At 39.5% G+C, this 57671-nt stretch carries 47 protein-coding genes, 2 pseudogenes and 1 riboswitch; of the genes and pseudogenes, 39 read left to right on the top strand and 10 right to left on the bottom strand.

The genetic code is table 11. The features are described 5' to 3' along the window. Positions 1-67: 67 nt before the first annotated feature. Positions 68-2011, bottom strand: coding sequence for an ABC-F family ATP-binding cassette domain-containing protein (locus CSV80_RS15295; protein WP_099671690.1), 1944 nt, complete (start codon positions 2009-2011; stop codon positions 68-70). Positions 2012-2164: 153 nt separating this feature from the next. Between CSV80_RS15295 and CSV80_RS15290 the strand changes: the two genes are divergently transcribed. The 4 genes from CSV80_RS15290 (at position 2165) to dacB (ending at position 5513) form a co-directional block, all read left to right on the top strand. Continuing rightward, positions 2165-2812 (top strand): redox-sensing transcriptional repressor Rex, encoded by a 648-nt coding sequence (locus CSV80_RS15290; protein WP_099671689.1) that lies wholly within the window; start codon positions 2165-2167, stop codon positions 2810-2812. Positions 2813-2875: 63 nt separating this feature from the next. Then, complete coding sequence (locus tag CSV80_RS15285) at positions 2876-3067, top strand: twin-arginine translocase TatA/TatE family subunit (RefSeq protein ID WP_029055052.1); 192 nt, start codon at positions 2876-2878, stop codon at positions 3065-3067. A gap of 17 nt (positions 3068-3084) precedes the next feature. Continuing rightward, positions 3085-3888, top strand: coding sequence for a twin-arginine translocase subunit TatC (gene tatC / locus CSV80_RS15280; protein WP_099635414.1), 804 nt, complete (start codon positions 3085-3087; stop codon positions 3886-3888). Between the two features lie 134 nt (positions 3889-4022). Next, positions 4023-5513, top strand: coding sequence for a D-alanyl-D-alanine carboxypeptidase/D-alanyl-D-alanine endopeptidase (dacB, locus tag CSV80_RS15275; RefSeq protein WP_099671688.1), 1491 nt, complete (start codon positions 4023-4025; stop codon positions 5511-5513). Positions 5514-6063: 550 nt separating this feature from the next. On the opposite strand, the gene CSV80_RS15265 is transcribed toward dacB, so the two are convergent. After that, on the bottom strand, positions 6064-6795 hold the full coding sequence (locus CSV80_RS15265; protein WP_233201621.1) for a CPBP family intramembrane glutamic endopeptidase: 732 nt from the start codon (positions 6793-6795) through the stop codon (positions 6064-6066). 186 nt (positions 6796-6981) lie between these two features. Between CSV80_RS15265 and groES the strand changes: the two genes are divergently transcribed. Then, the gene (gene groES / locus CSV80_RS15260; protein WP_029055048.1) at positions 6982-7266 is read left to right on the top strand and encodes a co-chaperone GroES; all 285 of its coding nucleotides are present in this window, start codon (positions 6982-6984) and stop codon (positions 7264-7266) included. 57 nt (positions 7267-7323) lie between these two features. Next, a complete protein-coding gene (gene groL, locus CSV80_RS15255; protein WP_099671686.1) occupies positions 7324-8961 on the top strand; it encodes a chaperonin GroEL in 1638 nt (545 codons plus the stop codon). Positions 8962-9157: 196 nt separating this feature from the next. Here the strand turns inward: groL and CSV80_RS15250 are convergent, their stop codons facing one another. Together CSV80_RS15250 and CSV80_RS15245 are read right to left on the bottom strand one after the other, a co-directional pair. Continuing rightward, positions 9158-9793, bottom strand: a complete 636-nt coding sequence (locus tag CSV80_RS15250; protein WP_099671685.1) for a 2OG-Fe(II) oxygenase — start codon at positions 9791-9793, stop codon at positions 9158-9160. Positions 9794-10477: 684 nt separating this feature from the next. Then, positions 10478-12514 (bottom strand): molybdopterin oxidoreductase family protein, encoded by a 2037-nt coding sequence (locus CSV80_RS15245; RefSeq protein WP_099671684.1) that lies wholly within the window; start codon positions 12512-12514, stop codon positions 10478-10480. A gap of 339 nt (positions 12515-12853) precedes the next feature. Beyond that, a riboswitch (SAM riboswitch) is annotated at positions 12854-12944 on the top strand. A gap of 122 nt (positions 12945-13066) precedes the next feature. Between CSV80_RS15245 and CSV80_RS15240 the strand changes: the two genes are divergently transcribed. Then, positions 13067-14317 carry an MFS transporter gene (locus tag CSV80_RS15240; protein ID WP_099671683.1) on the top strand — a complete coding sequence of 417 codons (1251 nt, stop codon included), beginning with the start codon at positions 13067-13069 and terminating at the stop codon, positions 14315-14317. Positions 14318-14632: 315 nt separating this feature from the next. Continuing rightward, a complete protein-coding gene (gene msrA / locus CSV80_RS15235; protein WP_369802844.1) occupies positions 14633-15163 on the top strand; it encodes a peptide-methionine (S)-S-oxide reductase MsrA in 531 nt (176 codons plus the stop codon). A gap of 341 nt (positions 15164-15504) precedes the next feature. Here the strand turns inward: msrA and CSV80_RS15230 are convergent, their stop codons facing one another. Beyond that, the gene (locus tag CSV80_RS15230; protein WP_099671681.1) at positions 15505-16014 is read right to left on the bottom strand and encodes a DUF421 domain-containing protein; all 510 of its coding nucleotides are present in this window, start codon (positions 16012-16014) and stop codon (positions 15505-15507) included. Between the two features lie 365 nt (positions 16015-16379). On the opposite strand from CSV80_RS15230, the gene CSV80_RS15225 reads away from it, so the two are divergent. Together CSV80_RS15225 and CSV80_RS15220 are read left to right on the top strand one after the other, a co-directional pair. Continuing rightward, entirely contained in the window at positions 16380-19139 is a 2760-nt protein-coding gene (locus tag CSV80_RS15225; RefSeq protein WP_099671680.1) for a bifunctional diguanylate cyclase/phosphodiesterase, read from the top strand. Next, positions 19136-20773 (top strand): thiamine pyrophosphate-binding protein, encoded by a 1638-nt coding sequence (locus CSV80_RS15220; RefSeq protein WP_099671679.1) that lies wholly within the window; start codon positions 19136-19138, stop codon positions 20771-20773. Before CSV80_RS15225 ends, CSV80_RS15220 begins: the two co-directional genes overlap by 4 nt. 51 nt (positions 20774-20824) lie before the next feature. On the opposite strand, the gene CSV80_RS15215 is transcribed toward CSV80_RS15220, so the two are convergent. Further along, positions 20825-21562, bottom strand: a complete 738-nt coding sequence (locus CSV80_RS15215) for a hypothetical protein (protein WP_099671678.1) — start codon at positions 21560-21562, stop codon at positions 20825-20827. A 124-nt stretch (positions 21563-21686) separates the two neighbouring features. Next, positions 21687-23006, bottom strand: a complete 1320-nt coding sequence (locus tag CSV80_RS15210; protein WP_199084004.1) for an LLM class flavin-dependent oxidoreductase — start codon at positions 23004-23006, stop codon at positions 21687-21689. Between the two features lie 530 nt (positions 23007-23536). On the opposite strand from CSV80_RS15210, the gene CSV80_RS15205 reads away from it, so the two are divergent. From CSV80_RS15205 to CSV80_RS15190, 4 genes are all read left to right on the top strand, one after another. After that, entirely contained in the window at positions 23537-24295 is a 759-nt protein-coding gene (locus CSV80_RS15205) for a DeoR/GlpR family DNA-binding transcription regulator (RefSeq protein ID WP_099671676.1), read from the top strand. Between the two features lie 8 nt (positions 24296-24303). Beyond that, complete coding sequence (locus tag CSV80_RS15200) at positions 24304-25605, top strand: four-carbon acid sugar kinase family protein (RefSeq protein ID WP_099671675.1); 1302 nt, start codon at positions 24304-24306, stop codon at positions 25603-25605. Between the two features lies 1 nt (position 25606). Next, positions 25607-26620 carry a 4-hydroxythreonine-4-phosphate dehydrogenase PdxA gene (gene pdxA / locus CSV80_RS15195; RefSeq protein WP_029055035.1) on the top strand — a complete coding sequence of 338 codons (1014 nt, stop codon included), beginning with the start codon at positions 25607-25609 and terminating at the stop codon, positions 26618-26620. Positions 26621-26688: 68 nt separating this feature from the next. Continuing rightward, positions 26689-28062 carry a GntP family permease gene (locus tag CSV80_RS15190; RefSeq protein ID WP_099671674.1) on the top strand — a complete coding sequence of 458 codons (1374 nt, stop codon included), beginning with the start codon at positions 26689-26691 and terminating at the stop codon, positions 28060-28062. Positions 28063-28312: 250 nt separating this feature from the next. Here the strand turns inward: CSV80_RS15190 and CSV80_RS15185 are convergent. Next, a pseudogene (locus CSV80_RS15185) lies at positions 28313-28905 on the bottom strand (IS4 family transposase); the annotation flags it as partial. Here CSV80_RS15185 and CSV80_RS17920 point away from each other — a divergent pair. The 18 genes and pseudogenes from CSV80_RS17920 to CSV80_RS15090 form a co-directional block, all read left to right on the top strand. Then, positions 28900-29660 (top strand): annotated as a pseudogene (locus tag CSV80_RS17920) (transposase); the annotation flags it as partial. The pseudogenes CSV80_RS15185 and CSV80_RS17920 sit on opposite strands and share 6 nt — an antisense overlap. 436 nt (positions 29661-30096) lie before the next feature. Continuing rightward, positions 30097-30882, top strand: coding sequence for a dioxygenase family protein (locus CSV80_RS15170; protein ID WP_029055032.1), 786 nt, complete (start codon positions 30097-30099; stop codon positions 30880-30882). A gap of 379 nt (positions 30883-31261) precedes the next feature. Continuing rightward, positions 31262-31606 carry a hypothetical protein gene (locus tag CSV80_RS15165; RefSeq protein WP_051210629.1) on the top strand — a complete coding sequence of 115 codons (345 nt, stop codon included), beginning with the start codon at positions 31262-31264 and terminating at the stop codon, positions 31604-31606. Continuing rightward, positions 31596-33482, top strand: a complete 1887-nt coding sequence (locus tag CSV80_RS15160; RefSeq protein WP_029055031.1) for a XylR N-terminal domain-containing protein — start codon at positions 31596-31598, stop codon at positions 33480-33482. The genes CSV80_RS15165 and CSV80_RS15160 overlap by 11 nt, the downstream gene beginning before the upstream one ends. Positions 33483-33500: 18 nt before the next feature. Next, the gene (locus tag CSV80_RS15155) at positions 33501-33986 is read left to right on the top strand and encodes a flavin reductase family protein (RefSeq protein ID WP_051210628.1); all 486 of its coding nucleotides are present in this window, start codon (positions 33501-33503) and stop codon (positions 33984-33986) included. Between the two features lie 42 nt (positions 33987-34028). Then, complete coding sequence (locus CSV80_RS15150; RefSeq protein ID WP_099671861.1) at positions 34029-35312, top strand: Rieske 2Fe-2S domain-containing protein; 1284 nt, start codon at positions 34029-34031, stop codon at positions 35310-35312. After that, complete coding sequence (locus tag CSV80_RS15145; protein WP_099671795.1) at positions 35309-36508, top strand: dipeptidase; 1200 nt, start codon at positions 35309-35311, stop codon at positions 36506-36508. Before CSV80_RS15150 ends, CSV80_RS15145 begins: the two co-directional genes overlap by 4 nt. 82 nt (positions 36509-36590) lie before the next feature. Further along, entirely contained in the window at positions 36591-37352 is a 762-nt protein-coding gene (locus tag CSV80_RS15140) for an SDR family NAD(P)-dependent oxidoreductase (protein ID WP_099671794.1), read from the top strand. A gap of 30 nt (positions 37353-37382) precedes the next feature. Beyond that, positions 37383-37745: a hypothetical protein gene (locus CSV80_RS15135; protein WP_029055222.1), complete on the top strand. Its 363-nt coding sequence runs from the start codon at positions 37383-37385 to the stop codon at positions 37743-37745. A gap of 79 nt (positions 37746-37824) precedes the next feature. Beyond that, positions 37825-38844: a TRAP transporter substrate-binding protein gene (locus CSV80_RS15130; protein WP_233208493.1), complete on the top strand. Its 1020-nt coding sequence runs from the start codon at positions 37825-37827 to the stop codon at positions 38842-38844. Between the two features lie 29 nt (positions 38845-38873). Further along, positions 38874-39437 carry a TRAP transporter small permease gene (locus tag CSV80_RS15125; protein WP_099671792.1) on the top strand — a complete coding sequence of 188 codons (564 nt, stop codon included), beginning with the start codon at positions 38874-38876 and terminating at the stop codon, positions 39435-39437. A gap of 1 nt (position 39438) precedes the next feature. After that, positions 39439-40728 (top strand): TRAP transporter large permease, encoded by a 1290-nt coding sequence (locus tag CSV80_RS15120; RefSeq protein ID WP_099671791.1) that lies wholly within the window; start codon positions 39439-39441, stop codon positions 40726-40728. Positions 40729-40966: 238 nt separating this feature from the next. Continuing rightward, the gene (locus tag CSV80_RS15115) at positions 40967-42388 is read left to right on the top strand and encodes an amidase (RefSeq protein ID WP_099671790.1); all 1422 of its coding nucleotides are present in this window, start codon (positions 40967-40969) and stop codon (positions 42386-42388) included. A gap of 54 nt (positions 42389-42442) precedes the next feature. Beyond that, positions 42443-42661 (top strand): hypothetical protein, encoded by a 219-nt coding sequence (locus tag CSV80_RS15110; protein ID WP_099671789.1) that lies wholly within the window; start codon positions 42443-42445, stop codon positions 42659-42661. Positions 42662-42839: 178 nt separating this feature from the next. Next, entirely contained in the window at positions 42840-43355 is a 516-nt protein-coding gene (locus tag CSV80_RS15105) for a TRAP transporter small permease (RefSeq protein ID WP_158231939.1), read from the top strand. A gap of 11 nt (positions 43356-43366) precedes the next feature. Then, positions 43367-44683: a TRAP transporter large permease gene (locus CSV80_RS15100; protein WP_099671787.1), complete on the top strand. Its 1317-nt coding sequence runs from the start codon at positions 43367-43369 to the stop codon at positions 44681-44683. Positions 44684-44725: 42 nt separating this feature from the next. Beyond that, entirely contained in the window at positions 44726-45733 is a 1008-nt protein-coding gene (gene dctP / locus CSV80_RS15095; RefSeq protein ID WP_099671786.1) for a TRAP transporter substrate-binding protein DctP, read from the top strand. Between the two features lie 158 nt (positions 45734-45891). Further along, a complete protein-coding gene (locus CSV80_RS15090) occupies positions 45892-47052 on the top strand; it encodes an MFS transporter (RefSeq protein ID WP_099671785.1) in 1161 nt (386 codons plus the stop codon). A 383-nt stretch (positions 47053-47435) separates the two neighbouring features. Here the strand turns inward: CSV80_RS15090 and CSV80_RS15085 are convergent, their stop codons facing one another. Together CSV80_RS15085 and CSV80_RS15080 are read right to left on the bottom strand one after the other, a co-directional pair. Next, a complete protein-coding gene (locus CSV80_RS15085; protein WP_099671784.1) occupies positions 47436-48548 on the bottom strand; it encodes a muconate cycloisomerase family protein in 1113 nt (370 codons plus the stop codon). Between the two features lie 27 nt (positions 48549-48575). Then, entirely contained in the window at positions 48576-50207 is a 1632-nt protein-coding gene (locus tag CSV80_RS15080) for an SLC13 family permease (RefSeq protein WP_199084009.1), read from the bottom strand. Between the two features lie 459 nt (positions 50208-50666). Here CSV80_RS15080 and CSV80_RS15075 point away from each other — a divergent pair, with 459 nt between their 5' ends. The 7 genes from CSV80_RS15075 to CSV80_RS15045 all read left to right on the top strand — a co-directional run bounded on the left by CSV80_RS15075 (position 50667) and on the right by CSV80_RS15045 (position 57130). Further along, a complete protein-coding gene (locus tag CSV80_RS15075) occupies positions 50667-50978 on the top strand; it encodes a DUF3870 domain-containing protein (RefSeq protein WP_233201630.1) in 312 nt (103 codons plus the stop codon). Between the two features lie 146 nt (positions 50979-51124). Beyond that, on the top strand, positions 51125-51598 hold the full coding sequence (locus CSV80_RS15070; protein ID WP_099671783.1) for a DUF3237 domain-containing protein: 474 nt from the start codon (positions 51125-51127) through the stop codon (positions 51596-51598). Between the two features lie 16 nt (positions 51599-51614). Next, complete coding sequence (locus tag CSV80_RS15065; RefSeq protein WP_099671782.1) at positions 51615-52466, top strand: alpha/beta hydrolase; 852 nt, start codon at positions 51615-51617, stop codon at positions 52464-52466. Continuing rightward, positions 52456-53148, top strand: coding sequence for a CoA transferase subunit A (locus CSV80_RS15060; RefSeq protein WP_099671781.1), 693 nt, complete (start codon positions 52456-52458; stop codon positions 53146-53148). The genes CSV80_RS15065 and CSV80_RS15060 overlap by 11 nt, the downstream gene beginning before the upstream one ends. Next, positions 53138-53788 carry a 3-oxoacid CoA-transferase subunit B gene (locus tag CSV80_RS15055; protein WP_099671780.1) on the top strand — a complete coding sequence of 217 codons (651 nt, stop codon included), beginning with the start codon at positions 53138-53140 and terminating at the stop codon, positions 53786-53788. Before CSV80_RS15060 ends, CSV80_RS15055 begins: the two co-directional genes overlap by 11 nt. After that, a complete protein-coding gene (locus CSV80_RS15050; RefSeq protein ID WP_099671779.1) occupies positions 53785-54984 on the top strand; it encodes an acetyl-CoA C-acyltransferase in 1200 nt (399 codons plus the stop codon). Before CSV80_RS15055 ends, CSV80_RS15050 begins: the two co-directional genes overlap by 4 nt. 355 nt (positions 54985-55339) lie before the next feature. Continuing rightward, complete coding sequence (locus CSV80_RS15045; RefSeq protein WP_099671778.1) at positions 55340-57130, top strand: XylR N-terminal domain-containing protein; 1791 nt, start codon at positions 55340-55342, stop codon at positions 57128-57130. The last annotated feature ends 541 nt before the right edge of the window (positions 57131-57671 follow it).

Genomic DNA, 57671 nt, shown 5'->3' with positions numbered 1-57671 from the left:
ATGCAATATAAACAAAAAAGCATCAAGAACCAATCAGTTCTCAATGCTCATTTTGTATTACATTAATTCATAGATCCAGACGTCTTTCTAAGTTTTCTAACTCATCTTGAAGTAACAGCCACTCTTCTGATTGTTCGTCATGGACGGCTTGGATTTCATCGATTTGGCGTTGGATATTCATTAGCTCAATGTGGTCGTTCGCCAGTTCGGGTTCTAGTAGTTTTGCTTGCAAAGTTTCAATTTCTTCGTCGAAAGCTTCGAGTTTTTTCTCTAAGTCAGCAATGGATCTCGTTAGCCGGCGTTCGTGACGTTGGTTTTCTTTATTCGCTACTTCTTTCTTGACGATGGGCTTTTTTAATTGTTGTTCAAGTCGTGTGGCAGCTAGTATTTCCTCCATCTCAGTTTTTTTCTCGATGAAGTAATCGTAGTCGCCCAGATACTCAACTGCGCCATCGTCACTCATTTCAATAACTTTGGTTGCGATTCGGTTGATAAAGTATCGGTCATGTGACACGAACAGAATCGTTCCAGGGAAATCGTCAAGTGCATTTTCTAATATCTCTTTGCTGTCGAGATCTAAATGATTCGTTGGCTCGTCCAAGATCAGTGTATTGGATTTCTCGAGCATTAATTGTGCTAATGAAAGACGGGCTTTTTCTCCGCCTGACAAGGAAGAGACGAGTTTTTCTATGTCGTCGCCCGTGAACAAGAAGCGTCCAAGTAGTGAGCGGACATCTTTTTCATTCATTTGTGGCCAGTCATCCCATATTTCCTGCAAAACGTTACCAGAACCGATGAGTGTTGCCTGGTTTTGGTCGTAGTAACCAAATTGAACATTTGTCCCATAACGGATTTCGCCGCCCATTAGTTCATTGCGTTTAACAATGGTTTTAAGTAACGTTGATTTGCCGACACCGTTCGGACCGATAAATGCTACGCGATCACCTTTATAAATACGCAGATGAATATTCTTCGATACAGGCTCTTCGCCATAGCCAATTTTGACATCGTCTAGCGACAGTACATCGTTACCGCTCGGTCGATCAATCGAAAAGGAGAAGTTCGCGGATTTCTCGTCGCCATCAGGGGAGTCCATCCAGTCTCTACGCTCTAGTTGTTTACGTCGGCTTTTCGCCATTTTGGAAGTCGATGCACGCGCAATATTCTTCTGAATAAACTCTTCCAGTTTAGCACGTTCATCCTTTTCCTGACTGAACAACTTCTGATCACGTTCGTAGTTTTTCGCTTTCTCGTCTAAGTACGAACTGTAATTACCACTGTACCTTGAGACTTTCCGTCGAGACACTTCATAAACAGTTGTAACTACCTTATCGAGGAAGTACCGGTCATGCGAAACGATTAGAATTGCACCTTCGTAACCCGATAAGTATCGTTCAAGCCAGTTCAGTGTTTCGATATCCAAGTGATTTGTCGGTTCATCAAGTATCAATAAGTCTGGCTTGCTCAGAAGCATCCTTGCAAGCGCTAGACGAGTTTTTTGACCGCCAGATAGTAAATGCACAGGCTTCTCGAAGTCATCTGGGTAAAACCGCATGCCATGCAGCACAGAACGGGCATCGGCTTCAAACTGATAGCCACCCGCTTCCTTAAATTCAATTTGCAGTTCATCGTATTCCGTCATGACGCGAGCATAGCGATCTGCATCTTCATATACCGCAGGATTCGACATTTCATGCTCTAGCGTGCGCAGGCGACTTTCCTTTTCACGAAGGGGTGCGAATACCGTCATCACTTCATCCCAAATCGTCAATTCCGAATCCAGTCCGCTGTGCTGCTCGAGATAGCCCATGCGTACATCTTTCGGAATGATAATATCTCCTTCGTCAGCGGATAGTTCACCTGCAATTATTTTCAATAATGTCGATTTTCCAGCACCGTTCCGTCCAACTAGTGCGACGCGATCTCGATGCTGTACTTCGAGACGGACGTTCTCTAGTAGATCCGTGCCTGAAAAAGACTTGGTCAGTCCATTCACTTGTAAAATAATCAAGCCCCACACCTCTATTCTTTATCAGTTTAATGGAATGAGGCGTCCCATGCAATAATCGGCTTTACAATGAACTCGTTGTGCTGTACGATAAAAGCGGCTATACCCTTGTTTAGGGGTTGGTCATTGAAGTGACAATGGAGGTAGGGCACAGCTGTGAGTAAACCTAGAATTCCACAGGCAACATCAAAACGGTTGCCATTATATTATAGATTTTTACGAAATTATGCAGATAAAGGCGTACAACGTATTTCATCAGGCGAATTAAGTGAAGCGATGAAAATTGATGCGGCGACCATCCGAAGAGATTTCTCACATTTCGGAGCGCTTGGACGTAAAGGGTACGGCTATGACGTCGATTCCTTGTTGCAATTCTTCCGCGAAACACTCGATCAAGATGAAGAAACCAATGTGGCATTGATTGGCGTAGGTAGTCTCGGAAACGCCTTTTTGAAATACAATTTCCAAAAGATTCATAACACGAAAATTGTCGTGGCATTCGATCCAAAAGCACCGTATGAAGGTGAATTGAAGAACGATATTCTTATCTATCCACCTGATCGTATTGAAGAGAAAATTAATGAATTAGGCATTGAAATGGTCATTTTGACCGTTCCATCACGTGTGGCACAGGAATTGACCGATCGTCTCGCTACAACGTCTGTGAAAGGGATTTTGAACTTTACTCCTGAACGCTTGGCTGTACCAGATACAATCCGCATTCAGACAATCGACTTGTCTGTTGAGCTGCAAACATTGATTTATCTCATTAAAACGGACGTAAAAGATTCACAAATTACGTGACACTGTAATAGTAAAATCATAGGTTTTCATGTAGAATAGACATATTATGAGGAGGTGGCCAACATGGCTCCAGGTATCGGAAGTTTACTGATTATCGCTGTGATTGCATTGCTTATATTTGGTCCTAAGAAATTACCTGAAATCGGTAAAGCGTTCGGTTCTTCATTGCGCGAGTTCAAAAACGCAACTAAAGGCCTTACAGATGACGAAGATGACGTGAAAAAGGTTGAAGACAAGAAAGAAGAAGTGCGCTGAGTTAGGGTGTTATTCTGATGGCAGATAAAGACTTAACAATCATTGAACATATAGATGAAGTTCGAAAACGGCTGATGGTAATCGTCGTTTTCTTTATTGTTGGGGCAATCGGTAGTTTCTTTTTGGCGAAGCCGCTGATTAATTTTATACAGTTCGATACACCGGCTGAACAAGTCACATTGAATGCATTTAACGTCGTAGATCCAGTCGTGATCTATTTGAAGGTCATTGTATTTCTTGCGATTGTTATTATTTCACCGGTCATCATGTATCAATTTTGGGCCTTTATTTCACCGGGACTTCGTGACTTAGAACGGCGTGTCACGCTGTCATATATCCCGTTCGCTTTTCTCCTGTTTTTAGCAGGAATCAGTTTCTCTTATTTTATATTGCTCCCGTATGTCATGAAATTCATGATTAATCTGTCGGGTCAATTAAACATTGAGCAGACAATCGGTATTAACGAATATTTCTCTTTTTTATTCTCGCTACTATTGCCGTTCGGTTTCGTCTTTCAGTTACCGATTGTCATTTTATTTTTATCACGTCTTGGTGTGTTGCAACCTAAAGTACTCGTCAAAATACGAAAAGTTGCGTATTTCGTTTTATTCGTACTGGCTGCGTTCATTACACCACCAGACATCGTATCGCATTTATTCACCACGGTTCCGCTATTCATCTTGTATGAGGTCAGTATCGTGATCTCGCGTCTAGGTTATCGGAAGTTCGAGAAAGCGGAACGTCTACGCCAGATGGAAGAAGTGAAAGCAGAGCAACAGCGTCAGATTGATGAAGTGATGAATAAAACGGACGATAAGTAAACCCATTCAGATCCTCTTGCTAACGCAGGAGGATTTTTTGCGTTTATGGTACCGTGGTCGAATATGGGTTCATTTACCAATACTCCTATGGTAAACTATCTAAGAATAGAATGAGTAGGGGGAATTGAATACAAGTGAATAGTAAAAAGACTCCAACTAGTTGGAGCAAGTGGTTACTAGGTGCGATGTTGCTTATGGCGAGTGTTATGACTCCAGTTATAGAAGGTCAGGCAGCTGTGGCTCAGCCGTCCTATAAAGGCTTAGAAACAGGGATTAATCAAGTGATTTCAAGCCAGCGTATGCGTGGTACACGAAGCAGTGTTATCGTACGTGAAGCGGATACTCATCGCATTGTCTATCAATACCGTAGAAATCAAGGTATCACGCCCGCTTCGAACGTAAAAGTATTGACAAGTACAGCAGCTCTTGAAATATTAGGGAAAGATTATACATTCGATACAGATGTCTTAACGAACGGTACAGTGAAAAACGGTATCCTAGACGGTCATCTATATTTGCGCGGGACAGGCGATCCAACATTACTTGAAGCTGACTTATTGCGCATGGCTCGCCAAATGCGTGAATCAGGTATTAAAGCCGTAACAGGACATATCGTGGCGGATGATACATGGTTTGATACACAACGTCTATCACCCGGTATTTATAAATCAGATGAAACTTATTACTACGCAGCGCAAGTTTCGGCACTGACAATCTCGCCGAATAAAGATTACGACGCAGGTACGACAATTGTCCAAGCGAAGCCGACACGAAATGGTAGGGCGGGAGCAGTCACATTGACACCGCACACAGACATCGTAAAAGTCGTCAATCGCACACGCACTGTACCGAAAAACCAACGCAATACCGTCACAATGAAACGTCAGCACGGAACGAACACGATTATCGTTTCGGGCAATATTCCTCTTAACTCAAATGGCAATCGCCAATGGGTGACGGTATCCAATCCGACAGCTTATACAGCAGACGTCTTCAAACGTGCACTAGCTAAAGAAGGGATTAAGCTTCAACCGACTGCTCGTGTAACACGCGGGAAAACTCCCGAGAATACAAAGTTACTCGCAAAGAAAGAATCGATGTCATTGTATTATTTGATGATGCCATTCATGAAGTACAGCAACAACTCTCATGCTGAGATTTTGGCAAAGTCGATGGGACGTGCAGTATACAATGAAGGAAGCTGGAATGCTGGCTTGCGTGTCGTCAGAGAAACGTTAGAAAAAGACGGCATTAGCACGAAAGGTATGTATGTAGAGGATGGTTCAGGTATGTCGCATAAAAACAAAATCCCTTCTGAGAAGATTGCAGAAGTGTTGTATGTCGCTCAATCTAAGGAATGGTATCCAGCGTTTGAGCGTTCGTTGCCAATCGCAGGCGTAAATGACCGCATGTTAGGCGGGACGTTGCGCAACCGTTTGACGAGTCCTGTTGTCAGGGGCAAGGTGCAGGCAAAGACCGGTTCGCTCAACGGCACGGATTCGTTGTCGGGCTATGTGACGACAAAGAGTGGGCAAGAGCTGATCTTTAGTATTTTGACAGAGAACGTGAGAGGAACAGCGAAGCCTGATATTGATAAGATGGTGCAGGTTATGGCAGCTCAGTAAAGGTTTTGAGAGTGGGGAAGGCGCCGTTGATCGACGTTCCAGGCGGACGCTTTCCCATGGGCGTGGCCTTGAGCCGCTTCCCTCACTTCGTTCAGTCCAGGGTCTCAAGGCGCACGCTTATCCATCGGGAGTCGCCGCCTTCCACTTACGATCAACTACTGTTGTGTTCTGAAGTTTGATAGATAAAGAAAAAGTAAGAACATAGACAGTGCTTAAATATGCTTTCTAATCGCATATTGATAAATAGGTTTATACTCTTGTACTTGAACTTAGATAAGTTGAAAGGCAACAATAGTTCAGGCAATACCACCAGTGAGTGATCTATATCGATACACTTTAAAAGTAGGGATTGGAGTGGAAGCAGGGGCGACTCCTGGAGGATCAGCGCGAGTTCGAGACCCCACAGGAGCGCACTTTGCGACGAGGAGGCTCGGGCCGTGCCCTCGGGAAAGCGTCCCCTGTTGGAATTCCAATCCCCGAACCACAGGCCTGATTCATCTTTCTGCATATTCATATTTAAAAAATCTCCCCTTGAATGGGGAGATTTTTTCTATTGTAGTAATGTTATGATACTCTGTTGCATATCTTGTAATTGTTGCAGTTTATCCGCATTCCATTGCACGACAGTGACGAAACTGTTCATGAGGAAATGGGCAATCATCGGGGTCAGTAGGCGCTTGGTCTTGTAATAGACGAAGGCGAACGCTAGACCTGGCATCAAGTACATGAGCAAGTGTTGTAACTCATTATGCACTGCTGCGAAGACGATGGCGCTGACAATCGCAGCAACCCAGAAGTTCGTCTTTGTGTACAAGCCACCGAAGATAATCCGGCGGAACACGACTTCTTCGAGGAACGGTGCAAACAACACCATGGCAAAAATGATAATAGGTGCGGTTTTCGAGATGTTTGACAATAACTCCGTATTCTCGGAGCCAGTGGCCACACCGAACACTGACTCAATCGCAGCGCCTACAATTTGTCCAGCCATGGCGAGGAAGAAACCAAGTACTCCCCATAGAAGAACGCTTCCGAATCCCGATGGCTTTCCTTTAAATACAGGTAAGAACTTTTTATTACGTAACAGGATCACAGCGATTATGAGTGCAGCGATACCTTGCGTGATGAATAATGTCCAAGCGAACCCTTGAGAAACGGCCTCTATCTTGGACAAGTCTTTGCCGGTGAAGTAAACAATTAATTCAGGGGCAAGAAAAATGCTGGTAATCTGGAGCAACACATACGACATGAAGATCATCAGAGCAACAACCCAGTTTTTCACGGTGCACAACCTTTCCTCCATACATGTTGATTAGTTTAACGCGAAAAAAGGCGTTTGGCAAAAGAAGAAAATGTCGAACACTTTTACTTGCAATAATGTATGGAATTCTTTATTATTAGAATTATATTAGCACTCGATATAAGTGAGTGCTAAAAATTACACATTATCTCGAGGAGGTTGTTTCATTTGTTGAAACCACTAGGTGACCGTATCATTATCGAATTAATCGAAGCAGAAGAAAAAACATCAAGCGGTATTGTTCTACCGGACTCTGCGAAAGAGAAGCCACAAGAAGGTAAAGTGATCGCTGCTGGTACAGGCCGTGTTCTTGAGAACGGACAGCGCGTTGAACTAGAAGTATCTGAAGGCGACCGCATCATCTTCTCTAAATACGCAGGCACTGAAGTGAAGTATGAAGGTACAGAATACTTAATCCTTCGTGAAAGTGATATTCTTGCAATTATTGGATAATTAATTAAAACGTAAATATAGTAGACAAATAGAAAACTCTGGAGGGAATCATTTACAATGGCTAAAGAACTTAAATTTAACGAAGAAGCACGTTCCGCAATGCTCCGCGGTGTAGATACACTAGCAGATGCTGTAAAAGTAACACTTGGGCCAAAAGGTCGTAACGTCGTACTTGAGCGAAAATTCGGTTCACCACTCATCACGAATGATGGTGTAACCATTGCAAAAGAAATCGAGCTTGAGAATGCATTCGAAAACATGGGCGCAAAGCTTGTAGCAGAAGTTGCATCGAAGACAAATGACATCGCAGGTGACGGAACAACAACAGCAACTGTCCTTGCTCAAGCTATGATCCGTGAAGGCTTGAAGAACGTAACAGCTGGCGCAAACCCAGTCGGTATCCGTAAAGGAATCGAAAAAGCAGTAGTCGCAGCCGTGGAAGGTCTTCAAAGCGTTTCAGATGAAATCGAAAGCAGACAAGAAATTGCACAAGTTGCGGCAATCTCTTCTGGAGACGAAGAAGTCGGAGAGTTAATTTCACAAGCAATGGAGCGCGTAGGCAACGACGGTGTTATCACAATTGAAGAATCTAAAGGCTTTATAACAGAGCTCGATGTAGTAGAAGGTATGCAATTCGACCGTGGTTACGCATCTGCTTATATGGCAACAGATACAGACAAAATGGAAGCAGTGCTTGAAAATCCATATGTCTTAATTACAGATAAGAAAATCAACAATATCCAAGAAATTCTACCAGTGCTTGAACAAGTTGTTCAGCAAGGTAAACCATTGTTGATCATTGCAGAAGATGTTGAAGGTGAAGCTCTAGCTACACTAGTGGTCAACAAACTACGCGGTACATTCAACGCAGTGGCTGTTAAAGCACCAGGCTTCGGTGATCGCCGTAAAGCTATGCTTGAAGACATCGCAATCCTAACTGGTGGACAGGTAATCACAGAAGATCTAGGACTTGATCTGAAATCTGCTGACCTGACATCACTAGGACGCGCTGCGAAAATCGTCGTTACAAAAGACAACACAACAATCGTTGAAGGTAGCGGTGACGCAGGTTCTATCGAGTCACGTGTAGGCCAAATTCGTTCACAGTTGGAAGAAACAACTTCTGAATTCGACAAAGAGAAATTGCAAGAACGTCTAGCTAAACTAGCTGGCGGTGTAGCAGTCATCAAAGTCGGAGCTGCAACTGAAACAGAGTTGAAAGAGCGTAAACTTCGTATCGAAGACGCATTAAACTCAACACGTGCGGCAGTAGAAGAAGGAATCGTATCGGGTGGCGGTACTGCACTCGTGAACGTCTATAAGCAAGTAGAAACATTACTTGAAGACACGGAAGGCGACGTAGCAACAGGTATTAAGATTGTACTTCGTGCACTCGAAGAACCAGTACGTCAAATCGCAACAAACGCGGGCCTTGAAGGTTCTATCGTAGTAGACCGCTTGAAGCGCGAAGAAGTCGGCGTCGGCTTTAACGCAGCAGAAGGCACATGGGTTAACATGGTGGAAGCTGGAATCGTGGATCCAACAAAAGTAACTCGTTATGCACTTCAAAACGCAGCATCTGTAGCGGCTATGTTCTTAACTACTGAAGCTGTTGTTGCAGACCTACCAGAACCAGCAGGTGCAGCAGGAATGCCTGATATGGGCGGTATGGGTGGAATGGGCGGCATGATGTAAGTCAAGCTGCTCTAATTTAAAAGCGTCAACTCCTAATTATTTAGGAGTTGACGCTTTTTATAGTTTATTTACGTAAGAAATAATGACCATCTCGATTAACGAGAATACTTAAATTTTTGGATCCGTTTTATATAATAGCTATCTTGAACTAAACACTCATCTACGGATACTGACTGATCAGGTTTAGCCAAGCTCTTCACCGCACTCTTTGCTTCCTCATCCACTGCGTCGCTACAAATTTCTCTCCGATTTCCAACGGTGCACCACCATGCAACGTCAAGTCGTTCAACAGTGGATCGTTATAGAAATACTCGAAATAGACGGCCATTCCTTTTTGGGGAGTGACAGACAGTTTCAGGTGGGGGAAGAACGTTTCGCCGCCTTGTTCGACATCGTTCAAGTACATGACGAGCGTACTGATTCGGTTATTGGTAACGTTGCTCGCTGCTGAGAAGAAGTCATGATGTGCTTTATATTCCTGGCCTGGCAGATAGCGCAATACTTGAAGTCTTTCACCGTGTTCGATTGGGATATTCATAACCGCTTCAATCCGTTTTTCAATTCTCGTGACAATCAAGTTATCAGGTTCTTCAATGAACATACCGCTGCTAGTTCTAATCTCGTTTTCTGCATGAACTGTTCCGATTTTGGATCGTTTCATCTTGTCAGTTGACAGCCGGATCAGTTCGTCACATTCTTCATCGCTTAGCATATTGCCTAAGACAACAACTAATGGTTCATCGACTTTCGCAATAATTTCGATGTCACGGTCAGCTACGATTTTCTTTCCTCTATGATTAAATATGGTTTGTTCTCTATTTTCCGCTATCAACTTTGAGCACCTCTTTACTAGTTTGATTTCTATAAATCAAATACAGTGTTACGTAGTGAGTGTACAGCGAATATAGGACTTCTCTTGAGTTTCACACTTCCTCTAGTAAAATGAATTCAATATATTTTAGCATGCTAGATTGCTTGACGTAAATTCAGAATGTAGTCAAAAAGGTAGTGATATATAACTGTTTTTTACAATCCATTATCTATTGCTGAAATACCTGTACAGGTAAAGGGTTTTTGATAGTTGGAAAAAGCGTTCTAGCTATAGTAGTCTAAACGTATCAAAGAACTGACCTTGTTGTTATTATACGCAACATCTTGGAAAGATGAGGATTTCCCGAATGATGCGAAGGGTTAATTAAGTCCTAGTGTGAAAAGCAGTCATAAGTGTTTTTATACACTTGTAAAAAACAAACTTGAATGTTTAAACATTCATGAAATTTTGTGCACAGCGTTTAATATTTGAAAGACTTTGGAGATCATTTTGTTGTGAATTCCGGGCGGCGGTTAACGCCAATGACAAATGAATCGAAATAATAGCAAAAATGTCAGAGACTTTGAAGCGTGCCATCGACCAATGGGGTATTGTTGAGACAGTATAAGAACGAAATGAGCCTCTTGGGATAGTTCATAAGAGGCTCATTTTTATACAGTAGGAATTCTGATCCGTTTCTTCAAGTTATAAACTTTCCACTTCAACACGTCCTGAGAAAAACGTTGCGCCACCGCCCATGTCAGCAATTCGGTCTGGTGTTAAAGCGTTCACAAGGTGTTTTTGACCTGAACTATCTCCCAAAATACCTTGGCTGACAACAACTCCGGGAAGGACTTGCTCGCCTACAGAGACAGTGAATATACATTCCCCGCGCTCGTTCCATATTCGGACAGTCGATTTGTCTTCGATTCCTCGCCTTTCCGCATCGTGCCGATTGATGAACAATTTAGGGGCTTTTTCAAGTTGGATATGTTTTTCATTGTTCGAAAAAATCGTGTTCATAAAATTATGGTTAATTGCAGGTACATACAGTAAAGGATAATCGGAATCTTGAACAATCGGGATATATGTGGGAAGGGCCGGTAATCCTGCCGATTTCATTTGTTCTGAATACAACTCGATTTTTCCGCTCGGCGTCTTTAAATGGTTCAATAAATCGCCTGTCCCACTCGCCTTCATATAGCGTTGCTCCTTTAATGCAGCATACGATACTTCAGATAAATGAGGATTGGACAAATCGCTTAATGCTTGATCGATCATTTCAGCGTCATTATCTAGGAAGGGTTGCTCGTCAAAGCCCATTGCTTGCGCCAACAATCTGAAAACGTCCGGGTTAGATTTACTGTCCCCGTATGTTTCGATGACAGGTTCCTGCAAATGGATGTAGTGATGCCAGAAAGATGTATAAAAGTCCGTATTTTCAAAAGCGGATGTCGCAGGCAGAACAATGTCCGCATACAAGGCAGTATCCGTCAAAAACAAATCATGGACCACTGTAAACAAATCCTCGCGTGCTAAGCCATCCTGGACCTTATTGGCATCCGGTGCGACAACGGCGGGGTTGCTATTATAGACATACAAAGAGCGAATCCTTTGTTGTTTCTTCAGTAATGCTTGTCCCAATAAATTCATATTGAATTTCCGCGTTGGTTTTTTCTGAAGTTCAGGCCGTTCTAGTGCGGCAATATTATGCGTCAAATAGTCGGAATTTGATTTGACTGCTCCTCCGCCCTTTAATTCCCATTGCCCAGTCAAAGCAGGCAAGCAAGTAATGGTCCGGACGATCATGCCGCCATTATCATGATGCTGCAACCCATTGCCGATGCGTATCATGGAAGGAGAGATGTTACCGTACATTCGAGCCAATTCATAAATATCTTCTTCCGGCACGCCCGTAATGGTGGAAACTTTTTGCGGATTGTAGTACTTAACATGTTCGCCCAGCGCTTCATGGCCGATTGTGTACTGTTCCAAAAAAGCTTGATGGACTAGCTTTTCTTTATAAAGAATATGCATAATTCCGAGTGCAAGCGCTCCGTCAGTTCCAGGTAGAATGGGGATGAACCAATCAGCCATGCGTCCGGTCTGGTTTTTATGGACGTCAATGACAATAGTTTTCGCGCCGTTTTTTTTCGCCTTTTGGGCAATCATAATTTGGTGCATATTGGTACTGACCGCATTGATCCCCCAAAAAATAAATAATTTCGTTTCCGTCATCTCTTCTGGATCCGTTCCATAACGCCCGCCCATTGTGTAATTGTAGCCCGCCTCGCCGGCGACTGAACAAATCGTCCGATCCAGTTGACTCGAACCAAGGCGATTAAAGAAACGGCGGTCCATTCCTTTAGAACTGAGTTTTCCCATATTTGCATAGAAGCTGTAAGGAAGAATCGATTCTGGACCTTCTTCAGAAATTATTTTATTCCACTGATTTGTAATAGTTGTAATGGCCTCTTCCCAACTGATTGGAACGAATTGACCATCGCCTTTTTCCCCAATGCGTTTTAAAGGGGTTGTAATTCGATTTTGATCATAAATCCTTTCAGCCATATGCCGAACTTTGTTGCAAATGCTTCCTTTTGTGACTGGATGTTCAGGATCACCTTCAATTTTAACAATTTTCCCGGCTTCTTTATGAATAAGCAATCCGCATTGGTCTGGACAATCAAGAGAACAAACCGAGGGAACGATACCATTTTCTACATCAATATACGATTGCATTACACAAGTCCTTTCTAACGAATTAATTTTGCAATTGCAAATTTACTATGAAATCCTAATATTACTGAAGCTTAATAATCGATTAATTGTTAAAAATAGAGAATTTCCATTGAGTATAAAGGAAAGCGCATGTTGAAGTGTAAATCAACTTTTTTCTGATATTGATGAAAAATACTCTATTAGTAAATCGACTCAAACAAATAGTTTATGTTAGTTAGTATACCATATTGGAGATAGTATATTTAGAAAGTTCCGATAATCGATTGACTTTGAATTGATTATTATGTACAGTAGCTTCATTAGTTCAATTTTAATAACTTTCTACCAATTTCATATTATTTTCTATCGAGAGAAGTTGAGGGACTGGCCCAATGAAACTTCGGCAACATAATTGTGCCAAATCCAGCAAGCGTAGCTTGAGAGATAGAAAGAGGATAGCATATTTATATTGTGCTAGCGATAATTGCCAACTACTCTTTCCGTCTTTACGGGAAGGTTTTTTATTTTCTAAAGACAATGCAAAATACATAAGCAGGAATGGAGAGTATTGATATGTTGGAGAAAATAGGGATTACAAAAAACTTAGGATGGGGCTTTTTCGGTGTTATGTTGTTCATGATGGGAGATGGAATTGAAGCGGGTTGGTTAAGTCCTTTCTTAATTGAAAGTGGATTAACCATTCAACAATCAGCAGCTATATTCACAGTATACGGAGTCTCGATTGCTCTGTCTTCCTGGTTTTCAGGCGTCTGCGTAGATGTTTTTGGGCCGAAACGTACAATGGCAATCGGGTTAGCCGTCTATATTATCGGTACAGCAGGGTTTATTACATATGGTTTTTCAACGATGAATTATCCGGTTATGCTTCTGACTTATTTTATTAAAGGTTTTGGTTATCCGTTATTTGCTTATTCCTTCTTAACATGGGTCATTTATAAAACACCACAAAGTAAATTGAGTTCTGCTGTTGGTTGGTTCTGGTTTGTTTTTTGTGCGGGAATGATGGTGCTTGGCGCCTGGTATTCAAGTGTTGCAATCCAACATTTCGGTTACATCAATACTATGTGGACATCTATATTCTGGGTATGTCTTGGTGCAGTTTTAGCTATAGTAGTCAATAAAGACAAGTTTGAAAGGAAAAAACTCGCAAACAAAAAAGAAGCAGTCAAAGAATTATTGAAAGGTATCACCATTTTGAAATCGAATCCGAGAGTTGCTGCAGGTGGGATTGTCCGCGTTATTAATAGCTTAAGCGTTTATGGATTCCCAGTATTCTTACCAATGCATATGGCACAGCACGGTATTGAAACAACTGCTTGGCTACAATTATGGGGTACATTTTTCTTAGGAAACATTATCTTTAATTTAGTGTTCGGCTTCATTGGAGATAAATTCGGCTGGAAAAACACAATCATTTGGTTTGGTGGTATCGGTTGTGCGATATTCACGCCACTATTATTTTATATACCAGTAATTACAAATGGCAGCATTGTTATGACGAGCATTGTCGGATTCATTTGGGGCGGTTTAGTAGCAGGCTATGTTCCGATTGGTGCACTAGTACCATCCGTGGCGGGTGAAGATAAAGGCGCGGCAATGTCCGTGTTGAATTTTTCTGCAGGTCTATCGACATTCGTAGCTCCTGCGATTGCCTTGACATTTATCGGGCTTGTTGGAGCGGAAGGGGTCGTGTGGATTTTCAGTGCTCTCTACTTAGTGAGTGCGATTATCGTTAAATTCATTCGTATACCGGAAGAAGAAGGTGGAAAGATAAAGGAGAAAACGTTGCTAGTTACCTCGTAAAATCACCTTGGGCTAGCCGGTGATTGACAAAGGCGTCGATAGATGAAATACTCACGTTCAATTTAAAAAATAACATGCTATTGATCTAGATTGTAGGATTTGTGGATAATTCTTTCTATCTTTTTGTTATAGATTAGAGGGACTTTTATTGATAGATGGAAAGAGATAAAAGATGATAGTATGGCGTAACGGGTGCCCAATCAAAAAGAGGTTAAAAACTATTTGGATTGTTTTCAACTTCCTTTAAAAAAGCAGATGTGTCGTTGGTTTTAGGGAAGTTGGGCACGCGCATTCATAATAAAGGAGATGTTAGCAATGGTTGAAAAGAATTTTGAAAAAGCAGCATTTGCAGGCGGATGCTTCTGGTGCATGGTGAAACCGTTTAAAGAATGGCCAGGCGTCCAGGATATCGTGTCAGGGTATATGGGCGGACATCTCGATAATCCAACGTATGAAGATGTAAAAAAAGGCACATCCGGTCATGTAGAAGTTGTTGAAATTACGTTTGATCCTGCCTTATTCCCATATGAGAAATTGCTCGAAGTATTCTGGCAACAAATCGATCCGACAGACGCAGAAGGTCAATTTCACGATCGCGGCTCATCCTATACAACCGCCATTTTCCATTACACAGATGCACAACGGGAAATTGCCGAGAGATCGAAAGCCAACCTAGCTGCAAGCGGCATTTTTACTAAGCCTATCGTCACGACAATCCGCCCCGCAGAAACTTTCTACCGAGCAGAAGAATACCATCAAGACTATTACATAAAAGAAAAGGAACATTACACAGATAACCGTGCACGTTCAGGGCGCAATGAATTCATAGCCAAGCACTGGGGATAATAGTAGGAATGATAAAGTGGGCGAGCGTTTTCATAAAACGCTGCCTTTTTTGTTTGAAATGGGGAATTAATAAAAAGTACCCGTACAACATTGAACTCTGAATTCAAAAAACAAGAATATTTAAACGCTCATGAAAGCATTGCCCACAGTATCTTTTACTAAGCACTTGCACTGCTTTTTACTCCTTGATGAAGAAGTCTTCCCTTTTTTAAGTTCCTTTCTTATACTATCTAATCAAATAATGTATACAGCATGGAAGAGTATTAGCAACTCATTTTTGTAGTAAGTACCTATGGAAACACTTATGAATGTTTCAAGCAGATACTTTTAAATAATTATCTCTAATCTTTTTTAAGATTGGACAGAGTAGAAAAAGAGGTTTGGCTTTCAGATTGAATGACAGAAATACTGCCATCAGTTTCTAGTATGACGGCCGTTACATCATCAAGAGAGCCTAAGCCACTGGAACGTGCGGCTTGGAATATTTCCTCTTCCAAAATTCGTTCTGATTTCATTGTCTCCTTCAAAAAACTATCTTCATAAAACAATAGTTTTGGCTCTGATTTAATCAGTTTGCTAATAATTCGAAATCGAACAGATGACCAGGCAACTATATATTGCATACCTATCAGAACAATGAAAGCGGTCAAACCTTCCGAAAGAGCTACGTCTTTACTTAATAAAATGGTGGCTAAGATTGACCCGAGTGCGACTGTCACAACCAAGTCGAATGCATTCATCTTGGAAAGCGTACGTTTACCTGATATACGCAAAATGAAAATTAATCCTATATAGCTTAAAACACCAACTACAACAGTTCGTAGAAGAGTTTCCCATCCATTAAAGAACATAATACACCTCGAATATTTGACTTAGTTAATCTATCATTCCCCTACAACATTGTGATGAAACTTTCTGTCACGGGTACTTTGCACCCATTTTGGAGTAGGAGGAGTAATATTCTTGCTTAGAAACTAAAAGTCTAAACATATATCCTCTTGGTAACCACTTTACTGCTGAGGGAGTATTTTATGAATGCTACTTTATGCTTATTAAATATATTCCTGTTCGTTATATATTTAATATAGCTGGTTCACATCTATTGAAAGGCTATTTGAATATCTTTTAGAATAATAGAATAGGATGTTATTTCTCGATTCAGATGAGGGTATCTACTACACTATAAATAAAGAATACTTGAGCAGAGGAGGTACGAATAGTGAAGGATCAAACAAGATATCTTCGTCTAGCGAATATAACAAAGTTAATCAATTCAAAGTTAGAGTTAAGAGAAGTACTGAATCACGTGGTTACTGCTATATCAGAAGAGATTGTCCGATGTGACTCGGTTGGAATTTATTTGCCACAACTAGACGGATCATTTAGGGGGTTCGTAGGAAAGCCCGAAGTGATCAACGGCATGACACTCGATATGCATATAATTGATACCGACTTCGATTTATTGGCGAAAGAAGTAATTGAAACGAAAAGAACGATATATATACCGGATACATCCAAAGATCATCGACCCGATCCAAGAGCAGTCGAAGGATTTAAGATAAAATCTCTATTAGTTTTACCCATTACTGTAGAGACGGAATTATTTGGACTAGTGTTCTTGTTCGACTATGGAATACCAATGAATTTAACGGAGCTTGAGATTCAAACAGTTCAGTCCTATGTCAATATGGCTGCTGTTGCTATTCAAAATGCCAAACTGCTAACGAATAAAGAAGAACTTATTCAGGAAAAGCAATTATTGTTAGATATAACTCGGGATTTATCACTGTGCTCTACCATGCAGGAAGCACTGGATATATGTTTTCTATATATAGAAAGAGTGCTTGGAAACAATAATATAGGTGTACATTTGATTGATCCATCGGTGCATATGAAGATTAAGCCTGCAACCCTTAATCGTAATAGTGATTGGTCTGCAGAAACCTGGGTGAAATCCCATGACGAGATAAAATTTGACGATGAAAATGATAAGGTGTTCCAGGAAGTCATTGCATCTAGAAAAGCAGAACACATTCCAGATGTCTATGCAGATAATCGAGTGAACCATAAAGTATGTCAATACTTCGGTATTCAATCGATGTTTATTCTGCCTATCGTTTCCATGGGGAAAGTATTAGGTTTAATAGTCATTGCAGACCTTCAACAAAAGAGTCCAAATTACTCCCAGGCCAGTCAGCAACTGACGCAATCTATTGTAGATACAACGGCTTCCACTTTATTGAACTTATTGAATATGGAAAAGCAAGAGTTGATCATAGAACAGCGGACCGCAGAGATAACGGAAAAGAATAACGAACTTGAAACGGCCATGAAAGAATTACAGCGGATTAGCCGAGAAAAAGAACTGATTCTTCATTCGGCAGGTGAAGGGATATTCGGGCTGGATCTACATGGCGTTATTACTTTTTGTAATCCAGCCGCAGCCATGATGCTAGGGTATAAGATTAAGAACGAGCTAATAGGTAAACCTGTCAATATTATTTACAATGAAAACAATACGAACAAAGATGAAGTTATATTTTTTAGGCAAGATCAATCCAGCTTCCCTGTAGAATATGTTAGATCATCCATCAAAGAAGGAGATAGGATCGTTGGGGATGTCGTTACATTTAAAGATATCTCTGAAAGAAAGAAGATGGAGAAAGAAATTAGATACCATGCGTATTATGATAGCTTGACCAATTTACCCAACCGGGTGCTTTTAAAAGATCGCATGGCACAGGGTTTGAGTTTTGCTCATACTCTTAAAGAAAAAGCAGCTGTACTGTTCATGGACTTGGATCGTTTCAAATCAGTCAATGATTTATTAGGACATAGCTATGGTGATATTTTATTGACACATGTAGCAAGACGTATATGTGTATGCCTACCCGAGGGCGCTACAGCTTCTCGTCAAGGCGGGGACGAATTTATTATTTACTTGCCTTGTATTGAATCCGAAGCAGAAGTGATAGAGGTGGCAGAAAAGATTGTTGATCAATTCAACAAGCCTTTCAACCTAAAAGGACATGAAATGCATATCCATAGCAGTATAGGGATCAGTTTATATCCGCAAGATGGGCAGACGGCGGAATTATTAATAAAAAATGCCGATATCGCGATGTATCAGTCTAAAACCGTATCTGGCAGCAGTTATCAATTTTATCATTTGGCGATGGATATCAGGACATTTGAAAATGTAAAGTTTGAAAATGCTTTATATAAAGCGCTTGACCATGGGGAGTTGGAACTTTATTTTCAACCTCAAATTGATTATAGTACACGTTCTATCATTGGAACAGAAGCGTTATTGAGGTGGAATCATTCAACAGAAGGATTGATCTCACCGGATAGGTTTATTGCGCTGGCGGAGGAGACGGGACTAATCGTTCCTATCGGAGAGTGGGTGATCAGAAGTGCGTGTAACCAAATCAAGAAGTGGCAAGAAAAAGGATATCCACCAATTGTAGTATCCGTAAATTTATCGGCCCGTCAGTTTGAACAAAATAATTTATTCCAAACAGTTAAAGGCATATTAGATGAAGTAGGGGTATCACCGGAACTTTTATGTCTTGAAATTACGGAGAACCAAATCATTAAAAATACAGAACTGACTATCCAATCAATGAAAGAATTACAGGCAATAGGCATCAAAATGTCCATTGACGACTTTGGTACAGGCTATTCTTCTTTAGGTTATTTAAAAAACTTGCCAATCAATGCATTGAAAATAGATAAATCCTTTATTCAAGAATTGAAAAGTAATGACGACAATTCAGCCATCGCGAATACAATTATTACATTGGCAAAAAACCTGGGCCTGGATTTAGTTGCTGAAGGTGTCGAAACGCTAGAACAAGCCGAATTTTTGGCTTCGAGAGAATGTTACATCATGCAAGGCTATTACTTTAATGTGCCGCTAAAGGTGAATGAATTCGAAAGCACATATCTGGCTACTAAAGGAGAGTTTTTATGAAAGCTATTCGAGCAGTATTGGATTATTTAAGAGCTAGTGGGGTAAAACACGTTTTTGGCATCCCGGCAGGTTCGGTTAATGCATTTTTTGATGAGTTGTATGAAATACCAGAACTAACGCCAATTGTGACGAAGCATGAAGGCGCGGCTTCCTATATGGCAGTTGCATATGCCAAATATACGGCTACTATGAGCGTTTGTATAGGATGCAGTGGACCTGGTGGTACTAATCTGCTAACGGGCGCCGCAAATGCCATGCGTGAACATCTCCCTGTTTTGTTTTTGACAGGCGCGGTTCCAGTTAATACTGTCGGTTTAAATGCCTCTCAAGAATTGGATGCTGAACCGCTTTTTAAATCAGTGACGAAATATAGTGTAACTGTGACGGATTCGAAGGATTTACTTGGAGAAGTGGCAAAGGCATGTGAAATAGCGATTTCTGGTGTACCAGGTCCTGTCCATATCGCCATGCCGATAGATATCCAAATCAATCAAATTGAACCTCCCGAAATACCGGCTCCGCCAAAAAGAGCGCCGATTGTTCCAGATCAAAATACCATACAGTCTGTTGCAAGAGAGCTTGCCAATAAAAAGGATGGATATATCTTTGTAGGACAAGGTATTAGGCACTCCGTGGCTCAGTTACTTGATTTAGCGGAGGTGCTTGGTTGGCCGATCATTACAACACCGCAGGCAAAAGGTTATATTACAGATGATCATCCACTCCTCGCCGGCGTATTCGGTTTTGCCGGTCATGACGCGGCTTCTTCATTGATTAATGGGAAAGATGGTGAAGCTTTGCTGGTGGTAGGCTCCAGTTTAGGCGAGACGGCTACGAATAATTGGAACGTCAATCTCACTAAAAATCGGTACACTATTCAATTGGACTACGATTCATCCGTTTTTAATCGTAAATATGAAGTGAATGCTGCTGTTTTGGGAGACATAGATTTAAGCTTGACTGCGTTACTAAATGAATTACAAAGTTTGAACTTGCCGACCCAAGATCAAGCGTTTAGTAAACAGGAAATAGGAATGGGAGATAATGAAGAGTACAACACGAAAAATATATTGATGCGTCTACAAGAATACGCTCCCCGCTATACTAGATATACCGTTGATATAGGTGAGTTCATGGCGTATATCATTCATGATATGAACGTAGTGGAGACCGGTTCATTTGATATTAATGTGCATTTTGGGGCGATGGGGAGCGGTATAGGTTCTGCAATTGGCTCGAAGCTTGCTGAACCTGAACGTCCAGTAGTTTGCGTTACCGGTGATGGATGTTTCTTCATGCACGGTATGGAAATTCTGACCGCCAAAGAACATAAGTTGCCTATATTATTTGTTGTGATGAATAATGCGCGCTTAGGAATGGTCTATCATGGACATTCGTTGCAATATAAACGCTCCCACCCAGCATTCGAACAAGAACCGATGAATATTGCAGCTATGGCTACTGCCATGAACATACCGAGTAAACGAATTGAAGCGATGGAGGATCTGACCCAAGAAGTGATAGACGAGCTTATGAACGTCGAGGGGCCGTCAGTCCTCGAAGTTTTCCTGATAGATAATACAATACCACCAATGGGAGATCGCGTGAAGTTTCTATCTTCTTTTGGAAAGTAAATAACCCGGAGAAGAGGCTTGATTGCCTCCTCTCTGGGTTGTTTATCATAGTCAGATAGATTTGTATAATGCATTTGTGATGTCAATGATTGCATCTATTGTTTTACCTTTAAATGCATTGGAAACGGAAAGTCCTGAAGGGTTTGAATAGTAATACGCATCCAATTTTGGGTTATAACTATATCCCATGTCAGTTAAAGATCGCTGTAATTCAGTCGGTAAGTTTTTTGATCCAGTACGCTTCATAAAGTAGTTTGTGCCGTAGATTTTCACATCTACATCCTTGGTTCCGGTATGGATTACAAATAAGTCTTTTTCATCCTTCACCAACCACTGGCCTTTTGAATACAAAGAGATCTTAGTCTTTCCCAATCCGTCAATTCCAGCTAAATTCATGCCGAAATAGTGGTTAATCATTGTACGCACATTGTCACCTGTCACATGATAATGATGATGTGCCAAATATAAATCTAGAATGATTTGTGAAGGAGAACTATTAAAAGTATCCAAATCCGTGGATGATTGAATCTCAAAAGTACCAATTTTCACTTTAGTCAACACAGGAACTCTTTCTAAATGGAAGCCGAAAGCTTGTGAGATTGCTTCGTAAATGACTGGACTAGTTACTTTATCTGCATGATGATCAATATACATATCCATTACATCAATCTTTGCCAACTTGCTGATGTAACCAATTACTTCTACTTCCGACAAGCCTTGATCCAATTGATGCGAACGTTTAATTATGTTCTGAAGTTCATAAGAATATGTGATCGGGGCAATCTTCATGCGAGACCTCCTCATTGAAGTACATTCTTATATTTATTAGATAATTATACAGCAAAAAACGTACAAAGTATTAAATTGTTTAAAAAATGATAATGATTTACAATTGAGCGAAAAACTTTATTTACTAATTAGAATAGTTATTATTCGCATAAGGCAACTCCAAATTCTCCCGTAAAGTAGTCCCTTCGTAATCTGTCCGGAAAATCCCGCGCATTTGAAGGATAGGGACAACATGATCAACAAAGGCTTCTAATTCGCTAGGCAAGTTCGCGATGAGCATAAAACCATCTGCTCCATTCTGTTCGTACCAGGCTTCGATAAGATGGGCGACTTGCTCCGGTGTTCCCATAAAAGGCGTTCTCGGTGTGGCTTCTCTTAAAGCTACTTGACGCAAGGTTAAGTTTTGCTTGCGTGCCTCAGACTTAATGCGATCCGTATCGCTTCTGAAACTATTTTGGCCGATGCCTCCTATATCAGGAAAAGGTTCATCCAATGGATATTGGGAAAAATCATGATGTTCAAAAAGACGACCTAAAAAAGCGAGTGCTTGCTCTATCGTCACCAAACCGGCAAGTTCTTCGTATTTCCGCTCCGCTAACTCTATCGTATCTCCAATAATCGGACTGATACCTTGTAGAACCAAAACATCATCGGGGTTACGTTCAAGAGCGGCTGTTTGCTCTTTCACGTCTATGTAATAGCGCTGCGCTTCTTCTAAAGTAGGCATAATAGCAAAAACTGCATCTGCTTCTTGTGCAGAAAACGCAATGCCTGCTTTTGAGGAACCAGCCTGAAATATTACCGGTTGCCCTTGCGGTGAACGGCCGATATTCAGTGGTCCTTGTACAGAAAAGAACTCGCCTTCATAATTCAAAGTATGTAATTTACTTGGCTCGAAAAATTGCCCGGTCTGTTTATTGCGGATAAACGCATCCTCTTCCCAAGAATTCCATAAGCCTTTCATGACTTTCACGAACTCGGCAGCCATCCGGTAACGTGTGGCGTGATCTGGATGATCTGAAACTTCTTTGCTGAAATTTAATGCCGTCTTTTCCAATCCTGACGTCACCGCATTCCATCCGGCTCTGCCACCGCTTAACATATCAAGTGAAGCAAACTGTCGTGCAGCAGAAAAAGGTTCACTATAGGTTGTCGATAATGTACTCACTAATCCGATATTCGACGTCACTGCTGCCAGTGCAGAAAGTATCGTGAGTGGTTCAAATCGATTCAGATAATGTGGGTTCGATTTTTCATTGATGTATAAAGCATCTGCGATAAAAACAAAATCAAATTTACCGCGTTCTGATGTTTGGGCCTGTTGTTTATAAAATTCAAAGCTTACACTTGCATCCGATGGCATAGTAGGATGCCGCCAGTCTGAAATCTTCTCACCGACACCGTGGATCATCGTTCCTAGTTTCAACTTCTTTCTCACATGTATCATCCTCTCTCTAGTCATGTGGATTGTTGTGTATGTATCATCCAGTGTCTTAAATTATTACGTGTGTTATGACTTGTGTCAAGACAGTGATTTATATACCTGTACGTGTTGCATGATGGCCAGGCGTTTAACTACCGAAGTCCAATATGAGGATTGTTGCTGATGGATAGTATGATAATTGGGTAATTCCTAGATCCATCTTAATTGTGAATTTTAGATTATTATAGCATTGAGATTTCGTGTGTGTTTACACAAAGGTACTTCTCGATGAGGTTGAAGGGTGAGCCTTTGATGTTAACGGCAGTTTTCATACCGTTTCTTTATACTGTGCGGAAACATTCACTTCATACGAAATACTAACCAATCCAAATACATTGTCACGTTATATTTTTCAAGTTTCATGCGAATACTATAATTATTAAAGAACATAATAATAAATGATTGACTTACTTGTTTGAAAGTAACATAATAATGTTTATATAGAACATATTATTGATTCTGATGAACGTAGCATGTAGGAGGTCATTGGATTGTCTCCAAAAGAACGAAGATCGAAAATAATGGAATCGCTTGCAACTGAAGGACGAGTGGACATCATCCAACTCTCGGAAGTATTGAATGTAACGCCTATGACGATACGAAGGGATTTCGATGTTCTAGAGAAGCAGAACAAGCTGATTCGCACACATGGCGGAGCAGTTCCATCACAAGCACTGATTCACGAAAAGACGTTTGAATTAAAGTCTAATATTTCTGTCCAAGAAAAGAAGATGATTGCAAAACATGCTGTCTCTTTTGTATCGGACGGTATGACAGTGCTCATCGATTCAGGAACTACGACGCTAGAAATTGCACGGTTATTAAAAACACATGAACAAATCACAGTGATTACGAATGATATAAAAATAGCAGCTGAGCTTATGGGCAGCAAATTAGAAGTAATCATTCTTGGCGGTCGGTTACAGACAGAAACGGGAACTCTGTATGGTTCTTTGACAGAAAATATCTTGAAATCAATCCATGTCGACCTGTTCTTTTTGGGTGCAAATGCGATTCACAGTTCGTTTGGTATTACTACACCCACAATCGATAAGTCATCCTTGAAACGCGAGATGATCAGAACAGCCACAGAAACAATACTTGTAGCAGATTCAACAAAGTTTAATCAGAAAGCCTTCTCAAAGGTCTGTGATCTGGAAGACGTTTCTACGATTATTACAGATCAGCAATTATCGGAAGAACTGATGGAGAAATATAGCGAATTGGCAGAAATCATTATTGCAGAGTAGGTGAGTATATGAAGATCGGAATAATCGCAGATGATTTGACAGGAGCGAACGCAACGGGCGTACGTCTTGCGAAAGTCGGATTTAAAAGCGCCACGATAATTTTTGGTGCACAGGTACCGAAATCGGACAAGTTCACATCGATTTGTGTAGATACGGACAGTAGGTATGTAGATGCTACTGTTGCAAAAGAGAGGGTTCAAGACACGTTCAAGCAGCTTCGATTGTGGGGAGCTGATGTTATCGCAAAGCGGATTGACAGTACGATACGGGGCAATATTGGTTCCGAGATTGATGCATTGCTTACCAGTACAGGGGAAGAAAGCATCGCTATTGTCGTTGCTTCTTATCCTGACTCAGGACGGGTTACATCTGGCGGCTATCTGTTAGTGGAAGGCGTGCCAGTTCAGGAAACAGATGTGGCAAAAGATCCGATGAACCCAATATCCAAATCATTTGTGCCCGCAGTGATTGCGGAGCAAAGCCAACATGAAATTGGACATATTGGATTAGGGGATGTCTTACAAGGAAAAACTAAAATTACCGCTTCTTTGTTGGAGCAAATCAATGCAGGTAAGAGAATCATTGTGATCGATGCAGTTACGAATGAAGAAATAAGCAATATCGCGGAGTCAATGGCGATGATGGAAGAGCATACGTTATTTCCGGTGGATCCAGGTCCGCTAACAGCAGCTTTTGCGCGTGTATTGACTAGGCGAAGACTGTACAGGAATAGATATATTGTCACAGTAGGTAGTGTTACCAGTCTTACCGGCCGACAATTGCGCTATTTAATGGATAAAACTAATTCCTCCCCGGTCTATGTGGATGCATCGCAATTGGCGACGACAACAGATAGATGGGACGTTGAAGTGAAGCGTGCAACTGACGAAGGAATGAGGAAGTTGAAAGAGCAGGAAGTTTTAATTGTAACGACACTGTCTCCGACTTCAAAAATTCTGTCTCTGACAAGTATTGCAAAAGAAGAAGATACCACCGAAGAACTGCTCGCGAAGCGGATTACTTCGGGTCTTGCGAAAGTAACGCATTCAATCATACAAAATTGTAATATGAAAATCGACGGTACATTTTCCAGTGGCGGCGATGTTACGGCAGCATTGTTTACAATCAGTGGTGCTGAAGCAATTCAACTTGATGAGGAAGTAATACCGCTTTCTGCGTATGGTAAATTCATCGGGGGGACATTTGATGGCATACAGGTTGTGACAAAAGGCGGCATGGTCGGTGAAAAGCAATCAATCTATAAATGCCTTATTTATCTTCAAACAAAAAATGATGAAGGACGTGTTTAATATGACAAACGAACGTAAAATTATAGCAATCCCAATGGGTGACGCAGCAGGAATCGGACCGGAAATTACCGTTAAATCATTAGCGAAACAAGAGATTTATGAAATGTGTAATCCACTCGTTGTCGGTGATGCAGACGTTATGAAAAAAGCAATCGGCGTAACAGGAACGAATTTACAGGTGAACATTGTTTCGGATCCAAAGGAAGGAAAGTATGAATTTGGAACAGTGGACGTGTTAGATATGAACAATATTGACATCGATGCATTGCAACCTGGAAAAGTACAGGCGCAATGCGGACAAGCTGCTTTTGAATTCATCAAGAAATCAGTGGAACTCGCAATGGCAGATGAAGTAGCGGCAATAGCTACAACACCTATCAATAAAGAATCATTAAAAGCTGCAAACGTTCCGTATATCGGTCATACTGAAATGCTTGAAGATTTGGGTGGAGCACCTGATCCCTTAACCATGTTCCAAGTAAACGGAATGAGAATCTTCTTCTTGACGCGTCACGTTTCTTTAAAAGAAGCAATTTCCCAAATGACGAAAGAACGTGTTCGTGATTACTTGAGCCGTTGTGACCAAGCGTTGCAACGTCTAGGTGTAGAAGATCGTAAGTTGGCGGTCGCCGGTCTGAATCCGCATAGTGGAGAAGGCGGTCTGTTCGGCATGGAAGAAGTAAATGAAATCGCACCGGGTGTCGAAGCAGCTAAAGCGGACGGCATTGATGCATACGGTCCTGTTCCAGCAGATTCTGTATTCTTCCAGGCGTTGAATGGTAAATATGATGCGGTCCTTTCCCTTTATCATGATCAAGGGCATATTGCTGCAAAAATGACAGATTTTCACCGCACGATTTCTATCACGAATGGACTTCCGTTCTTACGTACCTCAGTTGACCATGGTACAGCATTTGATATTGCTTGGAAGAACATTGCAGCAAGTGTGAGCATGGAAGAATGTATTAAGTTAGCAGCTGAGTATGCACCTAAGTTTACTAGAGAATCACTATAATATAATCCGTTGAAAGAGGGGAGACTCTCTTTCAATAACTTAATTTAATCAGAAATTGGGGGATACAGATGACACCAGAGATGCAAATGATTGTAGGCCTTGTAATAGGTGTGGCTGCACTAATTTTACTTGTTTTAAAAACGAAGATTCATGCATTTTTAGCTTTGATTATTGCAGCTTCATTAACGGGTTTAATCGGTGGAATGAATCCGATTGAGGTTTCTACTACAATATCTAAAGGTTTCGGGAACACTCTTGGCTCTATCGGTATTGTTGTCGGATTTGGGGTAATGATTGGTAGAATTCTAGAAGTGTCAGGAGCAGCAGAGCGTCTGGCTTATAGTCTTATACGTTTTGTTGGCAAACGCAAAGAAGAATGGGCTATGGCGATTGCGGGATATATTGTCTCGATTCCTATATTTGTTGACTCGGCATTTGTGATTTTAAACCCATTAGTGAAAGCGCTATCAAGAAAGACAGGGAAATCTGTCATCACCCTCGGCATTGCGCTTGCTGTTGGCTTAGTTGCAACGCATCATGCAGTCCCGCCAACACCAGGCCCACTTGGCGTAGCAGGTATATTCGGCGTTGATATTGGTCTGATGATAGCATGGGGACTGTTGTTCTCAATTCCAATTATCATTTCTGGTGTGTTATACGCAAAATGGGTCGGTAAACGAATTTATCAGATTCCGACAGAAGACGGTCTCGACTTCGAAAGGCCTGATGAGCCCATGGCATATCAGGAACTTGTGAGATTGACTGATGAACGAAATAAGGAACTACCTTCTTTGTTCCGCTCAATGATTCCGATTTTATTACCTATTATTCTTATATTCTTGAATACAACACTCGTTGCCATGGAATTGACAGGTGGATGGATCGATTATCTATTATTCCTAGGTCAGCCGATTATTGCTGTTGGTTTATCTTTAATTGCTGCGATATATTTGTTGGCAGGTCACTTAAAGAGAGAGGAAGCACTTGATCGTATGGAGGAAGGAATGGTTACAGCGGGTATTATCCTACTCGTAACTGGAGCTGGTGGTGCGCTAGGACAAGTCCTTCGTGACAGTGGAGCAGGAGACTACATTGCACAGCAAGTAGCATTACTTCCTTTACCAGCAGTACTTGTGCCATTCTTTATCGCTACACTTGTTCGCTTAATCCAAGGAAGTGGAACAGTAGCAATGATTACAGCAGCATCAATTTCTGCACCGATTGTCGTTAATCTGGATGTTAATATGGCCCTTGCTGCGCAAGCCGCTGCATTAGGTGCAATGATTTTCTCGTACTTCAATGATAGCATGTTTTGGGTTGTCAACCGTATGCTTGGTGTGAAGGAAGTGAAGGAGCAAGTCATGGTTTGGTCGGTTCCAACGACCATTGCATGGGCCGTGTCGTTAGTGTGTATTTTGATTGCTAATGTGTTTGTAGGGTGAGTAAAGTCAAAAACAGCCAACCTTTCATCGGGCGGCTGTTTTTACTATTAAAATAGTACTTGTGTGAAAAACAAACGTGAATCTTTAAACTATATAACTTGAACCACTAGCGTTGCATAAACATGTTTTTAATATTCAGTCTACATTTTTCTGTCCACATGGAAAAAATGAAGATAGCTGACCAGAGATAGTCAACATCCTTTTTTTTACTATGCCTTTTGGCTACTGTGACAGAAACGGATTGTCCGCGTTACGGTACGCCTTTTCCTTTGATTCTTCGAAGCCAGATATGCGCGGACTTCAATAAGGATGCCTTTATATAGCGGCTGATCTGTAGGTATGTTCGCTCACTTTTTTCGTAACTGCGCCTGCACATTCAAGCAGTAGACGATCATCGCAAGATACACTTGGTTGCTGACTTTGTGCGTAGAATTTATTGATGTTTAAATGTTGTTTCATCCATTAGAAGAACAGTTCAATGGCCCAGCGAGACTTATACAGGTCTGCGATTTCGTCGGCAGACAAGTCAAACCGATTCGTAATCAGGTTTAGTTGATTACCTTTGGAATCCAGTACTTTCAAAAGACGGAAAACATTTTCCGAACGGTTTTGGGACGTACCGATGACCACCATTTCGTCGGATAATGCGCCAGTGTCTTCAGGCAGTTTGTAGTGGTCAAATGACCGGACAACCGTATTCTTTCGCAGCCGGGAGACAAAGAAATAGCCTTCATCCGTCATACAGTCGAACCGTTCGTAATCCAAATAGCCTCGATCGAACACATACAGGCATTCCTTATCATCAAACAGACCCTCTAGTTGACCGCGACCATGTTCTTTGGCGAGAAATTGGGGTTCTCCCAAACCATCGCAGATCAGCTTCAACTCTCCGATGAACGCACGTTTTGCATTTATGAAAACAACAAGTTGCTTCAACAGAAAATCTACCAGCTGATTGCCCGATATCACGAAGACGATGCAGCGGGTCATTTAACGACAGATCCCGTTTTCACCCAGATCCCCGATAAGCCAGCATTGGCTTCCCAGCTATCCTTGTCCAGTTTTTTCATCGATTTGATTTGGAAGCGCTCGATCGCCTTCAAACGGCGAATCAGACGTTACTAGACCGGGTTCATCGTGAACGTCAGGCAGGTGCTATAAATATGGACCTTGATTCCTCGCATGCCGATACATACACTCAACAAGAAAAGGCTGCTTATAATGCGCGTTATCAGACTATTGAGCTTCATCCGTTAGTCGCTTTCGACCGCTTGACCGGAGATCTTCTGAAAGCAAAGTTGCGTCTAGGAAATGTCTATACTTCCAATGGCGTCGTCGATTTCATCCGTCCAGTCAACCTAGCCCGCATGACGGTCAGTCTGCTTACTTATAACCTGACCAATTGGCTGCTCACGCTCAGCTTTCCGGCTGCCTCCAAAGGCATTTAAAAGGGAACGATTCGTACCCGATTAGTGAAAGTTACGAGTAAGTTGGTAAAGTCCGGTCGTTACTTGCATATGAAGATTACTTCAAGCTTCATCTACGACCGATTTTTCTGGGATGTGTTGGTACGTGTCCAGCTCATCCAATTGAGGTGAAGCAGAATAACTGATTTTTATAAACAGCTTAGACCAAGGGAGAAGTATGCCAAAAAATCACGAAGTATTCCAAACCCTACCAAACACATAGGCGAAATTGCTGGTAAACCTACAAAGCTAGCTTAGAGCTATAAACTTATGATCATATTTCGGTTTTTCATCTGGCTATTGAATAATTCAGAACTAATACTATCTTTAATCTGTATTGATAATGTCTATAGAATGACGCTAATTAAAGAATTATAATTAGTACTAATAGGTCTAATAAATGGATATAGTCAGTCCTAAAAGTATATTGATTTCGTTTTTACATTGGAATAAGATAAAAGTGTAGATCAAATATTCTAACTTTTCACAGACTTATAAAGTTAAGAACGTATTTTATTAAAGCTGAGTGAAAATGTTAGTATAACAACTAATTAGGGGGAATTTAACCATGCAAAAAGAAGCTATTAAAAAAAATGATCGAGTTGTAGAAGTTTTCGACTTATTCATTAAACATATCCAAGGCTTTTTGGAAGAAGCAGAACTAAATCATGAAGAATATACAAACTTCGTAAACTGGGCAGATCGTTTAGGGCGTACTGGAGAACTACCCCTATTTGCAGATGTATTCCTAGAGACACATTTGTTGCGTGCAATGTATACAGAGATGCCTGGTACACAACCGTCACTTTTAGGACCTTATTTTATTGAGGGAACTCCATTGCTAGAAGCAGAAGATGGAAAACCTGTTGTGTTGACGCAACGACCTAATGAAGCAGGAGATGTATTGTATTTCAAAGGGAATGTAAGCAGTGTTGATGGCGAAGCACTTGGCAATATCAAAGTTGAAATGTGGCAAAATGATGCAGATGCTACTTACTCTGCATTTGACTCGGTTGCGCCAAAATATAATCTAAGAGGTCACTTCTATACGGATGAAAATGGAAACTTTGAAGTGAAAACTATTCTACCAACACCTTATCCAATTCCAACAAACGGTCCTACAGGTGAATTCCTGGAATTTACGGATAAACAACCAATGCGTCCTGCGCACCTACACTTAATGTTTGAAGCTGAAGGTCATGAAACACTGATTACACAAGTATTCCCAGACGATGACAAATGGCTTGAAAATGATGTGGCAGATGGTGTTCGTTTGGATCTTCTAACAAAGTTTGAAAATAAAGGTGACCATTATGAGGCTGCTTTAAACTTTGTAATGCGTAAAGAACAATAATAGCGGCTAACATACAGTGATAGTGTATTTATTATTGGATTCAGACTAAATGTCTTAGGTACTAAATACCTAAGAAAACTAGTTATTCAACTCTGGAATATGATTGTTCTATTTACAAGTGTAGTGTTAAAAGTATTTGCCACCCTTTGGAAGCGCTATCATGAGATAATTTAATGAAGTATCAGAATTTAATTGAGATACGGCTTTATATTTAGAAAATGCTTGCGAAAGAACAGAAAGAGAAAGATAGCCTTTCATTTAACATGATAGTTATTTTGAAAGGATATACGGAGATGAATATATTTGCATAAAAGGAAGTAATCACTTCCTTCTATGCAAAATCCGTTTCTTGGATAGTAAATAAAAAGGGGTGTCAAATATGTATGCAATAGATATAAATATTGTCTCTACGCACCAGCAAATGGAAGATCTTTTTCATTTACCTGACAGACGTTTTTTTGATTGGTGTGCTAAAAGTTATTTTATAAATCGGGGCGTATTTAATGTTATTGATAGTTGGCTTTTTGACTATGGAATGAAGGATATTGTGTTACGACGTAAAGTAATGGATCACTATTTGCGCTACTTGCTTTCACATGGCTTCTACAATGAAAAAAAACATTTTTTACAATTTGGTAAAAAAGGTGTGACGGAAAGTCTTTCTAGTTTCGTAGAAAGACACTTACCTGAACAGTGTTGTGATGGTGATTTATATGAAGCTTAAAGCAAGTGAACTTACACTTAATGATTTGCTCACTAATTCAACAAAGCCAGGCGAAAGACTCCAAGACTTAAACTTTGCACTAACAAGTATGGATGCATGGGCAGTCCTACGAACAGATTTAATCAATGCGCTGGGAATTCAAAGAGCTAAAAGATTTATATTAAGATATGCATACCGATCCGGAATGCATGAAGCTCGTATTTTGAAAGAAAAGATTCAATGGAATGATGATCTTGAATGGCTGCTTGCAGGTTCTAAAATGCATAATTTAACAGGCCGGTCTTTATCTTATCCTGAAGATTTCAATGTAGATATGGAGAAGGGACAATTCAATGTTTCTGGATACTGGATTGATTCCTCAGAAGTCAAACAACACTTAGAATACTTTCCGATGCATGTAGAACCAATTTGTTACTTCTTAATTGGTTACGCAAGTGGTTATACAAGCGAATGTTTAGGAAAGCAAATAGTTTTTAAAGAAATAAAATGTAAAGGCAAAGGTGATGATCACTGTAGCTATACCGGAAAAACAGTAGAAGAATGGGGAGATGATATCTCTGAAGAACTTCTCTACTATGAAGATGAAGATATGTCTGGTGAACTTGATCAGATGTATCAGCAAATTGAACGCCAGAAGGATAGACTTGAAACGGGTTACTCATTAAGTCGTAATTTAACAAAAGTAATGCTTCAAGGAGGCGGATTTAAAGAATTTGCCGAACTATTAGGGAAAAGCTTACATTGTGAAGTTTTAATTGAAAATGTGAATTATGAAGTGATAGGTAAATACGGAGATAATCCCGGTATGGAAAGAAATATGTCAGCGAATAAATTCTGGGACATAAGTAATGAAAACATACCCGAATTCCTTGAAACTGAGCTTAAAGATAAAACATTTAAGTTATTAACGGCACCAATCTTGCTTGAAAATGAGGTTTATGGATTTATTACAATAGCTCTAAATCGAAAGAGCGATAGTTTTCATAGAGACTTACTAGAACGAGTGGCCGTAGTGGTTGCATTGTATATGCAAAATCAACGTGTTGCTATTGAAACAGAACAAAGACTCAAGGGTGAATTACTTGAGCAATTACTTAATGAGAAAAGTGCAGATGTTTTGGAAATTTATAATCGATTTTCTTATCTCGGTTATGATCTAAAGCAACCCCATTACATTATTTACATTGAAATAAATGATCAAACAATAAATGAAGATATCAAAACAAATAATGATTTTTTGAAAATCAGAAGACAACTGACAAACTTTTTTCAAGGTGAAAATAAGTATAACTACAATATTCCAGTCCTGACCAAACTAAATGCTATTCAAACAATTGTGCCTAAACAATTTCTATATGATGAAAAAATGACTATACAAGATTTTGGTGACAGATTGCTAAGGCAATTTGACGATGAAGGTAAACAAATTTGTATCGGCATAAGTGATACAACTGAAAACCTTACAGATTTTAATAATAGATCGAAAGAAGCTAAGAAGGCTGTAGAACTAGCGAAGTTTCGCTCGCGGGAGTCAGGAGTTATTTTATCAAGTGAATTAGGTAACTTAACATTATTCTTAAATGCGAGAGAACCAGAAGAATTAGAGTCATTTGCAAGTGAAAAGTTACATGAAATACTTAATTATGATACAAAAAAGAATTCGGAGTTATTAGAAACACTATTTTATTACACGCAAAATGAATTTAATTTGCATAAAACAGCACGTGAGATGTCTATTTCAATAAGTGGGATGAGATATAGAATACTAAAGATTGAGGAATTACTTTTGATTAATCTTTCAAATTCTAATAGCCGCTTTGAAATTCAAATGGCGCTTCAAATTTACTTGTTACTTGGAAAGATAAAACCTATTTAAATAAAAGGAGGAGTAAGTATGGATCCACGAGAATTTAGAAATACACTTGGACACTTCGCGACAGGGGTAACGGTAATAACAACTACTACAGGTGAAGGTGAGAAAATTGGGTTAACAGCAAATGCGTTTTCATCTGTTTCATTAGAACCACCACTAGTGTTGGTTTGTATCGATAAAAAATCAGGTAGTTTGCAGACATTAAAGAAAGGTATCCCATTCGCAATTAACATTCTTCAAAAAGAACAGGAAGAGGATTGCTGGCGATTTGCAAAAAGAACTGAGGACAAGTTTGCTGGCGCTTCCTATACATTATCCACAGACAAAGTTCCAATATTAAATGAAAATCTGGCTACAATTGAATGTGATGTAGCAGAGGTTATTGAAGGCGGAGATCATTATATTGTGACAGGTCACGTGAAAAGGGTTGCCTACGATGACCAAGCCGAGCCTTTACTTTTCTTCCGTGGGAAAATCGAACAGGTTATGCAAGCAGAATTGGCATAAGAGTAAATTTAGAATGTTAGTAAATTAGGAGGGTTTTTATTTATGTTAACACCAGAAGATAATCAGTTACTGACTCAGACCGATGCAGGCACGCCGATGGGCGATGTATTTAGGAGATATTGGATTCCAGCCCTCCAAACAGAAGAGTTGATTAGTGACGGAAAGCCTCAACGCGTGAAACTATTGGGTGAGGACCTGGTCGCATTTCGCGATACGGAAGGAAAAGTAGGCCTAGTTGATGAGCGCTGTCCGCACCGTGGAACCTCACTTTATTATGGAATTAATGACGGCTGTGGCCTAAGGTGTATGTATCATGGCTGGAAGTTCAATACAGACGGGGAGTGCACGGAAATTCCATCAGAGCCAACGGATGGGAAATTCAGAGAATCAGTTCAATTAAAAAGTTATCCGACAAAAGAAGTAAGTGGCATTATCTGGACGTATATGGGGCCGAAAGAATCGGAACCGGCTTTCCCAGACTTTTATTGGATGAACCTTCCGAGGGAAAATAATTTAGTAGAACGGGTATGGCAGGAATGTAACTATGCACAAGCGATGGAAAATGATCTGGACTTTGTTCACGCTGCATTCTTACATAAAGCGCATGCGACACAAGAAGTGGAAGATGGAATTTTGAGCAGTGATTTGGGAATTGACCCGAATCATCCACTTGTTAAAAACCCTCCGGTGAAACAATCTGTTCAAGATACGAATTTTGGGAAGCGTTGCATTGCAGTGGGCATTGGAACAGAGGAAGAGAATGCCTTTATGGAAATTCATTATATCTTCCCGTTCTACACATACCCACCACGCTTTGGTGGTGAAGATGGTATGTGGCATGCCTTTGTTCCGCGAGATGATCATAGTACGTGGACATGGGATGTGCAGTTCGCTCATGATCGAGCGATTGACGTGGAAGCACAACACGCTCGCCGAGGACTGAAGTTGGATGAGGACCTAAGAAAAGTTGTCAACGCAGATGTTGAATATAATCAAGACCGTGACTTACAGAAAACAGGGAACTTTACAGGTATCCGTGGGATTGCGAACCAAGACCATGCGGCAACTGAAACAATGGGAACAATCGTAGATCGAACACGCGAGAAATTAGGAACGAGCGACCTGCCCATTATTCATATGCGCCGGATCTTATTACAACAAGCGAAAGCGTTCCAAGAGGGTCAAGAGCCGTTATTATTGGAAAATCAATCGTTAAAAACGCTGTATAGTGAAGGACTTTATGATGACAAAGAGAAAAAGTGGCAGGAAGCATTTCCACTTAAAGAACAGTTTGAAAAGAAAAAACAGGCAGTAGAAAATCAATGAATAAGAAACAATATGAAGGATATACATCGTTTAGCTATCTAAAAGCAAACAAAGACTATAAACATTATGAGCTCTCAACAGATCTAAATCGTGTTTCCGCTTATTCTCTTCATCTAACAGCAGATGAAGAGGATAAGTTAAATGAAATTTTGACGGAGAATTTAATTGTATCGCTTAGGGATCACGGATTTATTGTTCCTGAAAAACAAGAAGACATTTTGCCTTATTGCGGAGAATTACATACATTCTTTCATTATGAGGGAATTGCTAAATCAGGAATTGATATCATTTTTGAAAACTTTATGGATGGAATTTCAACCATTACATCGAAGAATGGTTTGAAGTGGGACGATGTCATTTATCTACTCGGTATAAGATATGCAGACATTCAACGTCAAAATACAGTCACCATTGCACGGACCTACAACGATGTAATAAAAGCTAAGCAATTGAAACAAACTGCACTTCTACCTTCTTTAGAGGCAGCAAGCATCCTTGAAAACGAGCTGGATCGTGTAGATATTCTCTACGGCTTTGGTATTAGATGTATGGGCATCACGTATAACGAAGCAAATACTCTTGGTTCGGGGCTAATCGAGCGTCGAGATGGTGGTTTAACTAACTTTGGGCGTCGTGTTGTTGAAAGAATGAATACATTAGGTATGATAATCGATATTTCTCATTGCGGAGATCAAACAAGTTTAGATGTTATTGAGGAAAGTCGTGATCCTGTTCTTATGACACATGCGGGGGCACGTGCATTATGGAATACGCCTAGGATGAAACCAAACCATGTGTTGCAAGCTTGCGCAGAAAAAGGTGGGATCATTGGAGTCTGTGCTGCACCCAATACGACATTAACGAAGAGCTCAACCAAACACTCATTACACTCAGTGATGCAGCATTTTGAGTATCTCGTGGATTTAGTAGGAATTGATCATGTCGGTTTTGGTCCAGATACATTTTTTGGAGATCATGTAGCCTTGCAACATGCGTTTGATGATATGTTAGGCATTTCAGCTTCACATAGTGGAGAGGAGTTTAATGAATCCTCGTATGTTGAAGGATTGGAAAATCCATCGGAAGCAATGAAGAATATGATAGGTTGGATGATAAAAAAGAATTATTCAATTGAAGACATTGTTAAAGTTTCTGGTCAGAATGCAATGAAAGTTATGAAGAACATTCTGGTTTAATCCAACATAAGTACACTTCAAGAGTTGGTTACCAGTATCTAAAGGTGTATTGAATTTTATAAAGATAGGGGCTAGTGTAACTGTGCAAAAAAATACGGTAAGCCAAGTAGCCATTATAACAGGGGCCGGTCAGGGATTAGGTCTCGCTATTGCTGAAAACTTTCTCTTAGAAGGGAAACGTGTTGTTTTTGTAGATGTAAATGAACAGTTGTTAAACGAAGTGAAGACGTCAGAACTAGTAAGCCAATATGCCTCTTCCAAAACAATGTTTATAGCTATGGATGTATCGAATGTGAATGCAATTAAAGAAAGTGTGCAGACCATAGTAGAGCATTGGGGAAGAATTGATATTTTGATAAATAATGCGGGAGTTCGAAGAGAGACGTCTGTTGAAGATATAACGGAAGAAGAATGGAATCTAATTTTATCCGTTAATCTTGGAGGAACGTTTTTCTACTCTCAAGCTGTACTAGATACGATGAAACGACAAAAGAGTGGACGTATTATTAACATTTCATCTTTTGGCGGACAAGCAGGGCCACTTTCATCCGGTGCTCATTATTGCGCTTCAAAAGCAGGTCAACTTGTGCTTACAAAGTCCTTTGCCAGATCACTGGCTGGTCAAGGAATTACAGTTAATGCAGTTGCACCGGCAGCTATTCAGACACCAGAAATGGATACCATTGAGCCAGGTAAATTGGAGAATATGAAAGAAAGTATACCGGTACAAAGATTTGGTGAAGCAGAGGAAGTTGCTAGTATGGTTTCATATCTTGCTTCAGATGCCGCTGGTTATATTACAGGTTCCACGTTCGATATTAACGGCGGATTATTCATGAGATAAATACTTATAAACTAAGAGGAGCTGGAAAAATTGAAGAAAATTGTACATGGTGCACCGCAAATACCGAATCCACTAAGAGTTTTTATTACTTTTGAATCGACAGGATGGTTTGATACTACACAAGAGCAAAAAGAGAATGAACTATTGCCTAAATTGAAATCTATTATAAAAGAATGGGAAAGTAATGGATCAGAACTATTGGGAACGTTTGACCGCGATATTTTAACGGCGGGACATGCAGGGCCAACTAATTGGCATGCATGTTTCCTTTACAATATACCCGACTTGCAAACGGTAACAAATATGACGCATTCATTCCGTGACGCAGGGATAGATCGATATTTCCGACTAGAAGCTTCAATTGGACGACCATTTTTCTTAGTAGAAAATTAATAAGTATTGGAAAGTGAATTAAAGTTTCTAATGTTTTTTTAAAAAGGGGAGTGGAAGAATGAGAAGGTTGCTCATTTCAATGTCGTTAGTATTATTGGTCATGATCATGTCAGCATGTGGAGGAAATGAAGAGAAAGCAAGCGCGGGAAAAAATGATGATGTGATTAAGCTTAGTTATGCTTTTTTTGCACCACCTAATACATTCCCTGCTATTCAAATGGAAGAGTGGAAAAAACGTCTTGAGGAAAGAACAGATGGGAAAGTACAAGTTGATTTATTTACCGGTGGAACCTTACTAGAAGCCAATAATATGTACGACGGAGTAGAAAATGGCACAGCAGATATAGGTTTAACTTCTACATCGTATGAACCTGGCAGATTCCCACTATTGTCAATATCGGATATGCCATCAGGTTATAAGAACGCAACGGTTGCTAGTAAGGTCACAGCCGATTTAGTAAATAATTATCCACCTGAGGCACTTGATAACTTTAAGATCATCACTACATTTGCAACTGAACCCGCATATATACAAAGTAAAAAGCCTATAAAGTCTTTAAGCGATTTAAAAGGAAAACAGTTACGTATAGCTGGTGCTCTTGCGCCAATTATGTCGGAACTTGGGGCTGCTCCTGTTGGAATGTCGCAGGCGGAAGTGCCTGAAGCGTTGCAAACGGGAATTGTTGAAGGTTACGTATCTTCCAGGGAGATACTTAAGGATTCCAAACTGGCGGAAATAGTTGGATATGTTACAGATTATCCATTAGCATTAAATACATTTATTGCCGTCATGAATAAAGAAAAATGGGACTCGCTTCCTGAGGACGTTCAAGCAGTAATTGAAGAATTGAATACCGAAATGACTGAATTTACTGGAGACTACTTGGATAGTCACGTTAAAGAATCTATGGAATGGAGTATAGACTCTGAAGGACTGGAAGTTGTTGAATTATCAGAAGAAGAAATGAAGAAGTGGGATAAAAAGCTTAGCGATATGCAAAAAGAATTTGTTGAAGAAGTACAAAATGAGGGTCTTCCAGCAGAGGAATACTTGAGCGAGATGGAAGAGTTAATCGAAAAATATAATAACGCTGATTGAGTTATTCCTTTAGATTCGGGGGTTTACGAATGAGAAACGAGCAAATAGTAGAATTCGATATTGAAAGCGCTTCATTTATAGAAGACAAACATGAAGAAAAAGTAGTATCTACATCAAATCTATTTTTTAAGACTACTGACTATTTAAACCGATTTCTAGCTGTTATTGCTGGCATGGCTCTAATGTCGATGATGTTATTGATTGTGTTTAATTCTATCAAGCGTATGTACTCCGATCCAATTGCAGGGACAGTAGAGATAGTAAGCTGGCTTGGAGCAATTACGGGTATTTTTGCTTTAGGCTATGCGCAATTAAATAAAGGACATGTCTATATTGATATGCTTTTGGATAAGTTTCCTTCTATGTTACAGAGAATAATTCACACGTTTATGAATGTTTTAAGCGCTTCTTTTTTCTTAGTAGCAGCTTGGCAACTTCTACTGTTCGGTCTAAACCTAGGAAGTAATGGAGTAGTCTCTCAAACAATACAATTTTCATTTTATCCAATCGTAATCTTAAGTTCGGTTGGGTTTATAGGGTTAGTTTTAGCTATTGTGAAAGAAACAATCTTGATATGGAAGGAGGCATCCTAAAATGGATATGAATCTATTAGCGGTACTGGGAATCCTAACATTGTTCTTATTCATGTTTTTAAGGATGCCAATTAGTTTTACGATGTTTATTGTCGGTTTTATAGGACTGATAGTTGCTGTTTCACCTAAAGCAGCCTTTAATGTTTTGAGCGCTGATTTATGGAATCAATTTTCTAGCTACTCACTAAGTGTTATTCCACTTTATATTTTAATGGGAGAAATTGTTTTTAGAACAGGGATTACAGAGAAAATGTTTGAGTCAGCGTATAAATGGGTTGGACATTTTCGAGGTGGTATGGCAAGTACTACTATTTTAGCGAGCGCGGGGTTTGCATCTATTTGCGGATCCAATTCAGCAACTGCCGCAACAATGGGAACGATGGCTCTCCCAGAACTCGATAAATACAAATATGATAAGGCTCTTAGTACCGGAAGTGTTGCAACAGGCGGAACACTCGGTATTATTATTCCTCCAAGTACGGTACTGATCGTTCTTGCATTGCAAATGGAGGTATCAGTTAGAGAACTATTTGTAGCGAGTATCATTCCTGGTATTTTCTTAACTACGCTCTTGATTGCAACAGTTGTCTACTTATGTGTGAAATCACCAACACTTGGACCAGCAGGTGAAAAGTCTAGCATGAAGGATCGACTCTTATCTTTAGTAGGTGTTATTCCTGTTGCAGGTCTATTTGTTTTCGTTATTGGTGGTTTATTCTTCGGCTTTTTCACACCGACTGAATCCGGTGCATTTGGTGCATTTGGTGCAATTGTTATTTCCTTAGTTATGGGAAAGATGACAAAAGGAAACTTTCTAGAAGCGATGGCTGGTACTCTCCGTTCATCCGCGATGGTATTAATGCTTGTGGTGGGAGCGATGGTGTTCGGACGATTTTTAACAGTTACAAGACTCCCGTATGCGGTAGCTGAATGGGTGACTAATCTTCCGGTTGCACCAATCTTTGTGCTAATTGCTATTTTGATTGTTTATGTCATTGGCGGCTCCATTATGGATGCCCTAGGATTTTTAATTATCTCCATCCCAATTTTTTATCCAACCGTAATAGCTCTTGGTTATGACCCTATCTGGTTTGCAGTTCTACTTTGTGTCGTGACAAGTATGGGAGCCATTACACCACCAGTGGGTGTGAATGTTTTTGTTGTACAAGGTCTAACGAAGGAGACACCAATAACAACTGTATTTAAGGGGGCATCGTACTTCCTAGTTGCATATATCGCATTTATAGCACTACTAATCACATTCCCACAAATTATATTATTTTTGATATAGTGGGATGATTTTATAAATCTAGACTCCTTCAAGCATTCTGAAATTTAATCAGTAAACGTGCATGAAACGAAATCTCTTCAAGTTAGCGTGTCACATCAATTGCTAACTAGTTGAAAGGAGGATTTTCAATTGAATATAAACGATTACTTAATTACTATTATTGGGATAGAAAAATCGGACCTTTTATCAGGTGAGCCTGCATTTACTTTTTCGCTTGAAAATATCGGGGAGGATAAAGATGAGTGAACTTCTATTTGAAACTATTGAGGCAGTAGGTTCGTTAATTCAAAGGAAAAAAGTGTCCCCAGTAGAATTAACTAAATTATCGCTTGCCCGTATCAAGAAGTATGATCCTACACTGACAGCTTTCATAACAGTTATGGAAGATAAAGCAATTAATCAAGCAAAAGTACTTGAAACTGAGCTACAAAATGGTGAAAACCGTGGACCGCTACATGGTATCCCAATTGCAGTAAAAGATTTACTGCAAACAGAAGGGGTCCGTACAACGGGAGGATCAAAAATCTTTCAAAATTGGATACCCGATGAAGATGCTACTGCCGTCCAAAGAATGAAGGAAGCAGGGGCTATTATTATAGGGAAAGCAAACCTTCATGAATTTGCTATGGGAGCAACAACCGAAAATCCTCACTATGGAAGTGCAAAAAACCCATGGGACATAACAAAAATTCCAGGCGGTTCAAGTGGCGGTTCTGCTGTTGCAACAGCTACAGGCATGGCTTTTGGTTCTATTGGGACAGATACCGCAGGTTCTGTCCGGTTACCTGCAGCAATGTGTGGAACAGTCGGATTTAAACCTACGTATGGACTGGTGAGCAGGCATGGCGGCTTTCCATTTAGTTGGTCACTTGACCATGTTGGACCGATGACGAGAACGGTAAAAGATGCTGCCATAATGCTAGAGGCCATGAAGGGCTACGATCCAAAAGATCATTCTTCAGTTAAGAAAAATCATGAAATCCATTTCAAAGAATCATTACAGAATTTGAAAGGGATTAGATTAGGTTTCTATGAACCCTATATGTATTCTGGTATTGATACAGATGTGAAGCGTGTAATTGAACAAGCATTCGATCAATTAAAGTTCCTTGGAGCTGAAATCGTTCCAATAGATTTACCTGGAATAAATGAGGCACTTGATGGTTTGAAAACGATTGCTCAATCAGAAGTAGTATCTTTCCATGATCCTTTATTAAAAAAACATAGTGATTTATATGGAGATGATTTGAAATTTCGATTCCAATTTGGCCGAGACATTTCAGCGACAGATTATATAAACGCTCAGCGAACTCGAAAACAATTCGTACAAAACACAATGAAGCAGATGAGTGGAATAGATGCGCTTATTGGACCGACAAACGTCCAACCGCCATTTGAGATCGGCACAATGGTTCCTGAACAAGCAATAAGTAATATGTTTACACTTGGTAAAACACCACTCGCAAACATCCTTGGCTTTCCAGCACTATCTGTTGCTTGTGGATTCACAAAATCGGAGCTTCCAGTAGGGCTTCAAATAATCGGAAAACCATTTACGGATAAAAAGATACTTGAAATTGGCGACTGCTATGAACAATCGCAGCAATGGGTGCAAGCATTGAAATTGAATAGGAACTATATGAGGTTAAGTAAAAGTTAGGGGAAAAGGGGGTTATCAATATTAAAAAGATAAAATCGTATGTGATCCTTTTTGATGAATGGTTTGGCCCCCCCCCCGAAAATAATTGAAGAGAAAATGAAGAGCGGCGAAATTGGGATGAAAGCTAAAAAAGGATTTTATGATTTTGAAGAAGAAAAGTTGAGTGATTATCAACTGAAAGTGCTCACTAAATTTATTGATTTGCTACAGCATTTTGAATTCATTAAAATTCCTGAAAAAAGCGGAGTACCTCAAGAAATAGAAAGTCCTTAATGTAGGATTGTCGATTACTATTTAGTCTCCTAAATATCATATATATTTAGGGGATTATTTTTTATCCTTTTGCAGCAGCTATTTAGTCCAATAAGTAATCAATTATTAACAGTATAGATCTAGCTAAATATAACAAGTTTATATTAATAGAATCTATACAAGAAAGGGGGAGATGAGTGTGCTGAGTGTGCTGTTAAGAATAAGTAATCTTTTGGATTCTATTATAAACTTTATGGCGATTCTGGGTAGAGTAGTAATCATCATCATTAGTTTATTGATCATCGTTGATATTGTTTCATTAAAGTTTTTCAGTTATCAATTTCCATGGGTTTTAGAGGTTTCTGAATATCTTCTAGTATTTTTAACTTTTTTAGGTGTTGCTTGGTTATTGAGAGAAGATGGACATATTAAGCTAGACTTATTATTAAATAGACTAAGCGAAAAAAATAGAATGCGCATGGAGATATTGAACTCGTGTATAGGGGCCATCATCTCTTTGGTAATTACGGTTTATGGATTTTTGGCAACTTGGAATTTACATATGAGGGATATAAAAACAGAGAATATCCTAGAAATCCCACGTTCTTTGCTAATAGTCGTCATACCAGTTGGCTTTTTATTTGTTTTCATACAATTCATTCGAAACTTCCTATCTGCGATCAATAAACTTAAATCAAGAAGAGAGAAAAGCTAGGAGGTAATTAAATGGAATGGTGGGGCGTTTTAGCGCTAGTATTTGGAAGTATGTTTATTTTATTTATGATAGGATTACCGATTGCATTCTCATTTTTAACAATAAATATTATAGGCGTTATCGTATTATGGAACGGAGAAGCGGGACTCAACCAACTCATCTTAAATATATTTTCTTCCGTATCAAAGTTTTCTTTATTACCTATTCCAATGTTTATCTTAATGGGTGAAATTATGTTTAGGACGGGTTTAGGTTTTAAAGTTTTTGAAGCGGTCGGAAAATGGTTTGGGAATTTACCAGGTAGATTAAGTATTGTTGCTGTTGGAAGTGGAACTTTATTTTCAGTTCTAAGTGGATCGAGTGTAGCGAGTACTGCGTTATTGGGATCATTATTAGTTCCGGATATGCAGAAAAAGGGGTATAGTCCGGCAATGACTGTTGGACCAATACTTGGTAGTGCCGGGCTTGCCACTATGATTCCACCTACTGCATTAGGTATATTGCTTGCATCACTTGCATCAATCCCTGTTGGACATTTCTTATTTGCCATTGTTGTGCCGGGTCTTTTATTGGCAGTAATATTTGTTCTATATATTATCATTAGATGTTATTTGCAACCAGAGCTAGCACCTGCTTATGACGTCGATAAAGTGCCATTGTCTGAAAAGCTAATCGGAACGGTTAAATATATTTTGCCGCTTGGACTTATTGTGTTCCTTCTGTTAGGTGTTATTATACTCGGAATTGCAACACCGACCCAAAGTGCTGTTTTAGGAGCATTGGGAACTATTGTATTGTCTTATTTTTACGGTGGTCTAACTTGGTTAAAATTCTGGGAATCACTTACTGGAACATTAAGGTCCAGTGTAATGATCTTTATGATTATTATTGGATCCACTACATTTGGTCAAATTTTGAGTTATACAGGTGTAACGCAAGGTCTTGTGCAACTCGTTGGAAATTTAGAATTCCAACCAATTATTATTTTAATACTGATTCAAGTAGTGCTGCTTATACTTGGCTGTTTTATGGAACCTTTATCAATTATGATGATGACGCTTCCAATACTGATGCCCATTGCGAATGCAATGGGGTTCGATCCTCTGTGGTTTGGGGCAATTATGCTTCTTAACATGCAAGTTGCAACAATTACGCCGCCTTTCGGTATGGATCTGTTTGCAATGAAAGCAGTCATTCCTAAAGGTTCTATTTCAATGAAAGAGATCTACAAAGCGGTCATTCCGTTTATTTTATTGAACTTAGCAATCATGGCACTAATGATCGTTTTCCCATCATTAACTTTGTGGTTACCAAGCTTCGTTAAATAATAATTTTATTCGCTAGAGTAAAAGGTAGGAGGAGAAAAAGTGATGAAAAAGATTAAGATATATCAGATGACAGTCTTCGTGCTATTAGCCATTCTTTTAACGGCTTGTTCAAATGGAGATGGAAAAAATGAAGGTAGTAATTCAAAGGGCGTGACATTAAATGCCGTTAGCTTTTTACCAAAAGATCATCCTTTAACTGCAACACTTTATGATTGGATTGACTCGGTAGAAGATGCAACAGATGGAAGAGTGAAGGTGAATTGGCGTGGTGGTGCCGACGTGATACCAATTGGAGAGCAATTTGAAGCGATGAATTCAGGTGTTATGGATATTAACTTTACTTATATTGGACAATACCAATCACTTGCACCGGAAACGCTTAGTATAGCTTTATCGCAACTAACACCATCTGAAGAAAGAGAAAATGGGTTTTACGATTTAATGGTGGATCGGCATGAAGAAATGAACGTTATGTACTTAGGTCGATGGTTAACAGGTTCTCCAAGACTATGGTTAAACGAGCCGATTGATAGCGTAGATGATTTAAAGAACATGCCTATACGATCAGCACCTAACTATACACGTTTTTTTGAAAAGTTAGGAATTGCTTCTGCAATGATTGATCCTTCAGAAGTTTATACATCTTTACAAACAGGCGTTGTTAAGGGGTTTGTTTATGGTGGATTTAATGGACCAAGAAAGGATGGTTGGACTGATTCATCTAAATATATTTTAGATCATCCTTTTTGGACACAAAACTGTACAATACTAATGAATAATGATAAATGGAATGAAATTTCAACCGAAGACCGCGATGCAATTGTTGCGGCAACAGCTGAATATGAGAAAGAAATGGTAGAGTACTATACAGAACTTGATAAAGAAGAAATTGCGGAATTGGATAAAAGTGGTGTTGAACTTTTCAAACTACCTAAAGCTGAAGAAGAAAAGTTTTTGGATTTAGCTTATGATACCGAGTGGGGGTATTTGGAAAAGGAAGTACCAGAATTAGTAGATGAACTAAGGGTATTAACAATGAAAGAGGAATAGGTTTTAATTAGTTTCGTTAAGAAGTATAAAGCTTTGATCTAGACGTATGAGCGCAAAAATTAATTCTACCCAATCAATTGAAAATTGATTGGGTAGAATTAATTTGCGGTTCAAGTCACACTTTCAATGTTTCACATTTTTTGTGAGGTGAACTATTAATGAACAGCAACTCTTTATGGACAAGCAACTTTTTATTTATATCGGCAGCAAACTTCTTTTTTATTGTGACCTATTTCGCTTTACTCGTTACCTTGCCAACTGTCGCAATAACGCATTATGGTTCGACAAGTACCGTAGCTGGGTTGTTTACAACCGTCTATATTGGTGCTGCAATTATTATTAGACCGTTAATGGGACCATGGATTGAGACCTATGGTAAACAATTTATGTTGATTGTATCACTCATTCTTTTTACAACTGCTTCATTTCTTTATGTTTTTTTTGACTCTGTTCCCTTGCTTCTTATCATACGATTCATTCATGGTTTAGGGTTCGGAATGGCTACTACCATTACAGTTGCTATTGTAGCTAACATTGTACCAGAATCGAGAAAAGGTGAAGGGATGGGGTACTTCATCTTATCCACTAATCTGGGTATGGTGATTGGTCCATTTATTGGGCTTACAACATTAGAGACGTTTAGTTTAAATCTCTTATTTTGGGTAAGTGCTTTTTGTTCGCTAGTCGCTTTTTTGTTTGCTTTAATGACACGTCTGCCTAAAGAAGACGTTGTGAAACGTTCTGTCGGTGAAAAAAGAGCAGCATTATTTGAAAAGTCTGTACTACGTATTTCGATTACTGGAGCATTTTTTGGTACTGCATACGCATCAGTTCTGTCTTTTATGGCAGTTTTTGCTGTTGAACAAGGGCTTGGGCTCGAATCTAGTTACTTTTTTGTGGTTTATGTCGTTATACTTTTGCTGACACGCCCGCTAACTAGCCGCTGGTATGATCAGTATGGTGCCAACACAATTATTTTTCCAGCGATAGTCTCATTTGCAATAGGTATGTTAGTTCTTGGTTTAACGACTAATGCAATACTATTTTTTATTGCCGCTGCATTTATAGGAGGAGGCTGGGGTACGCTCTTTCCTAGTTTTCAAACAGTAGTTTTGGAAAACTCAGAACCCAAGCGTCACCCTGTTGCATTGGCTACTTTTCTGTCCGTTTTTGATATAGGTATTAGTGGGGGATCGCTTTTAGCAGGTGTCCTTGTAGGGGTAATTAGCTTCAGCTCATTGTACATATTTTATTCTATTTACATAGCAGTGGGTTTAGGTGTTTATTATTGGGCACAAAAGAAAGAGTCTTATGTATAAGTAAGCATAAAAGGTATTGCACTGTTGCTGTTTATCTTTTGATTTTAACTGCCATTCCAATCAACTAAGTGTTTTCTAAAATCTTTAGTTCAGCTTATATAGCAGATACTTTCATAGACGTTTTTTATGAATAATATAATGAATCAATGAAATACAAGTTTTCGTGAAGATGCAAAAACAAGGCTGGAACAGATCAGACAAAAGCGTAAAGGAATGATCATCCTTTACGCTTTTGTTTGTTCATGTCAGTAAAAAACTTAGATAATCAGAGTGTAACGGAGCGCAGGGGAAGTGGGGAGTTAGTTTTATCCCAACCTTGATTTTGCTTTTTAGTATTTCCATATCTATCTCTACAGTTAGCGACTACTAAAAATTAACCAAGTTTAAGATCTCTTGTAGTGATCCAACTTTTCTTCATCAATAATCATGCCAAAGCCGGGACCATCTGGAATAACAACGTCGAAATTACTGTACTCGATATTATTGGCTGTAATTGTATCCTTGAACAATAAAGGACCGAAAAGTTCTGTGCCGAATTCCAAATGGGGAATAGTGGAATATACGTGAAGTCCAACGGCTGTTCCTAATGAAGATTCGATCATTGTTCCCCCATACAACCCAAGTCCCGCAGCTTCTGCAATGCCAGCTGCTGTCTTTGTTGCTTGTAGTCCGCCTGCTTTACACACTTTAAGAGCGATACTATTTCCCGATCGGTGTTTAGCTATCTGGAATATTTCATGAATCGAATTCGCACCTTCATCTGCCATAATGGGTACAGAGAAGCGCTCAGTCAAGCGACTCATGCCTTCAAAGTTCCATTTCGGCAGTGGTTGCTCGATCATTGAAACACCACCATCTTGGAGACGCGCTATCGCATAGTTAGCAGTTGTTTCATTCCAAGCTTGATTAACGTCTACAGTTAATCTAGCACCGTCACCTACTTCTTTTTTAATCTTCAGTACGTGCTCCACATTCTCCATAGCGTCCCCAACACCAATCTTCAACTTGAAAATACGGTGTTTTTTCTGTAGAAGTAGTTCCTTTGCTTCTTCGATATCCTTACCCGTATCTCCACTTGCCAAAGTCCATGCAACTGGAAGCGAGTCATGTATTTTTCCACCCAAGAGATCGTAAGCGGGAATGTTTCTCTGTTTTGCTGCCAAGTCAATTAGCGCTCCTTCAATTAATGCGCGGGCAAAGTAGTTCCCTGAAACAGTTTTTGAAATTTCGTACATAAGTAAATTAAATTGTTGTGGATTTTTTCCGATTAGATGCGGTGTTATATACGTTTCACAATTTACTTTAATAGCCTCTGGAGTTGCTTCACCATAAGAAGCTCCTCCTATTGTTGCAACTTCTGACCAACCTGTGAGACCTTCAGTATCGTTAATTTGAGCGACGACGATAGTTTGTTTTGTTATAGTATGCATAGATAGCTTATGTGGTCTGATAGTTGGTAATTCTACAATGTGGATAAAAATAGAGTGTATGTTCATGTTAAAACTTCCTTTCAGTACTTGTTATTAAAACACTATTGGGAATAAGAAATAGACGAATAGAATAATCAAGACAAGAGTTAATGCTGTGAGCCATGCACCTTTTCGTATCATATCGGTGAACGTGATTTTTCCTGTTGCAAAAATTATTGCGTTGGAAGGTGTACTAATAGGCATCATATAGGCAAATCCAGTACCCAGTGCAGTTGCTGTCATGACAGGTAGTGGATCGACTTGAATTGCTACAGCAAGCGTAGCTGCAATAGGAATAAGAATTGTTGCAGTAGCGGTATTTGGTGTAACTTGCGTCATCAGAATTCCAATAGCTGTAGTGATTGCTAGTATTGTAATGTATGAAGTTCCTTCAAGTGCTAGTAGTTGATCACCAGACCATACGGCTAAATCGGTTTTGCTGAATCCGGTTGCGATGGCAAGTCCACCACCTACTAGCAACAATACATCCCATGGCATTTTCTTTATAGAACTACCATCAAGTAAGCGGCCATTATCACCACGTTTTGTAGGGATTAAATAAAGTAAAACTGCTCCAGTAATTGCGATGATTGTATCGGTTAAAGCAGGAATGTAGTTAACCCAAATGAATGTACGCGTTAGCCACATGAAAGCCGTTAGTAGAAAAACAGTTAAAACCATCTTTTCCTCGTAACTCATCTTGCCTAATTCTTTTTTGGTTTCCATTACAAAGATATGACCTTTCTCCAATTTCTTCACTTTCATTGGATAGGCGAACTTTGTAATGTAGAATGCTGCAGATGCCATTAATATGACAATCATAGGAAATGCAAAAATAAACCATTTAGCAAATGAAATATCAATTCCAAGTATTTCTTTTGTTAAGCCAGCTAATATTAAATTGGAGGGAGTCCCGATTAGTGTCGCACTTCCTCCAATTGTTGCACCAAAACCAATTGCAAAAATGATGGACTTTGTAAATTTCGTATCTTCCTCAGGTGTGTAGACATTCTCTTCTTTCATTAAATCAATTACCTTAGTCGCTATGGCTGTGCCGATGGGTATCATCAGTAAAGCAGTAGCCGTATTCGATACCCACATAGAAATGAACCCAGTTGCAAGCATGAATCCAATCACTAGACCAGTCATGCTTGTGCCGATGATACCAATCACTGTTATAGCAATACGCTCATGTAGACGCCATCTTTCAAGTGCAAGTGCTATGGCGAATCCACCTAAAAATAGAAAGTTCAAAGGATCTCCATAACTGGAAGCTGCCTCTTTTCCTGTTACATCCGTCAATAACGGCAACAGTACAATGGGTAACAGTGAAGTGATTCCAAGGGGCATAACTTCTAAAATCCACCATGTAGCCACTAATACAATAGTTGCGAATACACCTCTCCCTTCATTGCTCAACCCTTCTAGTGGTAGCGCATATAGAATCAAGAAAAACAAAATAGGTCCGAGTAGTAAGCCGAGAAATTGTTTTGTGCTGTATGTTTGTCGGGGAGGAGGTGTTTGTCCTTCTGAAATGGCAGGAGATACTTGAGAAACACCATTCCTCACATTTTTCATTGTTAGTAAATCTTTCGTATTGTGGTGAGAAGACCACATTACATTGTTGAACCGACGAATTATGCTCATCTTTTTCCCTCTATTCTTTTGAATATATAATGAATTCATCTACAAAGTAGTGAAAGTCACTTTAGATATTTCTTTGTTGCTAATTTATTTCTGGAGAAACAAAAAAACGGCATTAATCTGCTGAGAGGAAATCTCCAGATTAATGCCGTCACAATCTAATGAGTGAAGATAGAAGTATCTCCAACTAGATAAAGGCAAGATTGTATTTCTCTATCGCCTTACATGAAAGGGAAAGATAGAAAAGGAACAAATAAATACTATGCGTATGTTAGTTTCGTAAATTATCAGAAATATAATACGATAGTAACAAACGAAATTTTACAAGTCAAGCATATTTGTGAATATAATGAATTCAATAATGATTTCTACGTAATTAAAATAGAAGGTTTGATGAATGTAGCTTGTACTTCGCAGAGTTATTTGAATGTTGACAACAAAAATACATACTGATAAGATTAATGTACAATTTAAATACCTATTGAAGAGGTGTCTTTTCTATTGGATACTATATTAGTGACTGCGTATTCAAAAGCTCCACAAGGTTCGGCGATGTATGAACGGTTTAAACATGCTGGATTAGTCATGGAGATCGACAAAGAGACCCATAGAATTGTGGATGTAGAATTTACTTTTATAACTAGCTTGGCTTCAAATTATTTCTCTAAATTATTGGTTGGTTCTAATTTCTACGATGAGTTAGATGAGATTATTGAAAGAATTAAAAAGAACTTTATTGCTCCATCACAACAATCAGTTATTGTAGCTTTAAAAAATGCTCATCAACGTTATTGTGATGAGATTGAAAAATAGTCTGCCTGTTCGCTGATAGAAGGTACCCAATACCTTTATACCTCAGTTAATAACGGCATTAACCAAAAGGCATAATTTTGCCTTCTGGTTAATGCCGTTTTTTATTTTATTAAATATAAATTATAAAAGAAAGTGTGGAGTTTTTTATGAAATTTTATGAAGCACCTAATTTGGAGTTTTTATGTAATATGACATTAGACGTCGAAGTTGATTTTCCTGTTCTAAATAAAACATATAATGGTTCAGGAAGACGAATCATTGGAGTAACTGGCGGTAAGCTAACAGGGCCGGAATTCAAAGCGAGTGTATTGCCTGGTGGTTCGGACTGGATAACAGTCAGAGAAGACGGAACAATTATCCAAGACGTGAAGATTGTCCTTGAAACAGACGATCACGAAACAATCTTAATGACTTATCGTGGAATTCGTACGGGCCCTAAAGAGATTCTTGAAAAATTGAACAGCGGTGAAAAGGTGCCTGCTGATCAGTATTACTTCAGACATGCTCCAATTTTCGAAACGGATTCATCTAAGTATGACTGGATGAATAAACATATATTTGTCGCTACGGGTGAACGTTTACCGAGTGGTGTTCAATACTCATTATTTACAGTGAAATGAAAATGGAGGGATAGATATGAATCAGTTCATTGGACTAAAGGATGGGGGAAGTCTGAATTATAATCTGTATTCCGAAGAAAATAGCGACAAGGGAACGATTATTTTCATACACGGACTGACCGGAAATAAATTTCAATTAACAAAGTATATAAATGAGTACAAAAACGAGTATCAAATCATAGCTGTAGATCTTAGAGGACGTGGAGATAGTTCCGTCCAGTTAGCTGACTCTTCTATAGAAACGCATGCAAAGGATATTATCGAGGTGATCGATTCATTACAGCTGAAGCGAGTCATTTTATTCGGCTATTCCATGGGAGCATATATTTCACAAAAAATAGCGGGAGAACATTCATCGATTCAGCGTGTGATTTTATTAGATGGCGGTGGACATGTAGATGAAGAAGGGAAGAAAATGGTTTATCCTTCATTAGGACGAATGGAACATGTCTATCCAAGCTGTGAGAATTATATTGAAGCAACGGCAAATGTTTATAAGAATTTGAAAGTAACGGTCGATCCTTTAGTTATTCAGGCAATACAATACGAGTGTAAAAAGAAAGAGGATGGGTACGGGAACCTGTCGAACCCAGAGCTAATTAAACAAGACTTCGATAGTTTTTATTTATACGATGTGGAGAAGTCAGCGGGAAAGAATGATAAGCCAACACTGCTCATTACAGGGGAAGGGAATTTGTCTGACCGTCCACTGTTTACGAAATCCAATTATACAGCTTTATTGAAAGAGGCCAATATACAAGTGATACTAACAAACGAAAATCATTACGAGTTAGCTTTTAATCTACAATCAGATTTATTAGGCAATATTAATGATTTTTTAAAGGGAGAGTTCTCTAATGAGAAATAAAGTAATTACAGCTAAAGAAGCAGCGGACAAATTCACAAGCGGGATGACTGTGATGGTTGGAGGGTTTGGATTAATCGGAAGTCCATTAACGGTTCTTAAAGCGCTTGAAGAAAAAGAAGTGACAGATTTAACTGTCATCAGTAATAATGTAGGTGAAGAAGGCATTGGCCTGGGGATTATTTTGCAACAAGGTAAAATCGGTACGGCAATCGGCTCGTATTTTACGAGTAATAGAGAGGCAGTCCGAATGTATAACGAAAATAAATTACAGCTTCAACTTCTTCCGCAAGGAACGTTATCAGAAGCTATCCGAGCAGGTGGGGCTGGCATTCCAGCTTTTTATACTAGTACAAGCGCCGGCACTAAACTAGCCGAAGGTAAAGAACAGAAAGTGTTTGATGGGAAGACATATGTCCTTCAGAAGTCCTTGAAAGCAGATATAGCTATCATTAAAGCGCATAAAGCAGATGAAATGGGGAATCTGACGTATTACAAGACTGCTCGAAACTTTAATCCTTTAATGGCAACTGCTGCTAAAACAGTAATTGTAGAAGTTGATGAAATCGTGCCGGCTGGGAGTCTTGATCCTGAAGCAGTTATTACACCGCATTTATTTATAGACCACATCGTGCAAAGTAAAGCTACTTTGCTTGAAGGGAGAAGAGTAGAGTATGAATTATAAGCAAATTATCGCGCAAAAAGTAGCTTCCCATATACCACAGTACTCCATTATTAACTTAGGGATTGGAATTCCCACACTAGTACCTGATTATCTGGGAGATAGCGAATGTTATTTTCACACAGAAAATGGAATGCTTGGGGTTTCCGAATTGAAGGAAGGGCAACTGGACCCACAACTTGTAAACGCGGGCAAATTGCCAATAGGTGAAGCAATTGGCGCTTCATATTTCCATAGCGCAGATTCATTTGCTATGATCCGTGGCGGTCATATTGATATAGCTATCTTGGGTGCATTGCAAGTCGACTCCAAAGGAAGAATTGCGAATTGGGCTATTCCTGGTAAAGACATCGTTGGTGTTGGAGGAGCAATGGATTTACTTGAAGGCGCAAAAACTATTATTGTTACAATGCTCCATACATCAAAAGACGGTGACAAAAAGTTATTGAATGAATGTAGTTTTCCCATCACTTCAGAACGTACGGCAGATTTGCTAATTACCGAACGAGCTACCTTTAAGTGGTCAAAGAGTGGATATGAACTGATAGAAGTGACTGATGGCTTTACATTAGAAGATATCAAAGAATCTACGGGACTACAATATACGGTGTCGGATCAATTAGTAAAGGAGAGTGCGCTATGAGCAGAGTGGCGATTATTGATGCGGTTCGAACGCCAATTGGTAGATATGCAGGAGCACTCAGTACAGTTCGCGCTGATGATTTAGGTGCGATGGTTATCAAAGCTTTACTGGAACGTAATCCAGCTGTTGATCCTAAAACAATTGATGATGTTATTTTTGGGAATGCAAACGGCGCAGGTGAAGAGAATCGAAATGTAGCAAGAATGTCAGCTCTATTAGCTGGTTTACCGATTGAGGTCAGTGGAACAACATTGAATCGTCTATGTGGATCGGGGCTTGATGCAGTAAACTTTGGAGCGCGTGCGATTCTTGCGGGCGAACAAGATGTAATTATTGCAGGTGGGACAGAGAGTATGTCACGAGCACCTTATGTAATGGCAAAACCGGAGCGTGCACTTCCAAGAGGGGATATGAAGCTCCAAGATACAACAATTGGCTGGCGCTTTGTGAATTCGAAAATGGAAAAACTTTATGGTGTGGACACCATGCCCCAAACTGCGGAAAATGTTGCAATTGATTACGGTATCTCACGAAATAGACAGGACGAGTTTGCATACCAATCCCAGATGAAAACGAAAAAAGCACAAGAACAAGGTGTCTTTAATGATGAAATAATCCCAGTGACTTTCAAAACGCGTAAAGGTGAAGAAATTACTGTTGATACGGATGAACATCCACGTGCTGATTCTACGATGAATGCGCTAGAGAAACTTCGACCGTTATTCCCTAATGGAACAATTACTGCTGGAAATGCTTCAGGTGTTAACGACGGTGCCGCGGCAGTGTTATTGATGAGAGAAGATAAAGCAAAAGAACTGGGTCTGGATATACTGGGGTATTATAAAATGTCTGCTACAGCCGGAGTGGAACCAAGAGTTATGGGAATTGGTCCTATTGCTTCGACGAAGAAGTTATTGGAGAAGGCAAATGTAGATGTAAAAGATTTGGATTTAATTGAGCTGAATGAAGCTTTTGCCTCTCAATCTTTGGCATGTATTGATAATCTGCATTTGCCTATAGAAAATGTTAACGTCAACGGCGGTGCCATAGCATTAGGCCATCCTTTAGGTGCGAGTGGTACCCGGATTTTAACGACACTCTTACATCAAATGAAACGCCAAGACAGTAAATTGGGTCTGGCGACGATGTGTATTGGTGTGGGACAAGGTATCTCTACTTTAGTTGAGCGAGACTAATTAATTGATTTGATAATGCCCATTAATTGGACTTGATAAATTAATCGATCTAGCCAGTGTGAAGTCTATATTTAATTGGACTCATGCTGGCTATTTTAGGATGGTTTATTAATTACTGATATAGTAATTGTAGGGGATATATCAGGGGTATTATTTTACGCTAATTTATAAATACAATAAACTGAATGCCTTGTATATTAAGTACTTTATAATAAACATTATAAACGAAATTTATTGACACTGAGAATATTGATGTATAAAGCATTAAGGCTGTCACTTAAATCACCTTAGAAAGTAGATTGCAAAACAAGTTTTTTGTCCATGGGTTGTTAAGAAGGTGAAGGGAGATAATTTGATGAAAGCTAATCAGTTGATATTACAGAATTTGATTGATATCAATCCTCGTACGGGAATCATTAAACTTCATGATAAAAGAATGGGTTTAATTTCTGTGGAAGCACTTAGTATTTTACGTAATGATTTAATTGAGACGCTTGGCAAAGAACGTACCAAAGGATTTTTAATGCGATATGGCTGGGCTTGTGGCAAGCGGGCTGCAGAATCCATAAAAATGAGATATGACTGGGAGTCCCTGGAGGAACTGATACTCTCAGGAACGGTCATGCATACATTAGAGGGCATTGTGACTGTAGAGCCCGATATATTGGAAATTAATGATGATCATTTATATATAACGGGATATTGGAAAAACTCTTTTGAATCTGAGAATCATTTATCCGAAAATGAAATTGGAAACGAGCCTATTTGTTGGACATTAATTGGTTATGCAAGCGGTTACTTAACAAGCGCATTTGGTAAGGAAGTAATCGCTTACGAGAAAAAATGCCGTGGCAAGGGAGACGCCGAGTGTTACTTTGTCGCTGAAACTGTTGCACATTGTGATGAAACGCATCTATTAGACTTACGTTACTATCAAAGCGAGTCAATGCAGTCTGTATTAGATGATATGTATGCTGAAATCGAACAGCTAAATGAAAATATTATCGAATCCGAAAAAATTCAAAATCAGTTAACCGAACTATTCCTGGAAGATAAGGACATTAATGAAATAATCCATACGCTCGGTACTACTCTTGGTCGTAGCATCGTCATTGATCATTACAATGAAGTATATTCGTCGTATTTCGAATGGGAAGAAGAACGATTGGCGTATAAGAAATTGAAGGCAAGTGGTGTCATTACAAATCAGCAAAATGGCTTATTCTTCGAGTCATTTTTAATTAAAAGCAATAAGGTGCTGCTCGGTAATCTAATGGTAATTGGAAAACAAAAATTAAATCAAAGAGAACAACTAATTATTAAACGTGCTTTAGTAGTTTTTACAATTCAAATGTATCACCAACGTAAGTTAACAGAATCACTTTGGAATAAAAGAGAAGATTTTTTTGATGAATTGATTGATAACAAAATTATGGATGAAAATATAATAAATAGACAGGCAGCAATTTTCGGATTTAATATTAATGAGCCTCATCGTATTATTGTACTGAAAGTGATACCAAAAAAGATGAAGGAGAGAGTTTTACATTTTTTGACGAAAAGATTTCCTTTGTTTGATTTATTTTTGAAGGATCATTTTATCGTCATCATTAGTGCGGAAAGTGAAGATCAAGATATTGAAGTTTTATCTGTTAAGCTATTGAACGAAATTAAAGCAAGTTTACCCGATATTATTTTGCATATAGGTTCTGGACGTCTGGTAGAATCTGTATATAAGCTTAAGGAAAGTTATGTTGATGCCAAACAGATATGTGATTTTGTTCAGTTAACTTATCCCACAAGTAGTAGACAGGCAACGTATAAAGACTTTGAAGGAATTATGATGTTCTTAAAGGGTGCAGATCATGAGGAACTTATGATGTTTTATATGAAGACAATTGGCACATTAGTAAAATATGATGAAGCTAATTCAGGCAGTCTGCTTATTACGCTGAAATCTTTTTTAGATAATAACGGCAATCTTCAACAAACTGCCGACGATTTACATCTATCTATTGCAGGTCTACGTTATCGTATTGAAAAAATCCAGTCATTAAGTGATATCGATTTAAAAACAGGGTCAGGTCGATTTAATGGGCAACTGGCCACGAGGATTTACTTTGGATTAAAAGTAATGAGAAATTAATGGTAACCAAAACGAATCGATTTTTGATTCGTTTTTTTATTGTGTGCTCAACATGGGCGTAGTCTATAGGTTGCAAGTCCCGAACTGTGAAGGCGGAGTAACAGTTAGCTTAACGCAAGGGTGTCCGCGTTGACGCAGAATCTGAGGGAAACGAGCGGCAAATCTCAGGTCTGTGGAACACGAACTCCATATAAGGCTAGGTGCAATTGGGTGAGTTTGCAATAAAAAACAAAGCCCTTTTCTGCCAAGGGCTGCATCAAGTAAATAGAGCATATAAGTGGAGGGAAAGACCACGGCCTTACCTGGGAAGGTCTGTCGGGTATGCCAAGTACTCTTGGTAACCTGTCTAGTGATAGACAGCATAATCAACAGAAGTCAGCAGAAGCCATAGTACTATTCGACCTCGAGAACGGATGGGAAGGGCTGAACAATTAAGAGAGAACAACGCCTTGGCATTCAGTACACTGCGATGAACACAGATAACCGTATAGGCATACTTGAAGGAGGAAATGGTGAATTCCATAGGGGACTTCAAGATGGT

The organism is Sporosarcina sp. P12(2017), from assembly GCF_002743035.1.
GTDB classification, from domain to species: Bacteria; Bacillota; Bacilli; order Bacillales_A; family Planococcaceae; genus Sporosarcina; species Sporosarcina ureae.
The sequence above is the reverse complement of the archived record's forward strand: the minus strand, read 5'-3'. Positions and strand labels throughout refer to the sequence as shown.

Coding starts and splice junctions, on each gene's coding strand:
- CSV80_RS15285 (WP_029055052.1), top strand. CDS start 2,876: ATGGCTCCAGGTATCGGAAGTTTACTGATTATCGCTGTGATTGCATTG.
- tatC (WP_099635414.1), top strand. CDS start 3,085: ATGGCAGATAAAGACTTAACAATCATTGAACATATAGATGAAGTTCGA.
- groL (WP_099671686.1), top strand. CDS start 7,324: ATGGCTAAAGAACTTAAATTTAACGAAGAAGCACGTTCCGCAATGCTC.
- CSV80_RS15245 (WP_099671684.1), bottom strand. CDS start 12,514: ATGCAATCGTATATTGATGTAGAAAATGGTATCGTTCCCTCGGTTTGT.
- CSV80_RS15240 (WP_099671683.1), top strand. CDS start 13,067: ATGTTGGAGAAAATAGGGATTACAAAAAACTTAGGATGGGGCTTTTTC.
- msrA (WP_369802844.1), top strand. CDS start 14,633: ATGGTTGAAAAGAATTTTGAAAAAGCAGCATTTGCAGGCGGATGCTTC.
- CSV80_RS15230 (WP_099671681.1), bottom strand. CDS start 16,014: ATGTTCTTTAATGGATGGGAAACTCTTCTACGAACTGTTGTAGTTGGT.
- CSV80_RS15220 (WP_099671679.1), top strand. CDS start 19,136: ATGAAAGCTATTCGAGCAGTATTGGATTATTTAAGAGCTAGTGGGGTA.
- CSV80_RS15215 (WP_099671678.1), bottom strand. CDS start 21,562: ATGAAGATTGCCCCGATCACATATTCTTATGAACTTCAGAACATAATT.
- CSV80_RS15200 (WP_099671675.1), top strand. CDS start 24,304: ATGAAGATCGGAATAATCGCAGATGATTTGACAGGAGCGAACGCAACG.
- pdxA (WP_029055035.1), top strand. CDS start 25,607: ATGACAAACGAACGTAAAATTATAGCAATCCCAATGGGTGACGCAGCA.
- CSV80_RS15190 (WP_099671674.1), top strand. CDS start 26,689: ATGACACCAGAGATGCAAATGATTGTAGGCCTTGTAATAGGTGTGGCT.
- CSV80_RS15170 (WP_029055032.1), top strand. CDS start 30,097: ATGCAAAAAGAAGCTATTAAAAAAAATGATCGAGTTGTAGAAGTTTTC.
- CSV80_RS15165 (WP_051210629.1), top strand. CDS start 31,262: ATGTATGCAATAGATATAAATATTGTCTCTACGCACCAGCAAATGGAA.
- CSV80_RS15160 (WP_029055031.1), top strand. CDS start 31,596: ATGAAGCTTAAAGCAAGTGAACTTACACTTAATGATTTGCTCACTAAT.
- CSV80_RS15155 (WP_051210628.1), top strand. CDS start 33,501: ATGGATCCACGAGAATTTAGAAATACACTTGGACACTTCGCGACAGGG.
- CSV80_RS15150 (WP_099671861.1), top strand. CDS start 34,029: ATGTTAACACCAGAAGATAATCAGTTACTGACTCAGACCGATGCAGGC.
- CSV80_RS15145 (WP_099671795.1), top strand. CDS start 35,309: ATGAATAAGAAACAATATGAAGGATATACATCGTTTAGCTATCTAAAA.
- CSV80_RS15130 (WP_233208493.1), top strand. CDS start 37,825: ATGTCGTTAGTATTATTGGTCATGATCATGTCAGCATGTGGAGGAAAT.
- CSV80_RS15125 (WP_099671792.1), top strand. CDS start 38,874: ATGAGAAACGAGCAAATAGTAGAATTCGATATTGAAAGCGCTTCATTT.
- CSV80_RS15120 (WP_099671791.1), top strand. CDS start 39,439: ATGGATATGAATCTATTAGCGGTACTGGGAATCCTAACATTGTTCTTA.
- CSV80_RS15115 (WP_099671790.1), top strand. CDS start 40,967: ATGAGTGAACTTCTATTTGAAACTATTGAGGCAGTAGGTTCGTTAATT.
- CSV80_RS15110 (WP_099671789.1), top strand. CDS start 42,443: ATGAATGGTTTGGCCCCCCCCCCGAAAATAATTGAAGAGAAAATGAAG.
- CSV80_RS15100 (WP_099671787.1), top strand. CDS start 43,367: ATGGAATGGTGGGGCGTTTTAGCGCTAGTATTTGGAAGTATGTTTATT.
- dctP (WP_099671786.1), top strand. CDS start 44,726: ATGAAAAAGATTAAGATATATCAGATGACAGTCTTCGTGCTATTAGCC.
- CSV80_RS15090 (WP_099671785.1), top strand. CDS start 45,892: ATGAACAGCAACTCTTTATGGACAAGCAACTTTTTATTTATATCGGCA.
- CSV80_RS15085 (WP_099671784.1), bottom strand. CDS start 48,548: ATGAACATACACTCTATTTTTATCCACATTGTAGAATTACCAACTATC.
- CSV80_RS15080 (WP_199084009.1), bottom strand. CDS start 50,207: ATGAATTCATTATATATTCAAAAGAATAGAGGGAAAAAGATGAGCATA.
- CSV80_RS15070 (WP_099671783.1), top strand. CDS start 51,125: ATGAAATTTTATGAAGCACCTAATTTGGAGTTTTTATGTAATATGACA.
- CSV80_RS15065 (WP_099671782.1), top strand. CDS start 51,615: ATGAATCAGTTCATTGGACTAAAGGATGGGGGAAGTCTGAATTATAAT.
- CSV80_RS15060 (WP_099671781.1), top strand. CDS start 52,456: ATGAGAAATAAAGTAATTACAGCTAAAGAAGCAGCGGACAAATTCACA.
- CSV80_RS15055 (WP_099671780.1), top strand. CDS start 53,138: ATGAATTATAAGCAAATTATCGCGCAAAAAGTAGCTTCCCATATACCA.
- CSV80_RS15050 (WP_099671779.1), top strand. CDS start 53,785: ATGAGCAGAGTGGCGATTATTGATGCGGTTCGAACGCCAATTGGTAGA.
- CSV80_RS15045 (WP_099671778.1), top strand. CDS start 55,340: ATGAAAGCTAATCAGTTGATATTACAGAATTTGATTGATATCAATCCT.